The 57,671-nt window shown below is 54.6% G+C and carries 49 protein-coding genes, 3 tRNA genes and 1 pseudogene (1 of these 53 running past the window's edge); 35 read left to right on the top strand and 18 right to left on the bottom strand.

The window, feature by feature from the left end:
• Together PFER_RS04485 and PFER_RS04480 are read left to right on the top strand one after the other, a co-directional pair.
• Positions 1-993 carry the 3' portion of a TIGR04013 family B12-binding domain/radical SAM domain-containing protein gene (locus PFER_RS04485; protein ID WP_048149210.1) on the top strand. Its footprint begins 279 nt before the window's first position, so the window shows 993 of its 1,272 coding nt (coding positions 280-1,272); the start codon falls outside the window, past its left edge; the stop codon is at positions 991-993.
• Positions 994-1,062: 69 nt separating this feature from the next.
• On the top strand, positions 1,063-3,285 hold the full coding sequence (locus tag PFER_RS04480; RefSeq protein ID WP_048149209.1) for a DHH family phosphoesterase: 2,223 nt from the start codon (positions 1,063-1,065) through the stop codon (positions 3,283-3,285).
• A 4-nt stretch (positions 3,286-3,289) separates the two neighbouring features.
• Here the strand turns inward: PFER_RS04480 and PFER_RS04475 are convergent, their stop codons facing one another.
• Positions 3,290-6,421: a PKD domain-containing protein gene (locus PFER_RS04475; RefSeq protein WP_048149208.1), complete on the bottom strand. Its 3,132-nt coding sequence runs from the start codon at positions 6,419-6,421 to the stop codon at positions 3,290-3,292.
• Positions 6,422-6,459: 38 nt separating this feature from the next.
• Positions 6,460-12,534, bottom strand: a complete 6,075-nt coding sequence (locus PFER_RS04470; RefSeq protein WP_048149207.1) for a NosD domain-containing protein — start codon at positions 12,532-12,534, stop codon at positions 6,460-6,462.
• A gap of 296 nt (positions 12,535-12,830) precedes the next feature.
• On the opposite strand from PFER_RS04470, the gene PFER_RS04465 reads away from it, so the two are divergent.
• A complete protein-coding gene (locus tag PFER_RS04465; protein ID WP_048149206.1) occupies positions 12,831-13,043 on the top strand; it encodes a hypothetical protein in 213 nt (70 codons plus the stop codon).
• On the opposite strand, the gene PFER_RS04460 is transcribed toward PFER_RS04465, so the two are convergent.
• From PFER_RS04460 to PFER_RS04445, 4 genes are all read right to left on the bottom strand, one after another.
• Positions 13,040-14,038: an asparaginase gene (locus tag PFER_RS04460; RefSeq protein ID WP_048149205.1), complete on the bottom strand. Its 999-nt coding sequence runs from the start codon at positions 14,036-14,038 to the stop codon at positions 13,040-13,042. The genes PFER_RS04465 and PFER_RS04460 overlap by 4 nt on opposite strands.
• Before the next feature lie 86 nt (positions 14,039-14,124).
• Positions 14,125-15,324, bottom strand: a complete 1,200-nt coding sequence (locus PFER_RS04455; protein WP_048149204.1) for an MFS transporter — start codon at positions 15,322-15,324, stop codon at positions 14,125-14,127.
• A gap of 3 nt (positions 15,325-15,327) precedes the next feature.
• Positions 15,328-15,627: a PadR family transcriptional regulator gene (locus PFER_RS04450; RefSeq protein WP_048149203.1), complete on the bottom strand. Its 300-nt coding sequence runs from the start codon at positions 15,625-15,627 to the stop codon at positions 15,328-15,330.
• 49 nt (positions 15,628-15,676) lie between these two features.
• Positions 15,677-16,063, bottom strand: coding sequence for a PaaI family thioesterase (locus PFER_RS04445; protein ID WP_048149418.1), 387 nt, complete (start codon positions 16,061-16,063; stop codon positions 15,677-15,679).
• A 72-nt stretch (positions 16,064-16,135) separates the two neighbouring features.
• On the opposite strand from PFER_RS04445, the gene PFER_RS04440 reads away from it, so the two are divergent.
• The 4 genes from PFER_RS04440 (at position 16,136) to PFER_RS04425 (ending at position 20,157) form a co-directional block, all read left to right on the top strand.
• Complete coding sequence (locus PFER_RS04440; protein ID WP_048149202.1) at positions 16,136-16,522, top strand: DUF2240 family protein; 387 nt, start codon at positions 16,136-16,138, stop codon at positions 16,520-16,522.
• A gap of 64 nt (positions 16,523-16,586) precedes the next feature.
• Positions 16,587-16,964 carry a toprim domain-containing protein gene (locus PFER_RS04435; protein WP_048149416.1) on the top strand — a complete coding sequence of 126 codons (378 nt, stop codon included), beginning with the start codon at positions 16,587-16,589 and terminating at the stop codon, positions 16,962-16,964.
• A gap of 20 nt (positions 16,965-16,984) precedes the next feature.
• Positions 16,985-18,376: a DNA primase DnaG gene (gene dnaG / locus PFER_RS04430; protein ID WP_048149200.1), complete on the top strand. Its 1,392-nt coding sequence runs from the start codon at positions 16,985-16,987 to the stop codon at positions 18,374-18,376.
• A 65-nt stretch (positions 18,377-18,441) separates the two neighbouring features.
• Complete coding sequence (locus tag PFER_RS04425; RefSeq protein ID WP_048149198.1) at positions 18,442-20,157, top strand: glutamate--tRNA ligase; 1,716 nt, start codon at positions 18,442-18,444, stop codon at positions 20,155-20,157.
• Here PFER_RS04425 and PFER_RS04420 read toward each other — a convergent pair whose 3' ends face one another.
• Positions 20,158-20,454, bottom strand: a complete 297-nt coding sequence (locus PFER_RS04420) for a hypothetical protein (protein WP_048149196.1) — start codon at positions 20,452-20,454, stop codon at positions 20,158-20,160.
• 219 nt (positions 20,455-20,673) lie between these two features.
• On the opposite strand from PFER_RS04420, the gene PFER_RS04415 reads away from it, so the two are divergent.
• From PFER_RS04415 to nuoI, 13 genes are read left to right on the top strand one after another with little or no spacing between them, the layout of a single operon-like run.
• Positions 20,674-21,180, top strand: a complete 507-nt coding sequence (locus PFER_RS04415; protein ID WP_048149194.1) for a Na+/H+ antiporter subunit E — start codon at positions 20,674-20,676, stop codon at positions 21,178-21,180.
• Complete coding sequence (locus PFER_RS04410; protein ID WP_048149193.1) at positions 21,177-21,431, top strand: monovalent cation/H+ antiporter complex subunit F; 255 nt, start codon at positions 21,177-21,179, stop codon at positions 21,429-21,431. Before PFER_RS04415 ends, PFER_RS04410 begins: the two co-directional genes overlap by 4 nt.
• Positions 21,428-21,796 (top strand): monovalent cation/H(+) antiporter subunit G, encoded by a 369-nt coding sequence (gene mnhG / locus PFER_RS04405; protein WP_048149191.1) that lies wholly within the window; start codon positions 21,428-21,430, stop codon positions 21,794-21,796. Before PFER_RS04410 ends, mnhG begins: the two co-directional genes overlap by 4 nt.
• A complete protein-coding gene (locus PFER_RS04400; protein ID WP_048149189.1) occupies positions 21,793-22,074 on the top strand; it encodes a DUF4040 domain-containing protein in 282 nt (93 codons plus the stop codon). Before mnhG ends, PFER_RS04400 begins: the two co-directional genes overlap by 4 nt.
• Positions 22,075-22,076: 2 nt before the next feature.
• On the top strand, positions 22,077-22,784 hold the full coding sequence (locus PFER_RS04395) for a Na(+)/H(+) antiporter subunit B (RefSeq protein WP_048149414.1): 708 nt from the start codon (positions 22,077-22,079) through the stop codon (positions 22,782-22,784).
• Entirely contained in the window at positions 22,781-23,125 is a 345-nt protein-coding gene (locus PFER_RS04390) for an NADH-quinone oxidoreductase subunit K (protein ID WP_048149187.1), read from the top strand. The genes PFER_RS04395 and PFER_RS04390 overlap by 4 nt, the downstream gene beginning before the upstream one ends.
• Entirely contained in the window at positions 23,122-24,606 is a 1,485-nt protein-coding gene (locus PFER_RS04385; RefSeq protein ID WP_048149184.1) for a proton-conducting transporter transmembrane domain-containing protein, read from the top strand. The genes PFER_RS04390 and PFER_RS04385 overlap by 4 nt, the downstream gene beginning before the upstream one ends.
• Positions 24,603-26,459: a proton-conducting transporter transmembrane domain-containing protein gene (locus tag PFER_RS04380; protein WP_394296994.1), complete on the top strand. Its 1,857-nt coding sequence runs from the start codon at positions 24,603-24,605 to the stop codon at positions 26,457-26,459. The genes PFER_RS04385 and PFER_RS04380 overlap by 4 nt, the downstream gene beginning before the upstream one ends.
• Positions 26,460-26,462: 3 nt before the next feature.
• Complete coding sequence (locus tag PFER_RS04375) at positions 26,463-27,392, top strand: respiratory chain complex I subunit 1 family protein (protein ID WP_048149182.1); 930 nt, start codon at positions 26,463-26,465, stop codon at positions 27,390-27,392.
• A 10-nt stretch (positions 27,393-27,402) separates the two neighbouring features.
• Positions 27,403-27,984 (top strand): NuoB/complex I 20 kDa subunit family protein, encoded by a 582-nt coding sequence (locus tag PFER_RS04370; RefSeq protein ID WP_048149180.1) that lies wholly within the window; start codon positions 27,403-27,405, stop codon positions 27,982-27,984.
• 2 nt (positions 27,985-27,986) lie between these two features.
• The gene (locus tag PFER_RS04365) at positions 27,987-28,526 is read left to right on the top strand and encodes an NADH-quinone oxidoreductase subunit C (RefSeq protein ID WP_048149178.1); all 540 of its coding nucleotides are present in this window, start codon (positions 27,987-27,989) and stop codon (positions 28,524-28,526) included.
• A 10-nt stretch (positions 28,527-28,536) separates the two neighbouring features.
• Positions 28,537-29,712, top strand: coding sequence for an NADH-quinone oxidoreductase subunit D (locus PFER_RS04360; RefSeq protein WP_048149176.1), 1,176 nt, complete (start codon positions 28,537-28,539; stop codon positions 29,710-29,712).
• A 5-nt stretch (positions 29,713-29,717) separates the two neighbouring features.
• A complete protein-coding gene (gene nuoI / locus PFER_RS04355; RefSeq protein ID WP_048149175.1) occupies positions 29,718-30,413 on the top strand; it encodes an NADH-quinone oxidoreductase subunit NuoI in 696 nt (231 codons plus the stop codon).
• Positions 30,414-30,521: 108 nt separating this feature from the next.
• Here the strand turns inward: nuoI and PFER_RS04350 are convergent, their stop codons facing one another.
• The 4 genes from PFER_RS04350 to PFER_RS04330 all read right to left on the bottom strand — a co-directional run bounded on the left by PFER_RS04350 (position 30,522) and on the right by PFER_RS04330 (position 36,108).
• Complete coding sequence (locus PFER_RS04350) at positions 30,522-31,793, bottom strand: sodium-dependent transporter (protein ID WP_048149172.1); 1,272 nt, start codon at positions 31,791-31,793, stop codon at positions 30,522-30,524.
• A 96-nt stretch (positions 31,794-31,889) separates the two neighbouring features.
• On the bottom strand, positions 31,890-34,385 hold the full coding sequence (malP, locus tag PFER_RS04345) for a maltodextrin phosphorylase (protein ID WP_048149170.1): 2,496 nt from the start codon (positions 34,383-34,385) through the stop codon (positions 31,890-31,892).
• Positions 34,386-34,608: 223 nt separating this feature from the next.
• Positions 34,609-35,046 carry a hypothetical protein gene (locus tag PFER_RS04340; RefSeq protein ID WP_157255083.1) on the bottom strand — a complete coding sequence of 146 codons (438 nt, stop codon included), beginning with the start codon at positions 35,044-35,046 and terminating at the stop codon, positions 34,609-34,611.
• A gap of 369 nt (positions 35,047-35,415) precedes the next feature.
• Entirely contained in the window at positions 35,416-36,108 is a 693-nt protein-coding gene (locus tag PFER_RS04330) for a hypothetical protein (protein ID WP_048149165.1), read from the bottom strand.
• A 304-nt stretch (positions 36,109-36,412) separates the two neighbouring features.
• Between PFER_RS04330 and PFER_RS04325 the strand changes: the two are divergent.
• Both PFER_RS04325 and PFER_RS04320 read left to right on the top strand, forming a co-directional pair.
• A pseudogene (locus tag PFER_RS04325) lies at positions 36,413-37,170 on the top strand (molybdopterin-binding protein).
• Positions 37,171-37,174: 4 nt separating this feature from the next.
• Complete coding sequence (locus PFER_RS04320; RefSeq protein WP_048149163.1) at positions 37,175-38,002, top strand: translation initiation factor eIF-2B alpha/beta/delta subunit family protein; 828 nt, start codon at positions 37,175-37,177, stop codon at positions 38,000-38,002.
• A 35-nt stretch (positions 38,003-38,037) separates the two neighbouring features.
• On the opposite strand, the gene PFER_RS04315 is transcribed toward PFER_RS04320, so the two are convergent.
• Positions 38,038-38,114 (bottom strand) — tRNA-Thr (locus PFER_RS04315).
• A gap of 104 nt (positions 38,115-38,218) precedes the next feature.
• On the opposite strand from PFER_RS04315, the gene PFER_RS04310 reads away from it, so the two are divergent.
• Positions 38,219-38,295, top strand: a tRNA-Thr gene (locus PFER_RS04310).
• Positions 38,296-38,503: 208 nt separating this feature from the next.
• On the opposite strand, the gene PFER_RS04305 is transcribed toward PFER_RS04310, so the two are convergent.
• Positions 38,504-41,749: a PEGA domain-containing protein gene (locus PFER_RS04305; protein ID WP_048149161.1), complete on the bottom strand. Its 3,246-nt coding sequence runs from the start codon at positions 41,747-41,749 to the stop codon at positions 38,504-38,506.
• 347 nt (positions 41,750-42,096) lie between these two features.
• On the opposite strand from PFER_RS04305, the gene PFER_RS04300 reads away from it, so the two are divergent.
• Positions 42,097-42,174, top strand: a tRNA-Pro gene (locus tag PFER_RS04300).
• A gap of 66 nt (positions 42,175-42,240) precedes the next feature.
• On the opposite strand, the gene tmk is transcribed toward PFER_RS04300, so the two are convergent.
• Complete coding sequence (gene tmk, locus PFER_RS04295) at positions 42,241-42,891, bottom strand: dTMP kinase (protein ID WP_048149159.1); 651 nt, start codon at positions 42,889-42,891, stop codon at positions 42,241-42,243.
• 90 nt (positions 42,892-42,981) lie between these two features.
• Complete coding sequence (locus tag PFER_RS04290) at positions 42,982-43,689, bottom strand: phosphohexomutase domain-containing protein (RefSeq protein ID WP_048149157.1); 708 nt, start codon at positions 43,687-43,689, stop codon at positions 42,982-42,984.
• A 128-nt stretch (positions 43,690-43,817) separates the two neighbouring features.
• On the opposite strand from PFER_RS04290, the gene tdh reads away from it, so the two are divergent.
• From tdh to PFER_RS04275, 3 genes are all read left to right on the top strand, one after another.
• The gene (gene tdh, locus PFER_RS04285) at positions 43,818-44,867 is read left to right on the top strand and encodes an L-threonine 3-dehydrogenase (protein ID WP_048149155.1); all 1,050 of its coding nucleotides are present in this window, start codon (positions 43,818-43,820) and stop codon (positions 44,865-44,867) included.
• Between the two features lie 166 nt (positions 44,868-45,033).
• A complete protein-coding gene (locus PFER_RS04280) occupies positions 45,034-46,899 on the top strand; it encodes a phosphoenolpyruvate carboxykinase (GTP) (protein ID WP_048149153.1) in 1,866 nt (621 codons plus the stop codon).
• A 135-nt stretch (positions 46,900-47,034) separates the two neighbouring features.
• Positions 47,035-48,222 carry a glycine C-acetyltransferase gene (locus tag PFER_RS04275; protein ID WP_048149151.1) on the top strand — a complete coding sequence of 396 codons (1,188 nt, stop codon included), beginning with the start codon at positions 47,035-47,037 and terminating at the stop codon, positions 48,220-48,222.
• Between the two features lie 25 nt (positions 48,223-48,247).
• On the opposite strand, the gene PFER_RS04270 is transcribed toward PFER_RS04275, so the two are convergent.
• Positions 48,248-49,036 carry a hypothetical protein gene (locus PFER_RS04270; protein ID WP_048149149.1) on the bottom strand — a complete coding sequence of 263 codons (789 nt, stop codon included), beginning with the start codon at positions 49,034-49,036 and terminating at the stop codon, positions 48,248-48,250.
• A gap of 198 nt (positions 49,037-49,234) precedes the next feature.
• Between PFER_RS04270 and PFER_RS04265 the strand changes: the two genes are divergently transcribed.
• From PFER_RS04265 to PFER_RS04230, 8 genes are all read left to right on the top strand, one after another.
• Positions 49,235-49,762, top strand: a complete 528-nt coding sequence (locus tag PFER_RS04265) for a hypothetical protein (protein ID WP_157255079.1) — start codon at positions 49,235-49,237, stop codon at positions 49,760-49,762.
• Positions 49,714-50,049 (top strand): DUF835 domain-containing protein, encoded by a 336-nt coding sequence (locus PFER_RS04260; RefSeq protein ID WP_084593909.1) that lies wholly within the window; start codon positions 49,714-49,716, stop codon positions 50,047-50,049. The genes PFER_RS04265 and PFER_RS04260 overlap by 49 nt, the downstream gene beginning before the upstream one ends.
• Positions 50,050-50,135: 86 nt before the next feature.
• A complete protein-coding gene (locus PFER_RS04255; protein WP_052696180.1) occupies positions 50,136-50,561 on the top strand; it encodes a DUF835 domain-containing protein in 426 nt (141 codons plus the stop codon).
• A gap of 25 nt (positions 50,562-50,586) precedes the next feature.
• Positions 50,587-51,237 (top strand): HAD family hydrolase, encoded by a 651-nt coding sequence (locus PFER_RS04250; protein ID WP_048149143.1) that lies wholly within the window; start codon positions 50,587-50,589, stop codon positions 51,235-51,237.
• Between the two features lie 74 nt (positions 51,238-51,311).
• On the top strand, positions 51,312-52,310 hold the full coding sequence (locus tag PFER_RS04245) for a membrane protein (RefSeq protein WP_048149142.1): 999 nt from the start codon (positions 51,312-51,314) through the stop codon (positions 52,308-52,310).
• A 4-nt stretch (positions 52,311-52,314) separates the two neighbouring features.
• Positions 52,315-53,208, top strand: coding sequence for a zinc ribbon domain-containing protein (locus PFER_RS04240; RefSeq protein WP_048149140.1), 894 nt, complete (start codon positions 52,315-52,317; stop codon positions 53,206-53,208).
• 9 nt (positions 53,209-53,217) lie between these two features.
• Entirely contained in the window at positions 53,218-53,712 is a 495-nt protein-coding gene (locus PFER_RS04235) for a hypothetical protein (RefSeq protein WP_048149138.1), read from the top strand.
• Between the two features lies 1 nt (position 53,713).
• Positions 53,714-54,727 (top strand): SPFH domain-containing protein, encoded by a 1,014-nt coding sequence (locus tag PFER_RS04230; RefSeq protein WP_048149136.1) that lies wholly within the window; start codon positions 53,714-53,716, stop codon positions 54,725-54,727.
• Positions 54,728-55,084: 357 nt separating this feature from the next.
• On the opposite strand, the gene PFER_RS04225 is transcribed toward PFER_RS04230, so the two are convergent.
• Both PFER_RS04225 and PFER_RS04220 read right to left on the bottom strand, forming a co-directional pair.
• Positions 55,085-56,101 carry a M42 family metallopeptidase gene (locus tag PFER_RS04225; protein ID WP_048149133.1) on the bottom strand — a complete coding sequence of 339 codons (1,017 nt, stop codon included), beginning with the start codon at positions 56,099-56,101 and terminating at the stop codon, positions 55,085-55,087.
• Positions 56,102-56,147: 46 nt separating this feature from the next.
• On the bottom strand, positions 56,148-57,026 hold the full coding sequence (locus PFER_RS04220; RefSeq protein WP_048149130.1) for an AEC family transporter: 879 nt from the start codon (positions 57,024-57,026) through the stop codon (positions 56,148-56,150).
• Between the last annotated feature and the right edge of the window lie 645 nt (positions 57,027-57,671).

The raw sequence follows: 57,671 nt of genomic DNA, 5'->3' as shown, positions 1-57,671 counted from the left end.
ATGGGGTTTGATATAGCGGTTGTGGGCGAGGGGGAGGAGGTTATTTACACCCTCCTCACGACGCTCAAGAAGACAGGCTACAAACTCACAAAGGAGCTGGCCGGCATCAGGGGGCTCGCCTTCTACCTCGGTGGAGAGTTCGTCTTCACAGGCTTCGCGAAGGTCGAGGACTTCTGGCGCTTTCCACCCTACCCCGAGAGCGTTCGTCTTATCTCGCCGATAGAGATAACAAGAGGCTGTCCCTTCGGCTGCTACTACTGCCAGACCCCATATATCAAGGGCTTCCGCATGAGGCACAGGCCCATAGGCCAGATAGCGAAGTACTCGCGCAGAATGAGGGACATGCGCTACATCACCCCCAACGCCTTCGCCTACGGCAGTCCCGGCGCGATACTGAAACTCAACAAGCTTGAGGCCTTACTCAAAGCCCTCCAACCTCTCAGAAAAGAAGGCAGAAGGCTATTCTACGGCACATTCCCGAGCGAGGTTCGCCCGGAGTTCGTTCTCCCGGAGACGCTTGAGCTCCTAATAGACTACGCCGACAACAGGCGCTTGGCAATAGGCGCCCAGAGCGGCGACGATGCCATTCTCAAAGCGATGCACCGGCTTCACAGGGTGGAGCACGTGCAGAGGGCGGTAGAGTACATGCTTGAGTACGGCTTCGAGCCGGTGGTTGACTTCATAGTGGGCCTTCCCAACGAGACTCCCGAGAGCCAGGGGAGGAGCATAGAGTTAATGAAATGGATAATGAATAAGGGTGGAAAGGTTAGGGCTCACTACTTCATGCCGCTCCCCGGGACTCCATGGGCGCGCTGTAAACCGAGTCCACTGAGTGATGAGATGAAGAAGTTCCTGGGCAGGATGTCGGCGAAGGGTAAGATTGAGGGCTCGTGGGGAACGCAAATTGAACTATCGAGAAGGCTCCAGAGGCTTATAGAGGAGTTCTACGAAGTTCCGATGAGCCACACCGGTGGGGTCAGGGAGGTCTGCTGAGCCCAACCTTTTTAAACCAACCTCTCAACTAAATCCTGTGATTGCGTTCATCTTCTGGAGGTGTGAGTGATGGTTGTTAAGGACTGCCCCGAGTGCCACGGCACGGGGAAGGTTAAAGCCGGTGAGGAGAAGTGTAAGGTGTGTGATGGATGGGGCTACGTTCCCGCTGATTTCAAACTCGACAAACAGCTCAAGGGCTACAGGAACCTCGATTACTTCGGCGTTGATGAGGAGGTGGACGAGATTCCCTGCCCGGAGTGCCACGGTAAGGGAGTCGTCCCGGTCTACGATACCTGCCCGACGTGCGGGGGGAGTGGAAGGGTTCTCGCGTGCGACATATGCGGTAAGGTGAAGGGTCCCTGGGAGCCGGGTATGGAGACGACGTGGGTGTGCCCGGACTGCGAGAGGAAGTACAAGGTCGTTTACGTCCTCGACAACACGTGCGATTATGAAGATGTCGAGGTCGGCAACGTCTACAAGGGCACCATTGACAGGGTGGAGCGTTTTGGAGTCTTTGTGAACCTCAACAAGCACGTGAGGGGCCTGGTTAAGAGGAAGGACCTCCTCGGGGGAAGGGAGTACAAGCCCGGTGAACCAATGCTCGTGCAGGTTCTCGATGTCAGACCCGACAAGAACGAGGTTGACCTCATAGAGTCCGCCCTCAGGAACTACAGGGAGGTCCAGGTAAAGAAGGAGCTCCCGCTCACGGACATAGGGGACATAAGCAAGGACATGGCGGGAAAAACCGTCCGCTTCAGGGGCAAGGTGACGCAGATACAGGTCACCGGAGGGCCGACCGTCTTCACGATAAGCGATGGAACCGGAATAACGTGGGCGGCCGCCTTCGAGGCCCCGGGCGTTAGAGCCTACCCCAGGATAGAGGTTGGTGACATAGTCGAGGTCATAGGGAAGGTCTCCTTCCACGCGGGCGAGATACAGATAGAGACGAGCGACATGGCGAGGCTCTGGGGGCCTGAGGCAGCCGAGGTCAAGAAGAAGATAGAGGAAGCGCTAAACGAGAAGGCCAGGCCCCAGGATGTTGGCTTCCTCGTGAAGAGCGAGGTTCTTGAGAAGCTCAAGCCCAGGTTCATGGAGGCCGCTTTCCTGATAAGGAAGGCCATCTACGAAGGGAGGCCCATCCTCCTGAGGCACCACGCAGATACGGACGGCTACGTCTCGGGCCTCGCCCTTGAGAGCGCCATAGTGCCCCTCCTCAAGGAGGTGTCGCCCGATCCGGACGCGGAGTGGCACCTCTTCAAGCGCAGGCCTAGCAGGGCCCCCTTCTACGAGCTGGAGGATGTGCTCAAGGACATAATATTCTTCGTCGAGGACTCGCGCAAGTTCGGCGAGGAGCTCCCGCTGATAGTTATAGTTGACAACGGCGGAACGAGCGAGGACATCCCCGCTTACAAGCGCCTCAGGGCCTACGGCGTGCCCATAGTTGTCGTTGACCACCACGACCCTCGCGAGTGGGTGAGCGAGGGGAAGGCTAAGGTTGATGAATACGTGAACGTCCACGTGAACCCCCACCACATAAAGAGGGGCTACTACGAGTTAACCGCCGGAATGCTCGCCACGGAGCTCGCGCGCTTCATCTATCCCCCCGTGGAGGATAGGATAAAGCACCTCCCGGCCATAGCAGGGACCGGAGACAGGAGCAAGGCCCCGGAGTTCGAACAGTACCTGAAGTTCGCAAGGGAGAAGGGCCTCACCGGGGAGGATTTGAAAAAGATAAGCGAGGTCATTGACCACGAGGCCTACTTCTGGAAGTTCATGGACGGGAAGGGTATTATAGAGGAGCTCCTCCTCCTGAGTGGAAATTTGAGGAGGCACCGCATGCTCGTTGATGCGATCTACCCCGAGGTAAAGGAGAAGCAGGAGAAAGCGCTGAGGGCTTCGCTCCCGCACGTCAAGAGCGTCGTCCTGCCCAACGGGGTAAGGTTCAACACCATAGACATAGAGCTCTTCGCGCCGAAGTTCTCCTATCCAAGCCCGGGCAAACTCTCCGGATTAATCCACGACCACTTCAAGGAGCAGTATGGGGAAGATTCGCCAATACTGACGCTCGCCTACGGGCCGGACTTCGCCGTGGTTAGGGCCGCTGACGGCATGGAGGCTTACGGTTTCGACCTCAACGAGATAATTCCAAAGCTCCAGGAGAAGCTCCCATCGGCTGGAATCGAGGGCGGCGGCCACAGCTTCGCCGGGTCAATAAAGTTCTTCGAGGGCATGAGGAAGGAAGTCCTCGAGGAGTTCGCGAAACAGGTGGTGAAGCTTAAGAAAAGGGAGTGAGGGGTCAGCGGCCCCTCCCAATCCTCCTTGCGAGGAGAATCACTGCTGCCAGGAACATCACCGCCCCAGGCCCGCAGATTCCTCCACCTGAGGGGCTTGTGGTCTTTGATGGTGTTGATTCCGATGCTGTCGAAGTGGGAGTTCCCCCTGTTTCCGTCTCGGAACGGGTCTCCAAAGTCGGGGTAGGGGATTCGGTCGGTGCTGTTGTGGTCGTCTGGCTGGACTCTCCTGGAGCCACCGTGATGACCTTCACAATTTTGTCCGCGGCCCCTTCATTGTCCTCAACCACCAGGAGAACCTCATAAGTTCCAGGGGAGCTGTAGACGTGCCTTGGGTTCCTCTCCGAGGAGCCCTTTCCGTCCCCGAAGTCCCACGACCATGAGGTTATGGAGCCGTCCTGGTCCATAGAGAGATCCTGGAAGATTACCTCCTCCCCGGCCTTTGGCTCCTCGGGGGAGTACGTGAAGTCCGCGAGCGGGGGATAGTTGGGCATCTCGACCGTGATTTCCTTGGAATACGTGGAGGAGTAGCCCCCCTCGTCCAGAACGGTAAGACTGACCGTGTAGGTTCCGGGGAGGTCGTATTCGTGGCTGGGATTCCTTAGTGATGATGTTTCTCCGTCACCAAAATCCCAGTTCCAGCTCACAATATCCCCGTCGTCCGTCGAGGCGTCTTTGAAGCGTACCTCCTGGCCGGTTAGGGGCTTTTCTGGGGAGAACTCAAACCTCGCCTTCGGCGGCTTGTTGGGGGCCACCCTGACGCTGGCGGAGCAGCTCACCGTGGAGTTCCAGACGTTCCTCAGCGTTAGGTTGAGGGTGTACTCCCCTCCCGCCCTGTACTCGTGGGTGAAGTTGCCGTAGGAGTTCCCGATGCCCGTCCTGACCTCGCCGTCCCCGAAGTCCATGGCCCATTTCGTCACCCCGAAGGGGGCGTACACGTCGGTTACGATGGTTGTTCTCAGCGGGGCCTTTCCCTCTGCAGGCTTGGGCTTTAGGCTGCAGCTGGTCTCGTAGAGGCCCCTTAACCAGGGCGGGATGTTCAGGTTGGGGTTGTTCACGTTGATCACGGTATCGTAGCTGAAGCCGAGGGGGCTCCTCGACCTGCTCCTGTAGTAGTCCCCCGTGGAGTTGATGGCGAAGAACACTCCCCCAATCCAGTAATACTCCGTCCTGGTTTTGTTGTAGACACTGATGTTTGCGGGAACGAGGACGTGAGAGGTTGCGTATTTTCCGGGTATGAACGCTATTGTGTACTGCTTTGAGGGATCGTCTATGCCTCCGGAGTAGTGGAGTGTAACCTTCCCCTGAGCATCAAGCTTGAAAAACGGGGAGAAAATCGTCTGACGCATGATGTCCAGGGGGATGTTCCGGGGAGTGGCTTTGACCCTCGACCACTTAAAATCCTTCTCGACCTCAAAAGGCTCCTCCCCAATGGTTATGCCCTCGATCATCTGATCGGACAGGTAGAGGGGTATGCTCCGCCCGTCGCTTAGGTTGACGTGGGGGTTAACGAAGTTGAAGTAGGGTGTGGCGTTGTACGTGGGGTACGTCCTTATGTCCCCAACCTCGTGGAAGGGGGAATCGTAGTCCTCCACCCTCGGAACGGGATCCTCTAGGGGGATGTAGTACACGAGGTGCTGGAGCTCGCCGTTGTGATAGGAAGCCTCCGCGGGGTTCAGTATTGGGAACTCGTATATCTCGTAGAGCGCCTCCACGTAGAGGGCCTTGTCCGAATCTTCCGCCGAAATGCTTAGATTGAGTTCCTTTTCCCTGCCCACCGTGTACCTCCTGAAGGGGGGCATGATGTAGAGAACTTTTGTGTGAGGGGAGGTGGTTACTAGGAGTTCTTCTAATGCGCCTTGGGTGAATTCCGCATCAGTTGGAACCCTGATTTTCACGCTTCCGTTGAACTCTAGGTACAGAGTTCCGGAGGTGTTTAGAACGTCAGCATCCTTTGGGGGCGCCTCCAGCACAAAGAGGGGCGGGGACTTCAGGGGGAGAACTCTCTTTACCGGGCGGCCAACGACGACCGAAGTGTAGTCTATGTCCCCAGAGGCGGCGAGTACTCCGGAGGTTTCTGGAAATCCAGCCCAGCTGACGGGCCTAAGCCCGTGGGGGTAGAGGCTCGTAACCTGGTACACGCTCGCGTTTTTCTTTATGAGGAGGGCGTTGAGTGGCAAATCATCGTTGAGCACCCATGTCATGGGGCGGCTGTACTGCATCATCACGAGTACCCTGTCCCCCTTGGAGAAAGAGGCGTCAACCCCTCCCCTGGGCCTCATTCCCATGGAAAAGCTGTCCTCCTCTGGAGAGTAGTATATGCTCCCCCCGAATACCTTTCCCTGGGTCTGAGAGCCCAGGAGAAAAGTGAGCTCCACAATCTTTCTGGGCTCGCGGGAGAGAGAATAGATCACCCTGTACTCTGGCCTCTTCATGACGGAGAGGCTGTCTCCTGAGATGACATCAATCGGGACCGCAGGATCATCCTGGGTGTTGTAGAGCCTCTGGGAGTAAAGCCTCCCGCCGTCGGGGGAATAGACCGTGATGCTGTCGTAGACTTGGCTTAGGTGGAGGATATCCGCCCTCCAGTCGCCGTTAATGTCAGCAACCGCTATGTCATCGCCCGCTAGGAATCCGGGAAGTGGAAAGCTCCCCTCGGAGAGAAGCTCAAGCCTCTTTCTGCCCCCAACCACCCTGGGTTCCAGGGAGTATATGTGCACAGACTCATCGTTCCTCGCATGAACTATCTCATCGTACCCGTCGTTGTCCACGTCCCCGCACTCTATATCCTCCCCTGCTTTGAAGGTTATATCATAGGTGGCTATTACTCTCTCCGCGGAGCTTATGATGTAAATCTTCCCTGTTTTCGAGCTGGCGTAGACTATCTCCGCGGCGGGGCTTCCAATGAGGTCTCCCGCGCATACTGAATCCGAAATCGAGGCCAGTGGCCACTCCATCCTGAAGCCGTTGCTCGCTATAATATCCTTCCCCCTAACGTCCACTATTATTATTTCCTCGTCCAGAGCGACTAGGCCTCCCTCTTCAAAGTTCCGGTCTATCCAGCGGTAGGCCGCGCTGGGCACGGCGGTAAAGAGCAGAAAAACAAAAATGAGCGATATCATCTGAACCCTTTCCATTCCGAACCCCTCCTTTAAAAGTGAGGGAAAAGAAAGCCTCACCTCCTCTTCAGGAGGATGGCGAAGAGAATTATGGCCCCAAGAACCAATGCAGCAATTCCCACTATTCCTCTAGGAATCGTGGGGCCCGGCGTCTCTGTGGTCGTTGCGGGGCTCTCCTCTGGAGAAGTCGTTGATGAACTCGTTGGTGATGGTGAAGAGGATGGCGCGGTGGTCGTCTCGGCCGGCTTTTCTTCTTCGGGCTTTGCAAAGGGGATCGAGAAGTAGGCCGGCTTGCTCATCCTCCCATCGTAGAGGACGTAGCCGGTCAGGTTGGCCCACTCCTTTCCGGCAGTGAAGGTTCCCTCTATGGTGATCCGCTGGCCTGGCATCACCGTCACGTTCCTGACCAGCTCATTCCCCTCGGGGGAGGTTATGTGCGCGCTCCCGATAGCTGGAAGGTCGCCCACGTTGGTTATCTCCATCACCGCGGTGAACTCCTCCCCCGGTGAGGGTTCCCCTTCAGGATAAAGGCTCACCACCAGCTCGGCAAAGCCGACGCTGAAGTAGGCGGTCTTCCTGTCGAGGACGTGTCCTTCGGTGTCCCTCGCCTCCATCTCGACGTAGTACTCCCCTTCCTCAAGGCCCTCCGTGCCGAACTCCGTCGAGAACCTTCCAACGCCGCCGAAGCCTTCGAGGAGCCTCGCCGGAGCTTCGAAGGCCACGGAGTTGTTCGAAACCCTTCTGATCCTCGCGGTGAGCACGACGTCGTCCCTTCCCGTGTTCGTGAGGATGAGGCCTGCCTTAAGAGTGTCTCCGCGCTTTATCCTCTCCCCGCTGAGCACCAGGGACTCAAGCCTTACCCCAGTCTCGACGTAGGATATCTCGAAGCGGTGGGAGCGATAGATTGTAGCCTCTCCAGTCAGCTCGTTGTACCTCACGGGGAAGACCTTTATGACGAGCGTTGTGCTGCCGTCGGGGTTCTCGATGATGCGCCACCTGTAGTCCGGGAGGGTGAGGTTAACCGTGGTGGTGTTGTAGGTCACGTTTCCACCGAGCTTCCCGATCCTCGCGATGACCGGGTTGAGGGGCACCCTTTCAGCGACCTCCTTCCCCACGAGCCTGACGTCAGCTACTCTGCTTCCGGCAGGAACTATGAGGGTGTAGGTGTAGTAGGGGAGCAGGGGGTTGCCGGGCACTTCCACGTAGGAGCCGCCCTCGATGCCCATGACGTCCCCCTCGTCCGTCCTCTCTATGCTGTAGTCGGGAGTCTGGAGGTCGAGGCTCTTCGGGGCTCCCGAGTTCGCCCTCTCCTCGGGTGTGGAGACGCCGAGGCCGAGCTTGGGGTCGCCGTAGAGGTGCATCTCCAGAACCCACACCATGTCCATCTCGTCTTCGAGCTCCCAGCCTCCCATCTCCCTCTTCAGCTCCCTGAGGGCCATACCTATGCTCTCCCTGGAGTCCCACTTCCTGTAAAGCCTCTTGGCCCTTGCAGTCCACGGTGCGCTCCACACCTCCTCCGTGGCGCCGAGGTAAACCGCCGCTCCCGCCTGGAGGAAGGCCTCGGCCACGCTCTTCCCCTTCGTGTAGTCCCCGGTCAGGCAGGACTCCGCGTAAACGAAGGGGCAGGTTCCGCCGAATGGCCGGGTTCTCCCTGATAAGTCGCTTGCATAGAGGTCGTCTATCACGTTCCAGTTTCCGTGGCCCTCAAGGTGTATTATATCCCTCCCTGGGGCCAGGTTGAAGAAGGCGTTAACAACGTCTCCCCTGTGCGAAATCTTGCTGCCGTTAACCTCTTCGTCCGGGTAGTCCGTGCTCTTGAGAATTCTCACTTCCGCCCCCTGATCCCTGAGCGCCCTGTAAACTGCAAGGCTGTGCTCGTAGAAGTCTATATAGTCGGAGCCACCGCCCCTCGACTCGGGCCATCCCGACAGTATAAGCGCGTGGGAGCGGTCGAAGGAGCACTCCCCCCTTGCCACGGCTATGGCGTTCTCAATTCCCTTGAGTATCTCGCCAGCCCTGTAACCCGGGAACCTCGCCACTATCAGCTCGGGATCAAGGACGTCTCCCTCGGTGTTGGCGTAGGGAACGTCGGTTGTCCTGATGACTTTTGTATTCCCCCAGTCGAGCCATAATGGGTCATAGCTCGTCTTGAGTGCCGGCACTATCTCCGTCTCGCCCACTATGACGAGGTATCCGTGGTCGAGCCAGCCGTCCTTGAGGTAGTTGCCCCACTCCTCTATGAGCGTGGGGGACAGCGGCTCAAAGTTCTGGAGCTCGTCCCATGTGTAGAAGTACAGCCATTCACCGTCTGAGCTGGGGAAAACCACTTCCCCGCCCCTTCCGGGAAGGACATCCCCGATCTTTGCCTTCTTTACTGGGGCACCCCCAAAGTAGAACGGGACTTCCTCCTCAAGGCCGTCCATTGTGTAGACTTCAATCTTATTGTTTTCCGCGTCAAAGACGACGAACTCGTCCATTCCATCGCCGTCTATGTCACCTGTGGCGTAGCCGTTTTTGTCGGAATATGGAACATTGATGGTCCCCTGGAGCTCCAGTGAATCGGATACAATGTAGTACTCCCTCAGCTCCCCCGTTGAGAGCAGGACGAGCACGCTGTCTCCCCTATCACCCCCCATGTCTGCGAAGAAGACCCTCTTACCCCTCCCCGTTCCAAGGTCATGCTCCCCGGAGACGAGCTGAATGGGTTCCTGGAGGTTGGATGTTATCAGGTATACCTGGGAGCCGTCCAGCACCGCACAGGTGGGGTACACCTCGAATATTGTTGACCCATAAACGTACCCGCAGGCAACGTCCACGTGCCCATGGAGTCTGCCACCGGGGGAGTAGGTCTCCTCCACGTATTTTTCCTTCTGGTTTCCGTTTTCGTCCGTCACCCGCTCCTTGCCGTACACCCTCACAAAGCCGTACTCCCCCGCAAGGATTATCTCGTCCTTGCCGTCCCTGTCGAGGTCGTGAAGGGCCAAGCCTCCGGCTCCTTTCTCCAGCTCCGCGCTCTCTTCACCGCCCAGAAGGTTGTGAACTACGAGCTTTCCGCTGTCTGGATGATACACAACGATGTCCCTCTTTCCGTCCCCGTTGGGGTCGCCGGTTGCTATGAGAGCGTTCTTAACGTTTATTCTCGCCTTTCCTCCACCCCCGATGTAGCCTATCACGCCGTTCCGGAGGATGGCAAGCTCCGCCATCGCCGAGAGGAGCCTCTGGACGTCGTCCTCGTTCTCGTTTATGTGGAAGAGGTTCTCGGGGTTCGTTACTATGAGGTAGTCGCTCTGTCCCATTGCGTTTACAGCAGCCTCGTCCATGCTCTCGAGGCTCTCATCGGCCCTCACGGTCTGTGATGGATAGAAGGTCTCCAGATGTTCATCAACTTCGACCACCACAGGTACACCGATTCCCCTGTAGACCTGATGAGGATAGAGAAGGGGAACCGCGAGGTAGCTCGCCCTTGCCACCTCCCCCGGCTCCAGGGTGGTGCCGTTGAAGTTGAATGTGACCCGCTCGTGCTCTTCCTCCACGTAGTAGCGCCCGGTCATCGTGTAGCCGGTTCCGTTCCTAACAACCGCCTGGAAGCCCTTTAGGGTCTCCGTTATTTCGTCCAATCTTATGGGAACCTCCCCGGTGTTCCTAACGCTTAGCGTGACGTTGAAGTAGTTCCCCACCCTCCTGATCTCCTGGTGGAAGGAGTACTCCTTCCTGGGGGAAGCTACCTCGACCGTTACAGCCCTTGAGAAGTAGCTCTGCCCGTTGGTTGAGTTTGCCACGGCCGCTATGAGATACAGCCCCGGCTCGAGGTTTCTCACGTCCCACTCGTAGGTGAAGGTGAGGTCGTTGTCTGTGTGGGGGTAGAAGACCCTCTTAACCTCATAGCCGTTCGGTCCCCATACGTAGAGGGTGAGGCTGTCAACCGGATGGGGGATGAGCTCTCCCGGGCTGTTGAGGCACATGAGCTGACCCAGCTCCGAGGAGGGACAGTCCCTTATAGAGAGCTCGTACTCGGCGGCGTAAACGCTCACCTCAATGCTCCCCGTGCTGTTCGCCTGGAGGGTGCTCATCGTGTAGTGGTCCGGTGGGGATACGACTTCCACCTCCACGCTCTGGACTTCGTAGGAGGGCCTCCATATCTCGGTTACGTTGTCACACAGCCCGCTGGTGTCGCATACCCTCACAATGACCTCGTGCTCCGTGTAGTAGGCGTCCCTTCCAATCCCAGCCATCCCGAGGATTCCGGGGGTGAGGTACATCATGGAGAGGTTCCCTGGGGAGTAGTCAACCCCCATCAGCCTTCCGTCCACGTAGAACTCCACCCTGTCAATCCCAGTGTTGTCGCGGATGTAAGCCCTAAGCGGCTTTCCGGGTGTTATGGGGAGCGTTAGGCGCTCAACACCCGGCTTTTCTCCATCCGGAACCGGTAGCGTCTTGAAGAAGGCCCTTTCGGAGACGGCCGAGTTTCCACTACCGTCCGAGACCTCCGCCATGAACCAGTAAAGCGTTCCCGGTTCCAGTCCCTCAAGCCTTATGACGTGCTTCTCCTTGAGCTCATCATCGGTGACCTCGCTTGGAAGCGTGTCCGGGCTGTACTTCACCTTCACCCTGCTCTCCTCGCTCGTGCCGACGAAGATGACCGCGTAGTCCCTTCCGACCTCCACCGCCTTCAGGCCAACTATCCTCGGCGGTTCTTCATCGCACTTCCACTCCTCCACACGAGCGTTGTTCTCCTCGTCGCTCTCGTGAACTTTTCCGCCTGAATCGGCCCACACGCCTACTCTCAGAACTCCGCCCCTGCACTCCGGCAGGTCGAAGCTCCCGTCGAAAGGTTCTCCCGCCTTGAGGCCTTCAACGCTGAGAGTTTTCACGGGCTCTCCGTTTAGGAGAAGGGCCACTTCGAAGGGGCCCGAGTCCTTCCCTTCAACGTTCCTCACTTGGAACCAGAGCTTTCCACCCTCTTTCCAGATGTCCGTTACAATCAAGTCCGGAAGTCCCCCTCCGGGTGTCGCCTTAACGAGGGGAAGCCAGTCCCCGGCTCTCACACCCCCTCCGGATGTGTGGGGAACCTGTGTATCGCCTATCCCGTCGCCGTCCTTGTCACTCCCCTCGTAGTCGCTCCAGTAGTTGCCGCCTATGTAGGGGCCGCCCACTATGTTTGGGCCCTCCCTCTTCGTGGTGTTCCAGTAGTTCTCCCCCGTATCCCGGGCGTTTTGGCCGTTCGAGAGGTAGTTGTTGTAGAGCAGGTTCCAGCTCGTGTCGGCAATGTAGACCCCGAGCTCGTTCCCTGTGATGAAGTTGTCCCTGACGATGTTCCCTTTACTCCCGCCGACTATTTCCAGCCCGTGGGCGTTCTCGGTCAGGTTGTTGGCCTCAACCGTGTTGTTGTGGCTCTCGTGGAGGACTATCCCGCTTCCCTGGCCTCTGGATACGGTGTTCCCGCTTACGGTGTTGGCGGCCGAGCCGTCCCTCAAGAGGATGCCGTTGTAGATGGGGTTTGTTATGGTGTTGTTGAGGATTGAGTTTCCGGTTGAGGAGAGCAGCACAACCCCTCTATCAGGGCCCTTCATGGAGTTCATTGAAACCTCGGTGGCCGAAACGGAGTTGAGGGTTATTGGAATGGCGACGCTCTCAAAGTAGCTCATCGTTACCCTGTGGTTGGCTCCCCCCTGGTCGAGGTAGACCCCGCCGTAGCTGGAGAATACCCTGACGTTAATGATCCGGCAGTTGTAGGTCTTTTTCCCGACAACCAGCGCGTAAGTCCCGCTTTTCTTGGCTCCCGTGAGGGTAACGGCTTTTATGATCGCGTCGTCGTGTGTAATTCTGAAGACCGGAAGCCCTGGCTCGGAGGTCTCTATGATAACGTCCTCAGGGTTTCCCGATGCAGAGCGTATGACCACTCCCTTAGTTACTACCACGCTCTCCCTGTAATTTCCCGGATCGAGCTCGATAACGTGGCCGTCCCTCGTGTCCGGGTCGTCTATGGCATCCTGTATGCTCTGAAAAATCTCGCCCGTGTTAACGTTCCTTACTACTGGAAAAGCACCGGCCTCCGTGTTTTGGGGCACCCCTATAGTGGACGCTAGGACTATGCCAAGAATAATAAACGGGAGGATTCTTTTAGTTTCCATCACAAACCCCCCAACTGCTGTTTTGGCAAATTTCAACGACAATGGGAGATTAAAAGTCTCTGAGGAGCCCTACAAAAAGTTAAAAAGGCTTCCAGAGATGCATATTATACTTTACATAATTGCAATTTTCCTATAAATATCTTTCTAATTAACGCTATTTACATGACGAATATTCGCAGTATGATTCATAACACTTTATTAATTCCTGTTATAAATTTCCAAACTTCTAACCAAATGCGCGTATTGCGGCGGACACCTTTTTATACTCTCGTGCACAAATCGAAACGGTGGAGTCCATGTACATGGCCGAGTTCAAACTCCGCTTTGGGGACGTGAAGTGGTACGTTAGAAGGATAATCGAGGCCTCCAGTATGGAAGAGGCGGAGGAGAAAGCAAAGCGCTACGCCGAACTCATGAACAGGGGAGAGGTGGAGTGGAAGCTGAGCTACTTAATAGAAGCTGAGAGGCCCCTCCTCATAGGTGAAGAGGAGCTGAAGAAGCTGTCCTAGCCTTCGGAGATTTCTCCCGCGATGTTCTTGAGCATTATCTCCCTTATCTCCTCGACGTTTTGTGTTTTTCCGAGGGCCCACATTAGCTTCGTCACCGTAGCCTCCTTTGTCATGTCTTTAGCTGGAATAACCCCCGCCTGGAGTGCCTTCCGCCCTACCTCGTACTTGTTGAGGTCAACGCCGTCGTAGAGGGCTTGCGTGGTCATGACCACGGGGATTCTTTTGGCCAGCTCACCGACCTTCTCGAGGATGTTCCTCCTCCTGTATGGCAGGCCCCCCGCTCCGTAGCCCTCAAGTATGAGCCCTTTGCATCCCGAAGATACGAGCCCATCGAGGAAGGCCGGCTCCATTCCGGGCAGGAGGCGTATGAATGCAACCCTTGGCTCGTAGTGAACCTCGAGTCCGGGCTCTCCCTTTGGCACGAGCGAGGAGGGAGGAAGGTTGTAATAAATCTCATCCCCTTTCACGTAGGCTACATCTGGATAGTTGACGCTCTGAAAGGCGTTTATGCCGAGGGCGCGCACCTTTGATGCCCTCACACCCAGCATAATTTTATCGTTGAAGGCCACAAAAACCCCCGGAACACCCGTAAGTGCGAAGCTTATGGCCGTTCTGACGTTTCTCGGCGCGTCGCTTCGCTCCTCGGTTATGGGCCTCATCGAGCCCGTGAGGACGACCGGGATGTCCATGCCAGGGAGCATGAACGTGAGCATTGAGGCGGTGTAGGCGAGCGTATCCGTCCCGTGGGTTATGACCACGCCATCGTACTCCTCTCTAGCTCTGAAAACCTCCCTCGCTATCGTCTCCCAGTCCTCCGGTTGAATGAGCGTGCTGTCAACGTTTAAAACGTCCTTGCTCTCGATTTTAAACCCGTTGCTCCTTTTGATTCCGGCCAGCTCGAGAACCTCATCAACGCTGAGCGAGGCCTTATACCCCTCCTCCCCCTTTGAGCTTGCTATCGTCCCGCCGGTACCGAGTATGAGGAGTCTCTTCATCGTCTCACCGTCACAAAATTCTCCCCTTGCTTTTTAGTCTTTTTGACAAAATCCTGCTGAAAATCGGCATAAAAATGGAAAGAATGTCAATCTGATTCGGGAACGAAAAACATCATGACAAAAGCTAGGGCATTCATCAGGGTGGAGTACAGGAAGGCCAGCTCAAGGGAGCGCGTCTGCCACAGCCAGCCGGCTATCACGGAGGCCGGGAAGACAAAGACACCGAAGACGGTGTGGTAGGCCCCTATCACCGTTCCCTTCTCGTGCTCTCCGGCTAAGTCGGCCATGTATGCCCTCGGAATCGTGTCCTCTATCGCTATGTAAATGCCGTAGAGGACGAAGGCACCCATTAATGTGGGCAGATCCTTCGCGTAGGCGAAGGCCAGAGAAGCCAGCGCCGCAACGGCGAAACCTATGGTAATCAGCCTCTTCTTCCCAAAGCTGTCCGAGACAACTCCGAGGGGGTATGCCGAGAGGGCGTAGATGAGGTTGAAGAGAGCGTAGAAGGCTATCCCCTGGACGACGGTAAAGCCAAGCTCCTGGGCCTTCCAGAGGGTGAAGGCGTAGCTGTACCTCCCGAGGGCCCCGATGGCGACAACCGCGAGGAAGAGCTGCAGGCTTCTGCCCCTCAGCGCGGATATGCCCTTTATCTTCTTTTTGACCTCACTCCCCCTGTCCCTGACGAAGAGGACTATGACGAGGAGCGAAATCAGTCCCGGAACCGCTGAAAGCAGGAAGACGTAGCGGTACATGGTCTCCTTTGGGAGATCTTTCAGAAGTTCAAGGACGGCTATGGCCGCTAGGGGTCCAGCTACCGCCCCAAGCGTGTCCATCATCCTGTGAAAGCCGAAGGACTTCCCGGATTTCCCCTTCTCGCTGGATTCGGCTATGAGCGCGTCCCTTGGTGCCGTCCTTATGCCCTTGCCGACCCTGTCGAGGGCCCTGAGACTCAAAAAATCCCACCAGGAGCGGGTGAAGGCTAAGGTTCCTTTGGCGAGGGTCGAGAGCGCGTAGCCAGCGAACACGAACGCCTTTCTTTTCCTGAAGTGATCGCTAACGTATCCAAAGGCCACCTTGAAGAGGGAGCTCATGCTCTCAATCGCGCCCATCACGGAGCCGCTGACGAGCTGGCCCTCCTTCAGCACGTTCGTCAGATAGCTGGGCACTATGGGGTTTATCATCTCGCTGCTCATGTCGTTCAGGAAGCTGACTATTCCAAGTAGAAAGACGTTCCAGCTGATTCCGAAGATTTTCCTCCCGGTTTCACCTTTCTCTCCGTTCTCCATCCTTCACTCCCCCAGAATCTCAGTGCACAGCTCCCTAATCCTCTCCTTGGCCTCTTCGAGGAGCCTCTCCCCTTTCGGTGTAGCCCTGTAGAGGCGCACGCGCCTGCCGTTCCTCACCTCGGTTCTGCTCCTCAGGAGTCCCATATCCTCCATCCTGTGGAGGAGGGGGTATATAGTTCCCGGGCTCGTTTTATAGCCGTGCCTCCCCAGCTCCTCCATCATGAACTTTCCCGTGACTTCCCCTTTGCTGGCGTGGTGGAGTACGTGAATCCCCATGAAGCCCAGGATCACGCGTTTCATCATATCGAACACCGATATCGAAATTCGATATTGTGGGATAAAAAATTTTGGGTCACTCGAGCACGTGCTTCTCCAGGACGTAGCAGTGGAAAGTCCCCTCGAACACCTTCTCTCCGGCTTCGTTGAGCACCTCGGCATTCACAAGCTTCTTCCTTCCGAGGTCTTCCCCGATTTTCGCCCTTGCCCTCAGCTTCTCCCCGACCTTAACCGGCTTGAGGAACTTCACCTCGGCCTTTCCGAGGACGACGGTGGGCTCGTTCACAGCGAGCATCGCCGCGTAGTCGGCCAGTCCGAAGGTGAAGCCGCCGTGAACAAGTCCGTACTCGTCAACGGCCATCTCTTCGGTCGTTAAAAGTTCCACCTCGGCCTCGGGTGGCCCGACTTTCACGGGTTTTCCAACGAGCTCCGGAGAGGTGAGCCTGTGCGTGCGCTGCATGATATCACCATATTCAACTCCCCCTCTTTCCATAAAGGTTTTATTCTTCCGTTCCGAGAGGAATAGGGTGGAAGTGTGGAAGTCCTTAAGGATGCCGTAACCCTGAAGGGCTCTAACGAGTTCCAGAAGAGGGAACTCGTGGCAATCCTCTCCTTCAGGCTCAAGGCCATGACACCCGCCGAGGCCAAGGAGCTTATCGCAAAGGCCGTTGAGAAGGGCGTAATTGAGGAGAGGGACGACCTGCTGGTGGTTCACGCGGAGAGGGCGGAGGGGCCCGTTGACGTATTCGATGAGATGGTTGAGCACATAGCCCGCTCCCTTGGGTGGAGTGCCGAGGACGTGCTGGAGGAGCTTGAGGAGTTTTCCAAGAGGTACGGCGCTCTGGACCGAAAACTTGTTCTCTACCTCCTTGGAGTTGAAAAGGGCGTGGACATGTCCGGGTTTAAGGAGAGGCTTGACTGATGGGCTTTACCTCTCTGGGGGATAAGGTTTATAAGCTCACCTCCACCCCCATCTATTGATGGGCATGTTGCCCGAAAACTATAAAAGATTTGAGTGCCTTATAGGCAAATTGCGAGACTTTGGTGGAGTTATCATCGTCGAAGGACGGCGAGACGAGGTGGCATTACGGAATTTGGGGGTCGAAACGGGAATAATAAGGCTCTCCCGCTTACCGCTGGCCGAAGTAGCTTTAATCGCTTCACAGTATCACGAAGTCATGATATTAACGGATCTGGATAGGAAGGGTGAAGAGCTGGCCAGGAAGCTGGCCCGCTATCTTGAGGGCTATAAGTGCCGTGTGGACACCGAAACCAGGGAAGAGCTCAAGAGAATCGCCAGAAAGGACATCAAGGGCATTGAGGAGCTGGCGGGCCTTTACGAAAAAGTCGTTTCCCGTTTCTGACCCCCTTCGGAGGGATTTCAATGAAGCGAAAGAAAGTGGTAGTGCAGCACCTTATTGAAAAGACGGCGAAACACGCAAGAAGGAAGGAAGGTGGTAACATGGCTGGAAAGGACGAATTCGGAACCACAAAATACGTTGTTTATGCTGAGTTTGAGGCCAACGGTGTTGTTGAAAGGCCCGATGTTGTTGGAGCTATTTTTGGCCAGACTGAGGGGCTCCTTGGGGACGATTTGGATTTAAGGGAGCTCCAGAAAACCGGAAGGATAGGGAGGATTAAAGTAGACGTTCACACAAAAGCTGGAAAAACCTACGGAACTATAACCGTTCCCTCAAGCCTGGATAGGGTTGAAACGGCGATTCTGGCGGCTGCGCTAGAAACTATAGATCGCGTTGGCCCCGCAGAGGCGAGGATAAGGGTCATACGCATAGAGGACGTCAGGGCAACCAAGAGGAAGTACATCGTCGAGAGGGCCAAGGAGATACTCGAGGGAATGATGCAGCAGGAGATACCCGAGAGCCAGGAGCTCACCGATGAGGTCAAGAAAGCGGTAAGGGCGAAGGAGCTCATAGAATTCGGTCCTGAGAAGCTCCCGGCCGGCCCACACGTGCCGTTCTCCGACTCAATCATAGTCGTTGAGGGAAGGGCGGACGTTCTCAACCTCCTCAAGCACGGCATAAAGAACGCCATAGCCGTCGAGGGCACCTCCATCCCAGAGACCATCATAAAGCTCAGCAAGGAGAGAATCGTTACCGCCTTCACCGACGGAGACCGCGGCGGCGAGCTCATCCTCAAGGAACTCCTCCAGGTCGCGGATGTGGACTACGTGGCGAGGGCCCCGCAGGGCAAGGAGGTTGAGGAGCTCACGAAGAAGGAGATAGTGAAGTCGCTCAGGAGCAAGGTTCCAGCGGAGCAGGTCATAAACGAGATATTCTACAAGGGCAAGGACTTCTACGAGGTAATGCGCGAAAAGAACAGGGAGAGGGAGGAGAAGGAGGCAAGGCCTCTCATCCAGCCCCAGCCGGCTCAGCCCGTGAAGATGGCCCCCAGGGAGGAGCCCAAGCCCCAGCCGAAGCCCGAGCCCAAGAGGGAGGAAAGGATAGTTAAGCCCATTCAGAGGGCTCCCTCGGGAGAACTCAACAGGTTCAGCGACTTCATAGAGAAGGTCAAGTCCAACGGTTCCGCCATACTGCTCGGTGAGAACGGCGATGTTGTCGCGGAAGTGCCCGTTAGGGATCTCCTCTCGACCCTCGGGGAAAAGGAGGGCATAAACGCCGTTATCTTCAACGGCATCATAACCCAGCGCCTCATTGACATAGTCAGCGAGAAGGGCGTCAAGTACCTTGTTGGAGCCAGGAAGGCCAACGTCGTCAGGAGGCCCATAGACCTCAAAATCCTCACCTTCGCCGAGTGAGGTTCCCTTTTCTTTCCCTTCTGGGCAACCTTTATAACTTCCCCCTTCTTTCCACCCTTTAGGTGATGGAAATGGAGGAGATTATCCTTAAGTACGCGCTCATCAACGCATACACCCACAATGGAAAGGCCAACCCCAAGGCGGTCATAGGGAAGGTTCTCGGAGAGAACCCCGAGCTCAGGCCCAGGGCGAGGGAGATAATCCCCCTCGTGAACGAGGTCGTTGAGAAGGTGAACGCCCTCTCGCTTGAAGAACAGGAGGCAAAGCTGAGGGAAATTTATCCGGAGTTCTTTGAGGCCAAAAAGGAGAAGAAGGAGGAGAAGAAGGGCCTCCCGCCCCTTCCGAGGGCGGAGAAGGGTAAGGTCGTTACGCGCTTCGCCCCCAATCCGGACGGTGTCTTCCACCTCGGGAACGCTAGGGCCGCTATTCTCAGCCATGAGTACGCGAGGCTCTACGGCGGAAAGTTCATCCTCCGCTTCGACGACACAGACCCAAAGGTCAAGCGGCCCGAGCCGAAGTTCTACGAGTGGATAAAGGAGGACCTCGAGTGGCTTGGAATGAGGCCGGACGAGATTCACATAGCCAGCGACAGGCTCGAGCTCTACTACTCCTACGCCGAGAAGCTCCTTGAAATGGGTAGGGCCTACGTGTGCACCTGTAAACCCGAGAAATTCCGCGAGCTTAGGGATAAGGGTGTTGCCTGCCCCCACCGCGAGGAGCCCCCTGAAGTGCAGCTCGAGCGCTGGAGGAAGATGCTCAACGGAGAGTACAAAGAGGGCGAGGCCGTCGTCAGGATAAAGACCGACCTCAAGCATCCAAATCCGGCAGTTAGGGACTGGCCTGCCCTCAGGATCATTGACGAGCCCAACCACCCGAGGACCGGAAACAAATACCGCGTGTGGCCCCTCTACAACTTCGCCTCTGCCATAGATGACCACGAGCTTGGCGTTACCCACATCTTCCGCGGGCAGGAGCACGCCGAGAACGAGACGAGGCAGCGCTACCTCTACGAGTACCTCGGCTGGGAGTACCCCGTGGCGGTCCACCACGGAAGGCTCAGCATAGAGGGCGTTGTCCTGAGCAAGTCGAAGACCAGGAAGGGAATCGAGGAGGGCAAATACCTCGGGTGGGACGACCCGCGCCTTGGAACAATAAGGGCCCTAAAGAGGCGCGGCATAAGGCCTGAAGCGATAAGGGAGCTTATAGTCGAAGTTGGCCTCAAGACGAGCGACACCACAATAAGCTGGGACAACCTAGCGGCCATAAACAGGAGAATAATCGAGCCTATAGCCAACCGCTACTTCTTCGTCGCCGATCCAATTCCGATGTACATTGAAGGCGCCAGGGAGTTCGTTGCCGAGATACCCCTCCACCCCGACCACCCGGAGAGAGGTAAGAGGAGGCTCAAGTTCGAGCCGGGCAAACCCCTCTACGTCTCAAAGGACGACATGGAACTCTTCAAGCCCGGGAACTTCGTCCGCCTTAAGGACCTCTTCAACGTCGAAATCCTCGAGGCGAGCGAGGAGGGAATTAAGGCGCGCTTCCACAGCGTTGAGTACGAGGTTGCCAGGGAGAACCGTTGGAGGATGGTTCACTGGGTGACGGAAGGAAAGCCCTGCGAAGTCCTCGTTCCGGAAGGGGACGAGCTGATCATCAGAGAAGGCCTCCTCGAGAGCGATGCCGACGTTAAGGTTGACGAGGTGGTCCAGTTCGAGCGCTTCGGCTTCGTCAGGATAGACGAGGTTGGGGAGAAGGTGGTGGCGATATTCGCCCACCGGTGATTAGCCCTCAACGACCTCCAGAATTCCGGCGCAGTCGAAAACTTCCCTTGAAATCTTTTTTCCCATTTCCATGTCGTCGAGGAGCTTTATTATGATCTTCCCGCTCGGATAGACGCTGAGCTCATAACCCTCCATCTCCACTATCAGCATCATCTTGGGGATGAGCTTTTTGACCTCCACGCCTTTCTTCCCCAGGCACTCGGCGGTCTTCCCCAGATCAACCTTCACCTCCCTGTCCCAGGAGTAGGGCTGAATCACGAGGCCCCTCATGGTAGTGCAGGGTTTTGCTATGATCATCTTGCCTTCACCATATCCCCCTCACACCGCTGACTTTTAAGTGTGATGCCACAAAAATGAGCAACCAGATGGCACCGATGGCCATTTAAGGGCCTTAACGTTCAGAACTTTGAGTTTAAAACTAGGAGTTCTGTTGATAAAGTTTATATAGGTAAATTCTGAACCAAGGGTTAGCTAGTGTGTAAAAACTTTCAAATTTAAGTGCCTGGAGGGTTGTGAATGGGAGAAGCAAGCAGGATAAGCCGTTATCTCTACACAGTGATTGTGTTATTTGTTATTTGGATTTTTCTGACGAGCAGCTTGGATATACAGGAACTTGAGATAGGCCTCGTCCTTTCACTCATAGTGGGCGCACTGACCTACAGCATCTTCACGGAGAGCGGACTGGCCAACCTCCACCCCAAGAGGGTCGCCTATGCGATAGCGTACGTGCCCTACTTCCTGTGGGCGATGCTCATGGCTAACCTCGACGTTGCCTACCGCGTTCTCCACCCCAAGAGACCCATAAACCCCGGAATCGTTGAGTGCAAAACCGTTCTCGACAACGACCTCGGGAAGCTCGCCCTCGCGAACTCGATAACCCTGACGCCGGGAACCATAACCCTCGACGTCAAGGGAGACAGGTACTTCATCCACTGGATAGACGTTAAGGACGCGAGCGTTGAAGGTGCCTCCGAGAACATAACTAAGCCCTTTGAAAAGTTCCTAAAGGTGATATTCCCATGATAGGCGTAAACATTTACCTCGCCCTCATAGCCATAGCGACGCTCCTCAGCATGTACCGCGTTTTCAGGGGACCGACCACTGTGGATAGGCTCGTCGCGGTTGACATTATGACCACCATCACCGCGGGACTCATGGTGCTCTTCGCGCTCTACTACAGAAGAGCCATATTCCTCGACGTGGCCCTCGTCTACGCGGTTCTCGCGTTCCTTGGAGTGATAGCCTTCGCGCGCTACCTGGAGGGAGGGATATGATAGCGAGCTACATCGGAGAGTTCCTTGTCATCTTCGGGACGATCTTCTACCTGCTCTCAACTCTCGGCCTGATCAGGATGCCCGACGTTTACAACAGGATGCAGACTGCCACAAAGAGCGCCACTCTCGGTTCCCTTGGAGTCATAGTGGGAACCGGAGTGTGGGCCATTGACCACGTGGGAAGCTACGCCTGGCTTCCAAAGACCATCGTCATCGCGGTCTTTCTCCTGCTGACCAATCCCATCAGTGCCCACGCCCTCATAAGGGCAGCCTACAAGAGCGGCATCCCCCTCTGGGAGGGTAGCGTCGTTGACAGATACAAGGAGGCCCTGGGGGCTGAAAATAAGGAGGGGGGAGAGGAATGAACTGCATAACCTGTATAGAGTACATCATTGTGGCCATGATGGTTCTCTCCGCGATATTCGCCGTTGAGTGGAGGGACCTCCTTGCGGCAGTGGTCGGAATGGCCGCTGTAAGTCTCTTCGCGTCAGTGCTGTTCTTCTTCCTTCAGGCGCCTGACGTGGCAATGACGGAGGCGGCCATAGGCGCGGCCATGAGTGCTGCAGTGTTCATATTCGCCATAAAGCGCACGGAGAGGTTTGAAAGCGAGGAAGAAGGTGTAGGGTGGTGGATGAGATGGTGAGCGTGCTTAAGAGGGCGTTTGCTATAATCACCCTCCTGTTCATCGGCCTCTGGATGGCCAGCGCCCTTTCGGGTGTTGACTTCGGAGCGGACAGGATGCTCGTCGGCAAGTACTACCTCAACAACGTCATGATGGAGACGGGAGCGGTCAACACAGTCACCGCGGTAGTGGTGAACTACCGTGGGTTCGACACCCTCGGTGAGGTCACCGTTCTCTTCATAGCCTCGACCGGCGTTGGAGCACTCCTCTGGAGGAGGAAGAAGGAGAGGACCGCGAGAACGGAGGGTTCCGTTGTTCTAAAGACGGGAGCAAGGATTCTCCTACCGTTCATAATGCTATTCGGTGCCTACATATTCATCCACGGACACCTCACCCCGGGAGGGGGTTTCCCCGGTGGAGCGACTATAGCGACGGCCTTCCTCATGCTCTACCTGGCCTTCACGAGCTATGAGATAGAGCACAGGGTCTTCGAGCCCCTCGAGGGCCTCGCGGGTATGGGCTACGTGACGGTCGGCCTCATAGGCCTCGCCATAGGCGGGTACTTCCTCTTTGACTGGATATGGCAGACGTGGGGATGGGGACACGGCAACATCGGCAGGCTCTTCAGCGCCGGGTTCATCCCCGTAATCTACACGCTCATAGGTCTCAAGGTCGGCACGGAGCTCACGGGAATCGTGGACAACATGGTCAAAGAGGAGGTGAGCGAATGATCAGCGCTTACTACTTCGGCGCGATAGCACTGATCCTCATAGGCTTCTACGCGGTACTCGTCAAGAGGAACGTGCTCAAGATGCTCGTGGGGCTCAGCATAATGGAGACCGGCGTTAACCTCCTCCTCATAAGCGTCGGCTACGTTAGCGGAAGGAGCGCTCCGATACTTAGCGAGGGCATCGGTCCATCCAACGCCGTTGACCCGATTCCCCAGGCGCTCGTCCTCACGGCAATCGTTATCGGTGTTGCGACAACTGCCCTAGCCCTTACGATTGTGATAAACCTCTATGAGAAGTACAAAACCCTCGACGCTGAAAAGATAAGGAGGTTGAGAGGATGAGCCAGTACGCGTCACTTTTAATCGCGCTCCCGCTTATCAGTGCGTTCTTCATCCCCGTACTCAAGAGGTTCAGCAGGAGCACCATAATGCCCTTCCTCGTCCTCGTGACCGCCCTTCAAGCGGGGATAGCAGGGTGGGTGTTCAGGGAGGTCTACACTACCGGAAAGCCGATAATAGTCATGGCCGGCGGTTTCAGGCCCCCCGTTGGAATCAACCTCTACATAGGCCACTTCGCGGCGCTCTTCGTGCTCATAGTTGCACTGGCAAGCTTCTTCATGTCCATATTCAGCATGAAAGCCATCAACGTTGAGCCGAAGGACAAGTACGCCATGCTCTTCCTCCTGCTGATGCTCGGAGCAACGGGCATGATAGCGACGGGAGACATATTCAACCTTTTCGTCTTCATGGAGATAACCGCAATAAGTGCCTACGCTCTCACGGCCTACAACAAGACCGGAGAGGCGAGCGAGGCGGGACTTAAGTACATGCTCCTTGGAGGAATAGGCTCGAGCTTCTTCCTCGTTGGAGTTGCCCTCCTCTACGGTTCCCTTGGGACGCTCAACCTCGCGCACATAGCCCTCCTCGCAGGCAAGATGAACGCTACCGTGGCCCAGGCGGCGCTGGCCCTCATAATATTCGGCTTGGCTGTTGAGGCCGAGCTCTTCCCGCTCAACGCATGGGCACCCGATGCCTACCAGGCGGCACCGCACCCGATAACGGCCATGTTCTCGGCCTTCGTGGTCAAGGCGGGCCTCTACGCCATAGCGAGAATCCTCTACGTCCTTGGTGCGGCATCGGGATGGGCGAACGTGGCGAGGCTCCTCATCATAATGGGCACCCTGACGGTAATAATCGGCGAGCTTTCAGCACTGCGCCAGAGGGACGTTAAGAGGATGGTAGCATACTCAAGTATCGCCCAGGTCGGCTTCATAGCTGTAGCGTTCTCCCTCGGCACCGCCGGCGGTGTCAGTGCGGCGGTATTCCACATGGTCAACCACGCGATAATCAAGGCCCTCCTCTTCCTGGCGGTCGGCTACGTGGGGATAACCCTTGGAGGGACTGCCATCGAGGACTTCCAGGGACTTGGGAAGAGGATGCCTCTGACGGCTTTCAGCATAACCGTTGGAGCAGTGGCCGTCATGGGAATACCGCTCTTTAACGCCTTCTGGAGCAAGATGCAGATTATAATGGCCGCCATGGAGGCAAACTACGCGTGGGTTGTCGCCCTTGTCTTATTAGCCAGCATCGTGGAGGCGGCGTATTACATAAGGCTCATCCACACGATGTGGTTCACGGGGGAGGGCGAGAGGCTCAGCGAGAACCTTGTCCTCGGGGTGGTAATGCTCCTCCTCGTGGCGGCCATCATCGTAATAGGTCTCTACCCGGAGCCGCTCTGGAACATTGTCCAGAAGGCAGGAAGCGACGTCTTTAACGTGGCCAACTACATCAAGAACGTTCCACTGATGGGGGTGGGAGCATGATTAACGAACTCGCTCTTATCGTATTCGCTCCCCTTGTGGCGGGAGCCCTCGCTTGGCTCCTTGACGTTAAGGGAATAAAGGAGGCAATAGGCCTCATAGGAGCAGCTGTGCCCCTTGCCTATACCGCCATGCTCTACGAGAGGGCCTCTGAGGGTATCTCATTCGCCGTAAACCTCGGGGTCTTTGACATCACCTTTAGACTCGGCCAGCTCAACTGGTTCTTCGTTGGCATAGCGGTCCTCGTTGGCTTCAGCGCGGTCCTCGCCCTCGTATCAACGGCGAAGGACAGCTACGAGTGGCTGTTCGCGTTAATGAGCCTCAGCGGAGTGCTAGGTGTTTTCCTGGCCGCGGACCTCATGACCTTCTTCATCTTCTGGGAGGTCATGACCTTCGCCAGCTTCATGATGGTACTCCACTACAACCGCTCCGCGTCCCTCAAGTACTTCCTGCTCAGCGTTGCCGGGGCATACGCGATGCTTATAGCAATAACCTTCATCTACGCCAAAGTGGGAAGCTTTGACTTCGGCGCTGTTCAGACGGTTTTTGCTCAGGACGCCTACGCCAAAATGCTCGGCGGCCAGGCCACTTTCAGCTCCACGGAGCTAATGGCGCTCTTTGGACTGTTCCTCGTGGCCTTTGGCGTTAAGGCCGGGATGTTCCCACTTCACGTGTGGGCGCCAGATGCCTACTCCGAGACCAACCAGAGCTACACCTCAATGTTCAGCGGAGTTCTCAGCAAGGCCGGTGTCTACGGCTTCATCCTCATGTACATCCTCATAGGCACGAGACTCGCGGTTGAGTTCGGCGCCTTCAGGAGCGCATCCAAGTTTGGCTACATAATAGCCTTCCTTGGAGGTCTCACCATAATCGTCGGCGGTCTGCTCGCCGCTTTGCAGGAGGACATAAGGAAGCTCTTCGCCTACTCGAGTATAAGCCAGGTGGGCTACATACTCGTGGGCATCGGCGTGGGAACTGCTCTCAGCATGCAGGCTGCTTTGTTCCACGCCCTCAGCCACGCGCTGTTCAAGGGCCTGTTCTTCCTCATAGTGGCTACCATCGTTCACCGCACGGGCAAAACCACTTTCGCCGACATGGGTGGTCTGGCGGAGAAGATGCCCTTCACCTTCGCCATGGCCTTCGTGGCCATATTGAGCCTCGCGGGAATACCCCCGCTGGTCGGTTTTGCCAGCAAATGGGTGCTCTTTGAGGCAGTTATAAGCCAGAACCTGCCCATACTCGGCGGCATGGTGTTCTTCGGAAGTGCCATAGGTTTCGTCTACCTCATAAGGTTCACCTACGCGGTGTGGTTCGGGCAAAGACCAACCGACCTCGACGACACGAAAGATGCTCCGCTCCCACTGGCGATAGCGATGACGATACTGGCGCTCTTCAACGTGGTACTTGGTATAGCGCCGGGTCTTGTCGCCAAGGAACTCAACAAGATGTTTGGCAAGGAGATCATCGGCGGCAACCTCTTCGTCCTCGACCTCGGCTTCGGTAAGTACAACGCGCTGGCAATACTCATATACCTCATCGCGGGCCTCATAGTGGCGGCAGTAATCTACTTCCTTGGCGCTAAGGTGAGGAGGGTTCCCGTCACGGACACCTACCAGTCGGGTAACCCCGTCACCATGGACTACAATCTAACCATAAGGAGGAACTTCTTCCTCCCACTCAAGGAGGCCCTTGCCTTCTGGCTCAGGATAAGCTTCGACAGGCTCTACCGTGACATCGGGGCATGGGTGGAGGATCTCGCCGAAGTCCTCCGCAACTACATCTACAACGGAAACGTCCAGAGCTATGCTTGGTACCTGCTCATAATACTCCTAATCCTTGCAATGTGGGGGGTGTGAAAGATGATTGAGACGGCACTCAAGGCTCTCTTTATACTTCTTTACGCGACCTTTGTGGGCTTTATGTTCATGGGAATAATCAGGATAGTGACGGCAAGGATACACAGGAGGGTTGGTCCGCCAATCTACCAGCCTATCCTCGATACTATCAAGCTCCTCTCCAAGAAGAGCAACATAACCCACGGCCTCATCTACGACTTCGGAATCCTCTACGCGGTCGGCGCTACAGTATTAGCTGTGATGTTCATACCTCTCGGAAACGTCGGTGTGCTCAGGGCCTACGGTGACCTAATCCTCATCACCTTCCTCCTTGAGATACCGATGCTCGGTATAATGTTCGCCGCGATGAGCTCGGGCAACCCCTGGGCCGGTATAGGTGCGCAGAGGGCACTCCTAACGCTCCTCGCCATACAGGTGCCGCTTGGATTTGCCATAGTGGCGTTAGCAGAATACTACGGAACCTTCAGCACCTACCAGATAGTCATGGCCCAGCAGACGATGGGATGGAGCATCGCCCACCTCCCGCTCCTGCTCGCGGCGATAGCTTACGACCTCGTCCTCCAGGCCATGTTCGGAAAGGAGCCCTTCGACATAATGATAGCCCCGGGTGAGATATCCCTTGGTCCAATGGTCGAGTTTGGGGGAAAGCACATGGGCCTCCTCAACATCCAGCACGCTATAGCGCTCTTCGCGGAGACGCTGTTCTTCAGCAACATCTTCCTCGGCGGTGGAGTGGTCACGGCATTCGCAAGCCCAATACTCAACACTATCGCGAGCCTTGGAGTGCTCCTCGTCAAGCAGGTGGCGGTACTGCTGGTGGCAACATTCATGGCCGCAATATTCCCGAGGTTCACCATAGACCAGGCGGCAAAGTTCTACTGGAAGTGGCCCACAATAATAGCCGCGCTTGGAGCTATACTGGCAAGTCTGTGAGGTGATGAAAATGGTGGATTGGAGACTCTTTGACCCCCTCTTTGAATACGCGAGAAAGAGGAGCATGTGGATTGTGGCTTTCTGTACAGGGTGCGGTGGTATAGAGATGCCGCCCCTCGCCACCTCAAGGTTTGACTTCGAACGTTTCGGTATGATGCCCAACCCAGCCCCGAGGATGGCCGACCTCTTCCTCATTACGGGCTACGTAACCCCAAAGACCCTCAAGAGGATAATCATAACCTACGAGATGCAGCCTGACCCGAAGTACGTCCTTGCCCACGGCTCATGCCCGCTCAACGGAGGAGTTTACTGGGACGGCTACAACGCCATCAAACACCTCGACAAGTACATACCCGTTGACGTTGTCATAGCGGGCTGTATGCCGAGGCCTGAGGCCGTTATGGATGGAATTCAGAAGATGATGGAGCTCATAGAGACGGGCAAGGCCGATGGATGGAAGCGCTACAAGGAGAACTACGAGTACTACAAGAAGAACCAGGACGAGCTCTTCGGTGAGGGATGGAGAGAGAAGACTGCGAGAAGATGGATACCCTGGGTGGTTGACAGGAAGAATGAAGTGAGGGAGGAGTGAGCATGGCGGAAGAGGTTAAGGCAACCTGGTCAAAGGGGGAGGAAATTGTGAACGCGCTCCTTGAGAAGGCGCCCTACGCCGATGGAACGGTTAGGAGGGAGAGGCGGCTGGAGTTTAAGGTTCCGGCCGACAGGATACCTGACTTCCTCCGCACGGCCAAAGCGAACGGCTTTGAGCTTCTGCTCCAGATCACCGCCGTTGACTGGCTCAAAGATGGTGAAATGGAGCTCGTTTACCAGCTCTTCAGCATAAGCCACGGCACCCACGCGATGGTCAAGACCAGGCTTCCAAGGGACGACGCTAGGATTCCAAGTGTCAGGGACATATATCCAGCCGCTGAGACCTACGAGAGAGATGCACATGAGTTCTACAAAGTGATCTTTGAAGGCAACGACAAGCTTGAGATGCCCTGGATACTGGAGGACGAGGACAAAGAGGCCGGAGTTTGCCACAGGAAGGACTTCGACATGCTGACCTACGTGAAGAAGAAGTACAAACTCCTCGACAGGTTTGATGAGGATAAGGAGAACTACGTAATCTGAGGTGATGATAATGGTTTCACAGGAAGAACTCATTATGGAAGCGAGAGCGAATGGGATGGACCTCCTGCCCATAGATAAGGACACTTATGAGCTCTTTTTCGGTCCACAGCATATGGCCACCGAGAACTACAGCCTGATCCTTAAAATGGACGGCAACAGGGTTGTCAAAGCGGTAGCCAACCCCGGTTTCCTCCACCGCGGTTTCGAGAAGCTCGCCGAGTACAGGCCGTGGCACACCAACATAGCCCTGCTCCTTCGTATATGTGTGCCAGAGCCAGATGTGCCAGAGGCAATATACTCCATGGCTGTGGACGAGATAATGGGATGGGAGGTTCCGGAGAGGGCCCAGTGGATAAGGACGACCGTCCTCGAGATGGCCAGGGTCAGCGCCTACCTGTTCTGGATAATGGGGCTCAGCTTCAAGCTCGGTGTCTACACTGCTGGCCACTGGGCCGCAGCCTACAGGGAGAGGCTCATGGCCCTCTTCGAGCAGCTCACTGGGGCGAGGGTTTATCACATCTACACAATCCCCGGCGGAGTTAGGAGGGACATACCCGGAGACAAGTGGCTCCGCCAGCTGAAAGACACCGTCGAGTACATAAAGGACAAGCTCAAGGACTTCGACAACATCCTCTTTGAGAACTACATCACCTACAGGAGGCTTGAGGGAATAGGCGTCATGGACAAGAGATTTGCCCTCTCCGAGGGCGTCACCGGCCCCAACCTCCGCGCGACGGGAGTGCCCTACGACGTGAGAAGGGTTGACCCATACCTCCTCTATCCCGAGCTGGACTTCGAGGTTCCTGTCCTCAGGGAGGGGGACGCGCTTGCCAGGGCACTCATAAGGCGCTTTGAGATAGAGCAGGACTTATACGTCCTCGAGCAGCTCCTCGACATGGGGCCGCCGAGCGGGCCCTACAAGGTCAACCACCCTGGCTTCAAGAGCCTTCCGAGGCTTAAGGTCCCTGCGGGCGATGCCTTCGCCCACGTCGAGGCGACCAAGGGTGACTTTGGAGCCTACGTCGTCAGCGACGGAAAGAACAAGCCATACAGGGTGCAGATTAGAGGACCCAGCATCGCCCACGGAATTAGAGTGATAGAGCAGCTGCTCGTTGGAGCGAGGCTCGCCGATGTGCCCGTCATACTTATGAGCCTTGACAACTGCCCGCCGGATATAGACAGGTGATGGAAATGGAGGAGATTACGTTTAGGATTGCCCCGGAGAGTAAGGTCAGGAAGAAACCCTCATTCCTCAAGCCTTGGATGAGTATCAAGTACCTCTTCAAGAAGCCGGTCACGATAAAGATACCCTACGAGAGCTTAGAGCCTGCCAAGGACTACCGCGGATTCCACACCCTCAACTGGAAGACCTGCATAGGCTGTAACATGTGCGGTCAAATATGTCCAGCGAGAGCAATAGAGATGACGTGGATAGAGGTGGACGGCAAGGTGGAGAAGAGGCCCCATCCGAAGGTTGACTACGGACGCTGTACATTCTGCCAGTTCTGCGTTGACGTCTGCCCAACTAACGCACTCGGCTTCGCGGAGAGCTACATGCTCACAACCGAGTGGAAAGATGAGGAGCTTCAGCTCTTCGACTGGGTGCCAATACCCCCCGAGACGTTCAGGGAGATACAGGAGAGCCGTCGTGACTGGAGGTTCCCTGTGGAGAGGATAAAGTTCAACAAAGAGACCAAAGAGGTCACATACTACCTTAAGAACGGGGAGGAGTTCAAGTTCAAAATACTGGGCTACGGCCTCAAGCCGCCGGCGGCGGCAAAGCCAAAGCCCGCGGCAAAGCCGGCCGCCAAGTCGGTCGAGAAGAAAGAAGAGCCCAAAGCGGAAAAGAAAGAAGCTCCCGCAAAGCCTGAGGAGAAGAAGGAGTGACCTTTTCTTTTTAACTCCTTTATGGTTGTTGCCCTCTTCTGAGACTCGGGCGTCCTTTTGAGAACCTTCCGTCGGAGGGCCTTCGGACAAAAATTGAGAAGAAGGGGCTCACTCCCCTGGGGGGCTCCTCACTCCAACACCAATGACGAGCACCGCCAGGGCTATGATTACCGAAGCCCAGTACTGTGTTCCCATCGTCGTGACGTTGTGGAGGGTTTCGATGCCAAGCACTGCGAACATCACGATGCCAATGGCCGCGATGGCCCTCTCGGGGAGCGTCACGTGCTTGAGCCTGTAGACGAGGGGAATCGCTTCGAAGATGGCTGTTATGAACAGCGCTATGTTGACCGCCTGGAGGCTTATGTCGGCCACGAGAGGTACCGCATTGACGAGGCCGAGGATGAGCACTATTCCCGCCACGTAATTGGCGCCCTGCTTTCTTCCCACGCCCATGAGCGCTGGAACCATCTGGAGTGCCGTCTCGAAGATGGGGATTATGCTCGTAATGCCCGCCATGAACAGCCCGAGTCCTATGAGGAGTGTTTGGAGCGGCGTTAGGTATGTGACAAGCTCCCCCATGAACTTGAGGGCCGCTTCCTCACCGCCCGTGGCGAAGTTAAGGAGAAGGCCGGGTGAGGCCTGGGAGGCCCCGTAGATGAGGGTGTACGTGCCCATGATTCCAACCAGCACCTGTATGAGCACTCCCCCTCCAATGATGACCTTCGCGTTGAATCTATCACCGAGGAAGCTGCCCAGCATGAGGTAGAACATGAAACCCAGTCCCACTCCGTAGATTGCCCTTATTGCCGCGTCCCTCAGGAGGGCCAGCGTTATGGGGTGGCTTGCGTGGAGCATCCCGTTTGCCATCTGGAGGTAGGCGTTGTCGGGGCTTATTGTCGTTCTGAAGAGTATCCCGAGGAGCACCACGAGAAGTATGAAGGTAATACCTCCCCATGCCATGATGAGGAATGTCTTCTCCTTGGCGCGGGAGATTATCAGATAGGCCAGCACTATTATGAGTATCTTCGCGATGAGCCTGCCCATCGTTCCCGTTCCTAGGAATGGCGATAGGAGCGTCAGTCCAACGTTGGCCGTGTAGTAGGATAGGAAGAGCACGTTTAGCACAAACGCCGCTATTAGCATTCCCCTGTATGGAGTGAGCTTTGTGTAGAGTTCCACGAAGTGGTAGCGGCTCCTCTGAACGGCCTCCGCCTCTGTGATGGCGAGGTACATGAAGGCCACGGTGAATAGTATGTACGCTCCGAGTCCGTTCGTTCCGTATTTGAGCCAGAACTGGGGTACCAGCCCAAGCGTTCCTATACCCGCGGCGTATCCCGCCACGAGCAGGATTAGATAAGCTGTCCATTTCCTCGTGTCCATGGCCATCACCCGGATTTTATCATCAAATTAAGGGGCTTGAAATATAAAAGAGTTGTGCCCTTTGCAAGAAATTCAAAAAATTTTCAAAAAAATGGATTACGCCTCGAAGAAGCCCTTCCACTTCACAAGGCCCAGGAGGAACTCGTGGGGGAGCTTCTCGTGATGGGGGTGCACCCTGACGGCGTAGTGCCAGCAGGGGTTTCCAAGGTGCTTCAGGGCGCTACCCTCGTACCTGTAGAGCCACCTTCCGCCCCCGAGGTCTTCGGGGTGCTTGAGTTCTATGATGTGGGGCTTCTCAATTATATAGCCTTCCGCCTTGACGCCGTAGTAGAGCTCCACCTTGACGTCCTCCGGGTTCAGTCCATCGAGGTCAACCGTAACCTCCACAGCCCTGGCGTCCTGGGTAAGTATCCTCTCTATCCTCACGTTCGGCCACGAGGCGAGGATGCGCTCCTTCCACGCGGCGATGTTCCTGGTCTCGTGGTAGTTCTCCCTGGTGAGCCAGATGTGGTTGCTCATGGCCTTGGAATAGAACTTGTCCATGTACTCCTTTACCATGCGGTGAGTGCTGAAGCGCGGTGCGATGCTCTTTATGCTCTCCTTCATCATGTATATCCAGCGCTCGCGGTTGCTGTAGTAAGTTGGAATGACCTCCTCCTCGAGAAGGCGGTAGAGGCTCTCCGCGTCTTTGGGGTCGTCCGCTTCCGTCTCCGGCTCCGTGGTTTCTTCCCCGATAACCCAGCCGTTCTTTCCGTTGTAGCCCTCGACCCACCAGCCGTCGTAGATGCTGACGTTCAGAACGCCGTTCAGCCCGGCCTTCATTCCGCTCGTTCCGCTCGCCTCCATGGGCCTGCGCGGGTTGTTGAGCCACACGTCAACGCCGGCAACCATGAGCCTCGCGCTTCCCATATCGTAGTTCTCCATGACGAATATCTTTCCTTTGAACTCGGGCATCCGGGAGACCTCGTAAACCCTCCTGAGGAACTCCTTTCCCCCCTCGTCCATCGGGTGTGCCTTTCCTCCGAAGACTATGTAAACCGGCCTCTTCGGGTTGTTGAGGAGCCTCTTGAGCCTCTCAAGGTCGCTCAGTATGAGGGTGGCGCGCTTGTAGGTTGCAAAACGCCTCGCGAAGCCTATTATGAGGGCGTTCTCGTCTATCTCCGGGAGGGGCTCGTCTATTCCAAGGCGTGTGTTCCTCCGTATCGCCTTCCTTCTGAGGAGTTCTATAAACTCCTTCTTGGCCTTGAGGTGTGCCTCCCAGAGCTCCTCATTGGGTATTCTCTCGACGGCGTACCATATACCCTCTATGTTGGCGTGCTCCCTCCAGATTCTTCCCACGTAGCGGTCTATGAGCTTCTTGATCTCGTTATGAAGCCACGTTTTTGTGTGGACACCGTTGGTTATGGCTTCTATGGGAATCTCGTCCAGCGGAACCTCTTTCCAGATGTCCTGCCACATGCGCTTGCTTACTTCAGCGTGCAGCTTGCTCACGCCGTTGACGTAGCTGGAGGTGCTTATTGAGAGAAGCGTCATGTTGATCTGGTCGCCCTCCCTTCCGAGGTCTAGGAACCTCTCCTTTGGAAGCCCCTCGAAGAACTTCTCGAGTCTCTTCTCAACCTCCGTGATGGGGAAGCGGTCGTGGCCGGCCGGAACCGGTGTATGGGTCGTGAATATCGTCGTCCCTCTAACGAGGCTCCAGGCCTCCATGAAGCTCAGGCCCTCATCCATGTACCACGCTATCCTCTGGAAGTTCGCAAAGGCCGGGTGCCCCTCGTTGAGGTGTATAACACCGGGCTCAACTCCAAGGGCCCTGAGGAGCCTCATCCCACCTATGCCCAGGAGGATTTCCTGCTTTATTCTCTTGTCCATCTCCGCGTTGTAGAGGTAGTCGCATATCTTCCTGTCGTCCTCGTCGTTCTCGGGAACATCGGTATCGAGGAGGTAGAGCTCCACCCTGCCCACCTTAACCTTGAAGGCCCTCGCGTAAACCATCCTGTCCTCTATGGGCACCTCCACCCTCAGCGGCTTTCCGTCCTTTCCGAGTACGGGCTCTATGGGCATCTCCTCCGGGCTGTGCTCGGGGAATACTTCCCTCTGTCTTCCGTTCTCGTCTATCTCCTGCCTGAAGTAGCCGTGCTTGTAGAGGAGGCCCACCGCTATGAAAGGCAATCCCAAATCGCTTGCCGTCTTAACGTGGTCGCCGGCGAGTATTCCAAGGCCACCCGAGTAAATCGGAAGGCTCTTGCTTATGCCGTACTCCATGCACATGTAGACTATCGGCCTGTCCCACTTGGGGTAGTTGGTTGAGAACCAGGTTGATTCGGCCTCCATGTAGTGCCTGAACTGGTCCATAACGAGTTCATAGAGGTTCATGAAGTCGTCATCCTTTGAGAGCTCCTTGAGCCTCTCCTCCGGAGTATCGAGGAGTAGTTTCACGGGGTTTTTGTACTCGCGCCAGTGCTCGGGGTCAATCTTCTCCCAGAGCCTGGTGGCCCTTCTGTTCCAGCTCCACCAGTAGTTGTACGCCAGCTCAAGAAGCCCCTCAATGTTGCCGGGGAGCTTTGATTCAATCATCTTTTTGACGTCTTCCATCACAATCACCTCTGGATGTTTACTCATTGGCGGTGATACATTAAAAGGGTTTTGGGGAGCCGGGAGCATAGGTTCCGGTCGAAGCTTTTAGGCCGATAAAAAATGAGGGCACCTTAAGCTAGTAAGCCTCCATTGCCACAGCTCTACACTGGACACATGTCATTCACACACGTAATTCCCACCAAACAAGTTCCCTCTCATGCACCTCTCTGGGTTTATGGGGTCAAACCGGTGGGAAGACAAAATAAATGAGCAACCCAATGCCAAATACTGAGGCATATTTCTTTATTAGTGTAAGAGTATCTGATGACATCTCTTTTCCCAGGAGATAAAATGACAAAAACCAGCCAGTAGTCATGAAAATGCTCTCTAAGGCACTCCTTAACGAAATTAAATATGCGTTAGTTAGAACAAAATACCCAATGAGCCTAAAGAATGTACAGAAGGTTCCAGCTACGAGTAATGGAACGAACGCAGATTTAATCTCATTGGAGCCGATTTTCTGCCCCAACACTATCCAACTAAAAATGCTTGCCGTTGAAATCTGCAACAGAAATCTAATTCCCACTCCAATTACGGCAACTAGGATTTTCCAAATCGACGCATCCATAATTCGAAGCATTGCGTAAAACCCTATGATCTGATTGGAGTACGCAATCACTCCATATGTTATTGTCACCAGTATGAAATGTAAAACATTACGATTGCGTGGTTTCATATCAAGTCCCCCTCAATTCCTGTGAAGCGTCCGGGCCACTATAAGAGACAGGAGTACGAGAACTAGTGTGCCCCCTACAAAACCCCATGCTCCCTGTTCTTGGTACCCCCATTTTAGTTGTTCGAGGATCCATGAATCTCCCCACAGGAATATTCCGGCCATAGTTCCCAGAACTAACCCCAAAAGGGAATACGCGAGTTTGATCTTGGTATCGATTTTAACGAATAGGATACCTATCAATATTGTGGGTATCCCAGTAAAAGGATTAAACGCAAGTAAAAACCCAAAAAGAAAATATAAAAAACGCAACGTTCACACCTCCGTAAAGTACACGGCATCCACGTTTATACCTGAGGCAAAAACAATGATTGCTGAAAGCGCATCTGCTAAAGAGGATAGACTACCCCTGGACACAAAATCAACGAGTTTATCCGCCCATTTTCCACCTCCCAGTTTACCTGTGAATGCTATAATAAAGTTTTCGAGATTGCTCATCCCCAATGTAACTATTCCATGTCTCCCATATCCCGCATCAAATTTTAGGTCTATTCCCCACCATCCTCCGCTACTGACCCAAGAAGAATAACTTGTTTCTATTGTTTTGAATCGAATTCCAGTGCCCGGCACCCTGTGGGTCTTTATGGACTTCAACTTGAAGTTTTTCCCTCCAAAGGTGTCGCTGTATACTGTCATATCGGGGAGTATGGTATATGTGGAATACCCAAAGAGAGGAACATACTTAAACACAGAAATGCTCAATCTCCCCCTCTTCCCATGTTTCACTTTGTAATGCCACATATACCCGATATTACCATGATATTCTCTATTTTCCGATATTATGCTATTGTCGTAACTCACAAGCCAGGACATAATAACACTTCCCAATCCTATATTGTGTTGAGGTTTTATCGGTTCCTTCTGAAAGGGCATTGCCATGGCGCTCCCTGCGCTCATCCCAACCATAATAACCCCTAAGAGGAATCCTATTAATGGTTTCCACTTCACTGCTACCACTTCTTTAAGTGTTCATAATCGTAGAAACTCATGGCATTTATAAATTTTTCTATTTGATAGTAAAAAATAAACTAGTTACAAAATAATAACATAATTAATAACACTTGTGTTTTATGGTGAAAAGAAAAAGTAAAAAAATGTTGTCTGATAACTCCAAACCATGCCTATTTGTAGGCATATTTTCCACGGTTCATCACTAATCCGAAATACTGCTGATTGAACTCTCCCGATAATGTTGCTCATCCCCACCGCTTAGCTTATTAAAGGGTACTCCCAAAACCCTTTGGGTGGGAACGTGTACGCAGAAATCCTTACCGTGGGGGACGAGCTTCTCACTGGCAACACCGTGGACAGCAACTCCGCTTTCATAGCGAAGAAACTGACGGAGATGGGCTACTGGGTGAGGAGAAAGGTCACGGTCGGTGACGATGTTGATGAGATAGAGGTAGCGGTGAGGGAAAGCCTCGAAAGGAAGCCCGAGGTCCTGATTATCTCCGGTGGACTGGGGCCGACCCATGACGACGTTACGATGACTGCGGTCGCCCGCGCCGTTGGGAGGGAGCTGGTCCTGTGCGAGGGCTGCCTCAAGCGGATTGGGGATTTCTACAGGGCGCTCTATGAGAAGGGTATGATAGATGACCCCGAGCTCAACAAGGGGAGGAGGAAAATGGCCTACCTTCCGGAGGGTGCCGAGCCGCTGGAGAACACGGAAGGTGCCGCCCCCGGAGCCTACATCGAACACGGGGGAGTGAAGATATTCGTGCTCCCAGGAATGCCCCGTGAGATGAAGGCCATGCTTGAGAAAGAAGTCCTGCCCAGACTCGGGAAGAGGACTTTCATCCAGAGAAAGCTTCTGGCCGAGATAACGGATGAATCAAAGCTCGCTCCACTCCTCGTTGAGACCATCCAAAAGTTTTCAGTGAAAATCCACTCATCACCAAGGGGTTCGGCCGATATATAGGGCTCATCATCTTCGGGGAGAGCGAGGAGGAAGTTGAAAGGGCCAGAAGGTTTATGGAGGATAGGGGACTGAGGTTTGAGGTGGGCTGGTGATTACATGCTTCCGGAGGGCGTTCGGGTCATCCTGGAGGAGCTGAAGGCCGAGAGGATAAGGGGCGCTTCGTACATGGCGAGGCGAGGTGCGGAGGCCTACATCGTTCTGGCCGATTCTCTGGAGGGAGAGGAGCTTGAGATGGCCATCAAAGAGCTTGGGAAGGAAATGATGGCCGTCAACCCTACCATGGCCTCGCTCTACAACCTCGTCCGTTTCATCCCCTCAACGGGCAACCCAGAAATCGTGAGGGCGAAGGCGTTGGAGTTCATACGGCTGAGCAGGGAGGCTTTAAGGGAAATCGGAAACATAGGGAGCGAGTTGGTGGATGATGGCGACGTTATAATCACCCACTCCTTCTCCTCCTCAGTTCTTGAGGTTCTGAAAACAGCTAATGCCAAGGGGAAGCGTTTTAAAGTCATCCTCACGGAAAGCGCCCCAGACTATGAGGGGCTCGCCCTCGCGGGGGAGCTTGAGCGTCTTGATATTCCCTTCGAGGTCATAACGGACGCCCAGATCGGTCTTTTCGCGGGGAAGGCCACCTTCGCGCTCGTTGGGGCGGACAACGTGACGCGGGACGGGGCGGTAATAAACAAGGCCGGTACGTATCCCCTGGCCCTCGCGTGCCATGAGAGTGGCGTTCCCTTCTACGTGGCGGCCGAGAGCTTCAAGATACACCCCGAGCTGGAATCGGGGAAGGTGCATCTCGTGGAGCGCAGGCTCAAGAGAAACCACTTCATTGTGAGGAACTACGTCTTCGATGTAACGCCGTGGAAGTTCGTAAGGGGGGTAATAACCGAGCTCGGAATTCTGGTACCGCCGAAGGAGCTTTAGAAAACATGACGCGATGGCGCAGTTTAGGAAGAGAGTGGAGCCGGGACCGGGATTTGAACCCGGGACCTGCGGATTACGAGTCCGCCGCCCTGCCGAGCTAGGCTACCCCGGCGCCCAATGGAGTAAGGCCGGAGAGGGTTTATAACTTTTTCGAAGCGGGCCCCACCCAAGCGAAGCGAAAGCTTTATAAACCGAACGCGACACTTTTTCAATCGTGCCCCGGTGGCTCAGCCTGGTGGAGCGGCCGCTTGGTAAGCGGCAGGTCGCGGGTTCAAACCCCGCCCGGGGCTCCACAAGAAACTTTTGTTAAGGGGGTTTTATCAAGAGAGTTTCCTAAAGGATAACATTTCATCCCCAAAATAAGGGGATATTTTTGTAGGGCTCTTTTCCCCGGACAGAATTCCACACTTAATAATGCCGGTCACTGGAGGAAGTAATTTTTGAAAGAACGTTCACTCACATTTCCGTTAAATAACTCAAAAAGAAAAAACAAGAGCTCTCTCACTTCTTTCCTCTCAGCATTAGGGCCAGTATTGCTGCACTTAAGATGGCCCCCGGACCACAGATGGAGCCAGTGGATTCGGTGTTTGTTGGCTCTGGGTTGGAATCTGTCATGGGCACGCTGCTGGCCTCAGATGAAACTGTTTGAGGGGTGGTAGTGGTTCGTGCAGTGGCAGTTGAAGTGTGAGCAGGGGTTGTGGTAGTCGTAGTGGTTGTATGGATCGGTTTGGAAGTTGTGGTTGTTGTCGTGGGTATTGGTTTTAGTTGTGATGTTGTGGAGAAAGTTTTTCCGGCTGTTATCGTAATGTTCGTGGAGTATTCTTCGTAGCCTTCCTTAACGACCTTCAACTCGTGTTGCCCTGTTGAGAGTTTATAATCCTCTAACGGTGTTGCTCCAACGAATGCCCCGTCAACATAAACATCGGCTCCGGGTGGGTCGGAGTAAACCGTCAAGTGGCCAAAGGCAGGAGTTAAAGTCACCGAGAGCTCCCTGTTCTCACCGGGCTTAAGTGTTACTGTGGTTGTGTAGTCCTCGTAATCCTCCTTGGAGAGCTTTATCTGATAAGTTCCCGGATCCAGGGTTAGGGTTAACGGCGTTACCCCTCCATAAGCTCCATTGACATAAACTTCGGCTTCAGATGGGTCTGAAGTTATCGAAAGAGTTGCTGGGTTCAGTTCCAAATTGAAATCCATCCCCGCGGTTTTGCCCCAATCGGTATTCAGATAGGCGTCCAATTTGACAAACACAATAGATGCAGGGATGCTAGAGGATACGTTGGGGATGTATGATGAGAAATAGTCGTAGTACTCCTCGACGGTTTTTACTGGGATCCTGAACTCGATCGTGTTATTGTGGATAACCTCGTACTCGTTCATGCACCCCCAAGTGTAGTACGGCCCCCCATAATTGAATTCAGTCCCCCAGAAGGAGAACTCGGTGAACAATGGAAAGAACACCGTATCATCAAACGTACCCCAGTCACCGTCAAAGTCCAAACGGAATACGATGGCATACCGTTCGATATCGTAAACGGGTTTTGAAAGCTCGATTTTTCCGTAGATGTAAGCGCCGTCCCTGTAGAGCCTCGCGTCCTTAACGTACTCCCTGGAACCCCACGTTACGCTAAGCCTTTTCGCCACCCCATGACCCTCCCACTCGTCCCCAACACCATCCACCGAGAACTTCCCTGCAACCTCGTCCTTATCGGGAGTTCCGTCCCCATCGGAGTCATGGGAGGCTGTGCTGAGTCCAAGGAACAACTTTGAAACGTCTCTAGCACCGTCGTTGTCCAAATCTAAGGCATATAACTCGTCGAGGGCTCGGATACTCTCGTTAAACTTTTCCTCCGCCTCGTTGAACTTATTGGTGTCGAGGAACGCTATTCCCCTCAGATAACTTGAATTTGCAGTTGCGAGGAGATTGTAGTACTCGGAGTCTTTTGGCACTACTCGGGCCAGCCTATTGATCAGAGTGTCAATGTACACGCTTTTCCGGACGAGCCTGCTGTAGTCCCCGGTAATCCACAGGTTGAGCGACTCTATACTGGGCGGCCGTGGGCCGTATTTGGTGTAGAACTCGAAGAAATCAGAGGATCTGCCCTCCGTGTACTTGTTCAATATCTCAACGAACTTGGACTCCGTTAAAGGATAATTGCTTGCTAGCTCCCTTATGAAGCTGAGATACCTTGGGCCCGTTACTAGGTAGTCCCCTTTTAGATAAGAGTGGGGCAGAATTGGCATCAAGTCTGGGTTTCCATACTTTGCTTCCATTTCGAGGAGCGCATAATACAGGATATCTGGGGCCTCATTGTTTTTTCTCTGAAAGTCAAGCAAGTAGGCGAAATCGTCCCTGTATTTCTCGGCGTAGGCGTCCAGCGGCAGGCTAAAATCAACTATTGCATGGTTGTAATAGAATTCGGAAAAATCCACCCCCGTTGACTCTTTGATGGCCGTAATGAACTCGTCAACGTTTATGTCCTTGTAAGGAGTGCGGACTAGATACCGAAATACCGTATCCAGACTGCTCTGGTTATCGGTTTGCTTCCTGATCTCTTCATCAAAATACCAGAGCAGTAGTGGGGTATACCCATAACTTAACGTAGGCTGGTAGAGGGGATCATTCCCACTACTAAGCCTCTCTTGAATCCCTCTTTTGTACATAAGGTACAACGCATAGTATTTTCCCAAAAATCGCCTATCGTGAGTGTAATTATATGCCAGTTTGAACCCATAATACACGGCAGGCCCCTCACAGAAAACCCATGTCGCACCATTCAGGGACTGTGATATGATAATTACTGGAGGACACCACTCGTGGACAACATGATGGGCAATTTGATCCTGCCTAAACCCATCATCTATCTGCCACCAACCTCTTCCATAGATCCAACCGCTGGCCGCTGGCGTAATTGTTATCTCTTCGGCGGGGACGTAATCAAGAAGTTGAGAGAGCACGTGGAAGTGGTGTGCAGTATCCCGCATTAATCTCTCCGCCTCTTTTCTCCTGTCCATATCACTAAACAAATACGGCATTTGAGCGGGCCTATTGGGGGCGTTTCTCGGGAGGTTGGGGCGTTTGAAGAGCACATAATTTGTTTTAACTCCATAAAATTCTCCGGTGTACTTAATCGAAACTTCTCCCATTTCAATGAAGGATCGCAGGATGTCATAAACCATGTTCACTCTGATCACGTTCGAACTGCTCACGTGGAAGGGAGCAAAAGTCTCCCAGTTATCGGGTATATTGAACTCTACAGTGGCAGGTTTTCTTAAGTATTCATCTATGAGCCGGTAGCTCCTTTTGTCGTACGGGACGGCAAGTATCGCCTCCATGTTAAGTATGGCCATTGTGGTACTGACTCCGCTATGTTTGATATCCCCTGGAACCCCTGCTATTCTCTCCAGAGTATACCCCTCGATTTTGTATTTCAGGTACACGGAATCCCCATTTGGTTGTATTGTCCATCCATACTTCTCCTTCTCCAAAACATTACCGTCGGTCTCCAGCAATGTGACGGTTAATGGCACTCCTTTCCTTTCAAAGTAGTCTGCCGCGCGAAGTGTGAAGGTTAGCTGTGAGTCATCAACACCTGAGAAGTACGCTTCAACTGTAAGGACTTCACTGGTGTTGTCAATTGTGATAACGTAGCGTACGCCCCCTTCCGGCGAAGCCATCCCTAAACGCGGGACATTGCTTCCAAATAGAATTGTAACAAGGAACAGCAGGATAAATATTCTCTGGCTCATAACCTCCCCTCCAGGGAAACCAATTATTTTGTATTGGGACTTGAAAATATTAAGTTTTTTTGAATTGATAACTACTCCCACTTGAAGGGGTTACTAAAAAGCGAGCATGTGGATTTACCCAGGGGGCAACTTCCCTTATCAAGGAGGTCTGACCGGGGGGCCAAGTTTGTTATGTCTGTTAAACGGGTTTATTGGAGCATAAGATTTTTAAGGTGGGCTTGGTGATGACTATATGCTGGTCGGTGTGGCCACACGGGGGGGGACAGATGGGGCATTATTACACGGCGCTGAGCGCCGTGAAAGGCTCAAACACCGTGATGGCTGAAGTGGTATGTTGTTTGTCGCATGGGGCCGTGGGGTAGCTTGGTCTATCCTGCGGGCTTTGGGAGCCCGTGACCCGAGTTCGAATCTCGGCGGCCCCACCAGAAAGAGCGGTTCTGCAAAATAAAAGCAAAAATAGAAGGAGTGCTCAGTTAACCCTCTTATCGTCATCAATCCGCGTGGCTAACGCTCATCATCGCACCTTTGTTCAAAAGTTCGTGTTCAACGAGGGATACAATGTCCCTGTGGATGTCCTCAACGCTCGCGAGGGCGTTTATTATCCTGACCTCCTCGAAGCGCTTTGCGAGCGTGAGGTAGTTCTCGCGCACCTTTCTCTGGAGTTCCGCTATCTTATCGAACTCCGTCTTTATGCTCCTTCCGTTTATACGCTTCATGCTCTCCTTAACGGGAAGGTCGAGGAGGATGGTGAGGTGCGGCCTTATCGCAAAGCGGTTGAGGTCTATGAGCCAGTCGAGGTCGAGGCCCCTCGCCCACTGGTAGGCGAGCGACGAATAGAAATACCTATCGGAGATGACGACCTTGCCTGCCTCGAGTGACGGCTTTATGAGCTTTTTGACGTGTTCGGCCCTGTCGGCGGCGAATAGAAGGGCCTCCGCCTCGTGACTTATTCGAGCCCCGTCTATAATTCCCTCCTTTCCACCCGTCAGTACGAGCTTTCTTATCAGCTTTCCAAATGCTGTGTCCGTGGGTTCCTTTGTCAGAACAACTTCGTAGCCCCTCTTGTTAAACCACTTCGCTAGAAGCTTTGCCTGCGTTGATTTACCCGCCCCGTCTATGCCCTCAAGCACTATGAAGAACATCACTACACCTCCAGAATCAAAGGGATATCAAAAGATAGGCCTTGGACTTTTAAATCCTTTTAGTCAGGAACTTGTAAAAAGGGGGAAGTTTCACCCGAAAATAGACTTTAGATAGTCAAAGAGCTTCCAGGTGCTCGTGAAGACCTTTTTCTCGCTCCCGTAGAACTCTATAATGCCCTCCGGCTTGAAGCGGAGCCCAAAGCGATAGTCTCCCTTCTTGAGCCTCTGGAGAAAGACCTCCTTTGGCTTGGGCGGCACGTAGCTCGTCATCATGTCGTTTATCACGTCCGCCTCAAAGCCGAAGTGCTCGCTAAGCCTCGGGAAGAGGAGTACCGCTGGAGTGTTCATGCAGTCCACGAGAACCTTCCCGTCCACGGTGAACTTGTAATACCTGAACAGGTCATGGAGAAAGTCGTCGAGGGCGTTGGGGTAGTACACGGTGGCGCCTATGTCGTTGGGCTGTGCCTCGACGAAGTTCTTGGTGTCGAGGATGGCCTTGACCTCGTCCAGATCCATTCCGCTTATCTCCACCCTAACACCGTCGTTGTAGTAAACGTACGCCAGAGGGAGCCCCTTCATGTGGGCGAAATCCTTGAGCACGACAAGCGGGATGAGTCTTACGTCCATGGCGGTGGTTCCGGCGCTGAGGATCCCCACGGTCATCGCCCTTTTACCGTAGCGGGATATCGAGCGCCCGTCCCTCCCGACTATCAGCGTGCCGTGAACCACTGTTCCGATGGCCCTGCCTATGAGAGCGAGCTCTTCAGGCTTGAACTTCTCGGATGAATAAAGCTCCATCGTCACCACCACTCCATTCCCTTCCCGTGGAGGTTTCATGTCCCGGGTATATGACCTTTTCCCTCACAAAAAGTTTAAATCGGCTTGCGTTTAGATACTCATGTAATCGTTTTACGGAGATGATAACTATGGCTGAGAAGATGCCCGCAATCGTTAAGACTAAGCCCGCTTACGGTGCCGAGCTTGTTGAGGTTGACGTTCCAAAGCCCGGGCCTGGGGAGGTTCTCATAAGGGTTCTCGCGACCAGCATCTGCGGAACCGACCTCCACATCTACGAGTGGAACGAGTGGGCCCAGAGCAGGATTAAGCCGCCCCAGATAATGGGGCACGAGGTTGCCGGAGAGGTCGTTGAAGTCGGCCCTGGCGTTGACACACTCGAGGTTGGTGACTACATAAGCGCCGAGACCCATATAGTGTGCGGCAAGTGCTACGCGTGCCAGCGCGGCCAGTACCACGTCTGCCAGAACACGAAGATATTCGGTGTGGACATGGACGGCGTCTTCGCCACCTACGCCATAGTGCCAGCCCAGAACGCATGGAAGAACCCCAAGGGCATGAAGCCCGAGTACGCGACCCTCCAGGAGCCCCTTGGAAACGCGGTTGATACCGTTCTCTCGGGCCCGATTGCCGGAAGGAGCACCCTAATAACAGGAGCAGGCCCACTGGGCCTCCTTGGAATAACCGTGGCCAAGGCGAGCGGCGCTTATCCGGTCATCGTCAGCGAGCCGAGCGAGTTCAGGAGGGAACTGGCCAAGAAGGTGGGTGCTGACTACGTGGTGAACCCCATAGAGGAGGACCCCGTGAAGTTCGTTATGGACGTCACCGACGGCAAGGGTGTGGACGTCTTCCTCGAGTTCAGTGGGGCGCCGAAGGCACTTGAGCAGGGCCTCAAGGCGGTAACCCCCGCGGGGAGGGTTTCACTCCTCGGCCTCTTCCCGAGGGAGGTAACCTTTGACATCAACAACCTCGTGATATTCAAGGCCCTCGAGGTTCACGGCATAACTGGAAGGCACATATGGAACACGTGGATAACCGTCTCGAGGCTCATCCAGAGCGGCAAGCTCAACCTCGACCCCATAATCACCCACAAGTACAGGGGCTTCGACGACTTCGAGGAGGCCTTCGAGCTCATGCGCGCTGGGAAGACGGGTAAGGTCGTGTTCTTCCCCAAAGAATGACTTTTCTTTCATCCTCCATTTTGTTTTGGGGCACAATGACAATTCATCCAGCTTTTGTTTGATGTTCTGACGACAAAATGGCCGATAACTCCCTTTTTCCTGTCATTATGGCGAAAAAAGGATAAACCTCTTAAGGGGAAACTGCCACCCCAAGGTGGTGGTGATCATGAACGCTCTCGAAAAGCTTGAGGAACTCCTTGAACCGGAGCAGTTCGAGAAGGTTAAGGCCATAGACAATCCCGAGCTTCACGCTTTTTTAGCCGAATGGATTGAGTGGTTAGAACCAGATAGGGTCTTCGTCTGCACCGATAGGGAAGAGGACGAGGCCTACGTTAGGTGGAAGGCCCTCTACTACGGGGAGGAAAAGATGCTCGAGACCCTCAACCACACCGTTCACTACGACAACTACTACGACCAGGCAAGGGATAAAGCGAACACCGCCATCCTCACCCCCGGCGGGAAGAAGCTCCCCTACATCAACACAAAGGACCGCGATGAGGGCCTTAGGGAGATACGCGAGCTGATGAGGGGCGTTATGAAGGGCAAAGAACTGTTTGTCTGCTTCTTCGTTCTCGGGCCGAAAAACTCGATATTCACGATTCCCGCAGTTCAGCTCACCGATTCGGCTTATGTGGCTCATTCAGAGTTCATCCTCTACAGAAAGGGCTACGAGGAGTTCAAGCGCTTGGGCAGGAGCGCGAGGTTCTTCCGCTTTGTACACTCAGCTGGAGAGCTCGACGAGAGGAAGACAAGCAAGAACCTCGAGGATAGGAGGATATACATAGACCTCGAGGATGAAACCGTTTACTCCGTCAACACCCAGTACGGCGGCAACACGATTGGCTTGAAGAAGCTTGCATTCCGCCTTACGATCAAGAGGGCGGTTGAAGAGGGCTGGCTAAGCGAGCACATGTTTCTGATGAGGGTTAACGGCCCGCACGGCAGGAAGACCTACTTCACCGGAGCCTACCCGAGCATGTGCGGAAAGACCTCAACTGCCATGATAAGCTGGGAGAACATAGTGGGCGACGACCTAACGTTCACCCTTCCCGTGAACGGGGTAGCGAGGGGGGCGAACGTCGAGAAGGGAGTCTTTGGAATCATTCAGGGTGTGAATCCGGAGGACGACCCCATAATCTGGGGGATTCTTCACTCCCCCGTCGAGATAATCTTTTCGAACGTCCTCGTCAAGGACGGAAAGCCCTACTGGAACGACATGGGTGTTCCAATCCCCGACGAGGGCGAGAACCACAGCGGAAAGTGGTGGCGCGGAAAAAAAGACAAAGAGGGCAACGAGATACCGCCGAGCCACAAGAACGCGCGCTTTACCGTTTCGCTCGAACACTTCCCCAACGCCGACCTCGAGGCCCTTGAGAACCCGTGCGGCGTTGAGATTGGCGGCATGATATTCGGAGGCAGAGATGCCGACACCTGGCCGCCGGTGAGAGAAGCGTTCGACTGGAAGCACGGTGTTATAACGATGGGCGCCTCGCTTGAGAGCGAGACCACCGCGGCAACCCTCGGCAAGGAGGGGGTTAGGGCCTTCAACCCGATGGCCATCCTCGACTTCATGAGCGTTCACCTCGGCGACTACATAAGGAACTACCTCGACTTCGAGAAGCGCGTTAGAAAGACGCCGAAGATATTTGCCGTTAACTACTTCCTCCGCGAGAACGGCGAGTGGCTCAACCACAAACTCGACAAAGCTGTCTGGCTCAAGTGGATGGAGCTTCGCGTGCACGGAGACGTTGATGCAATAGAAACCCCAATTGGCTACATTCCGAAGTACAAGGATCTCGCTAGGCTCTTCAAAGAGGTTCTCAACAAGGAGTATACTAAGGATGACTACGAGATGCAGTTCAAGATAAGGGTTCCGGAGCTGTTAGCGAAGATAGACAGAATCGAGGAAATCTACAGGAAGCTTGAGGACGTTCCCGAGGAGCTGTTCAATGTCCTTGAGGAGGAAAGACAGAGGCTCCTTGGGGCCAGGGAGAAGTACGGGGATTATATCTCCCCGTTCCAACTCGAGTGACAGGTTTTCTCTTTGTCCATCATTTATTCATTCGGCGTTCTGATTGTCATTTTTTCAAAATTTCCGGGATTCCTATGAATGAGTATGGCTTAATCCTTTTATACTCATAAAACGTTAGTTTACCCGGTGGTTCTCATGGCGAAACTGGACTGGATTAGGGAAGAGCTCCAGGAGCTTAAGGACAAGGGGCTCTACGTGACCATAAGGAAGCTCGAAAGCGCCCAGGGCCCGTGGGTCGTCGTTGACGGCAAGAAGGTCCTCAACATGTGCTCGAACAACTACCTCGGCTTGGCCGCCCATCCCGAGATAAGGTACGCGGCCATAAGGGCCATTCTCGACTACGGTGTTGGAGCGGGGGCCGTCAGGACTATCGCCGGAACGATGGAGCTCCACGTGGAGCTCGAGGAGAAGTTGGCCAAGTTCAAGAAGCGCGAAGCGGCCATTCTTCTCCAGAGCGGCTACAACGCCAACCTTGGAGCTATAAGCGCGCTCCTCAAGAAGGGTGAGGATGGAGTCTTCATAAGTGAGGAGCTCAACCACGCGAGCATCATAGACGGAATGCGCCTCAGTGGGGCGCCAAAGGTTATCTACAAGCACCTCGACATGGAGGACCTCGAGAAGAGGCTTAAGGAGAACAAGGACAAGAAGAAGAAAATCATCGTGAGTGATGGCGTCTTCTCGATGGACGGTGACCTCGCGAAGCTCCCGGAGATGGCCGAGTTAGCGGAACAGTACGACGCGATAATCTACATTGACGACGCCCACGGTGAGGGTGTCCTCGGTGACAGCGGTAGAGGTATCGTTGACCACTTCAACCTCCACGACAGGGTTGACTTCGAGATGGGAACCCTAAGCAAGGCCTTCGGTGTCATAGGCGGCTACGTTGCCGGTCCAGAGGAGGCCATTGACTACCTCCGCCAGAGGGCCAGGCCGTTCCTCTTCTCAAGCGCGCCCAACCCGCCTGATGTTGCAGCGGCTATAGCGGCCGTTGAGATCCTCCAGAGGAGCGACGAGCTCGTCAGGAAGCTCTGGGACAACACCCACTTCCTCCAGAACGGCTTGAGAGAGCTCGGCTACGACCTCGGAGGAACCAAGCACCCGATCACGCCGGTCATGCTCTACGACGAGAAGCGCGCCCAGGAGTTCTCAAGGCGCTTATACGAGGAGTACAACATCTTCGCCCAGGCGATCGTCTATCCAACCGTCCCGCTCGGAACTGCCCGCATAAGGCTCGAACCTTCCGCCGGCCACAGCAAGGAGGACCTCCAGTACGTGCTCGACGCCTTCGAGGACCTCGGAAAGAAGACGGGCTTTTTGAAGTGAAGCCTATTCTTCTCTTTTTTGGCTTTTATGTTCCATCGTTGAGTCCGATGTACCATGCTACGAACATATAACCTACGAACGCGAGCGAAAGGTATAGGGATACCGTGACGAGAAGCACTCTCTTTTCCAAACTTATCTCCCTATTCATTGATCTTAGTTTGAAATTAAAGAGACTATCCAAGAAGCCTATAATGAGATACGGGATGATTGAAAATATTAGCAGACTTCCAATTTCCGAGGACAGCATTAGACCTGGGAGAATTCTCAACAGGAAAAAGCGGGCGAATCTTCCGGAAATAAACCCAACGACCGTTAGCAGGAGCTCAACCCCGAGATTTTTCTTCAGGGGGATTCCCAGGACTTTTTTAAGAAGTAGTCTTACGATAGGCCAATAAAATTCTGGGATTGTTATTGTGAGAACCAGAAGGAAAAATGAAACGGGGAGCATAATAAACCATGATATCTCCCCCGCTCCCACCATGACCGCGCCCAGCAGGGGGAAGCTGAGTTTTGCTAGGATCTGGGCGCGCGGTAAGTTGTATCCTCGTAGGTGTTCTATTCCAACCCATACGATTCCGGCGAGGGGAAAGTACACTGTCAGAACAGTTCCCATCAGCGCATCACTGTAAAACTTTGAGTACAGCCCATTTACTCCTATCACGGCGAATATGAAACCTGTAATTATAACCAACGAGCCGAGGAATGCCCTTAAAGCGCTCTCTTTGGCAAATTTTGTCCTAAGCCACGCCGACAGAAGGGCCGAGGGACCCGCCCAAATAAAGGCAAAAATTAATACTCCTTCCAGTAGGTCCATATTAATCCCTTTAATTGGCAGTAATTTTTTTATTTATAAAGATTTTGCAACGAGAAAGAAGACCGGGTTCCTGAAGTGAACCCTTTCTCTTTCACCATTTTGGTAGGTAAATGTTGTTTTTTTAGTGTAACTAAAAGCAACTATAAAGACTCGTTAGTAAAAATTTTTAAATAGATACGCCCTGAAAAATATAACGCCATGTGGCCAATTGCGGGCATGGCCTCAATATCCCTTATGCTGATGCTCCTCGTTCTGCTGGTGGTTAGTCTCAGGTATCGGCGGGGGTTTGTATCGAAGTATCCCTCCCTCGGGCGCTCATATGACGTTATGACCGTGGGCTGGGCCGTAGCGGCATTCTCCAAGCTTCTGTTCCTCCCGCTCGATCTCAATGACTGGGGACTCATAGGACTTTCTCTCCGGGATGTGATGCTTTTCAGCGGGGCGGGAAACGTTCTAATGGGATTTGCAGTGTTTCTTTTTATCGTGGGGTGGACGGGGATGATAACCTCCGTCATGAAGCGCCACACCCTCGCACCCGTTGTGGAGTTCGAGGGAAATGAAACCGAGTTCCCCAGTCCGGGGCTGTACCTCATTTTTGACAGGGAAAGGGCCTATTCAGAGTTTTTGTTCCTCATTAAGGGCCATCCGGGCCTTATAATAAGCAGAACCCCCCAAAGCTGCTCCAGGAGAGACTGGGCCTCAATAAGACCCCCATACTGTGGATAACGAAGGTTGATGACGATACAGGCGTCAACCCCACGAGGCTGCCCTATCTGATGTCCCTGCTCCTCGATTTCATGCATCAAAGCGAGGTTTCGCCCGTTATACTCTTCGATGGATTCGAGTACATGGTGCTGGAGAACGGCTTCGATGCCATGTTCAAATTCCTGGTCACGCTGAAGGACTACGCCTACATTCACAGGAGCACGGTTATCCTCTTCGTTGAGATTGAGGCACTCTCCAGAAAGGAGAGGGCGCTTCTCCTCTCGGAGTTCCCACTGCTTGAGGATTGAGTTTCTGTCCCTGCATGTGCACCTACATAACCACTTACACAAAAACACCTTAAATTCTGTTTTCGAGGTAAATACGGGCGAGGGCGATGATCGGGGAGCTCATAAGCCATGTTGTAGACACCTCCGAACGGCACACCCCCGACAGGGTATTTCTGGTTAGTTCGCTCAATGAGGTTAAGGCTCAGGATGCTCTCTTCTTCTCCCGGAGTTTCCGTGGGAAAGAGGGATGGCGAGTACTCCCCGTGAGCCAGGTTAACGGCATACCGCCTACTGAGCTGCACAAACTTCTCCACGAGGCAGTTCAATACCTTCGGGAGCGCTTTGAGGGCACGGTAGTGCTCGACTGCCTGGAGTACCTTGTCCTCTACAACGGCTTCGAAAGCGTCGTGCGTTTCCTCCATGACCTCAAGGACTACGTTATTCTCTACGGGGGGAGGCTCTACATCGTGACTTCCCCGGGGGTCTGGAGCAGGAGAGAGTACGCACTCCTCCATGGACTGGCGAAGGTTTAAATATTCTCCCCTCCAACGTGGCCCCATGAGGGGACTCATTTTTGACGTTGACGAGACCCTCGTTTACTACGAGGGCTACGACCACAGGGAATGGTACGAGAAGTGGGTTCTGCCCGAGCTGAGGAAGAGGGGGATTGACCTCGACTACGAGACCTACAGGAAAACCGTGCGGGGAGACCTGCCGAGGAGCTACGTCAAGAGGTTTGGAATAGACCACGTGGAGTTCTGGAGGCTTGTTGACGGGGTGAACCTCCGATACAGGAAGGAGATGGCTCGCCTTGGCAGGATAAAGCCTTTTCCAGATGTGGGTGCACTTGAGGAGCTAAAAAGGATGGGGCTGAAGCTCGCCGCGGTCAGCAACGCCTCCCAGGACTGCGTGGAGTTTGTACTTCACCTCTTTAACTTAGGGGGTTATTTTGACGCTGTCTATGGCAAGGACTACTCGAACCTCGACGGGGTTAAGCCGAACCCGTACCTAATTGAGAAGGCCCTCAAAACGCTCTCCCTGAAGCCCTGGGAGGCCCTCATGGTCGGCGACAGCCACCACGACGTAATAGCGGGAAAGCGCGCGGGGATGAAGGTGGTCAACGTCACCCGCTTCGGCAGGGTGGAGGGGGCCGATTACTACGTGGAAAACCTCTGGGAGCTCGTGGAGCTCGTTAAGGGTATGCTCTGACCTCATTACTACAACCCATTAAAATCTCCGGCACCCTTAAATACCTTGAGGGTCCTACCTATACCGTGATGGCCATGGAAGAGGTCGGTTTTAAGTGCGAGAGGTGTGGTGCACCCCTCGAGGTTTCTCCAGAGACAATAATCGCGATATGCCCCTACTGTGGTTTTCCCAACCACATAAGCGGCAGTATGGAGACCGAGAAGGTCTACATCGTGCCCACCCTGGACAAGAACGCCGTGGCCAAGGCCTTCTGGGATCGCGTTGAGAGGGACTTCGATCTGAGAAGAATGAAGGAGAAGCTCGACATCGTGGACATCGAGGGCCACTACGCCCCCTACTGGGTCGGAACGGTTCACGTTGAGGGTATCGTTGAGTACACGGTGAGGGAGGAGGAGTGTCACACCGATTCGAAGGGCAACACCCACTGCCATACGGTGGAGAGGCACTACAGGGACCGGGTGAACGAGAACCTCGACCTCATAGGCTCCGCGAGGAGGCAGGTTAAGAGCCTCGGGGTGGAGGATTTGATCAGGCACTACTCAAAGACGAAGCCCCGGGGAAAGAAGCTCCTCGAGCTGGACGAAGATGAATGGGGCAGGATTAAGCTCGAAATACTGAACACCGAGATGGATGAGGCACAGGCGAAGAGCATAATGCACGAGGACGCGATAGACGTTATAAGGGACCGCTACTCGTCAAAGGCGGACAGGATAGACCGCTTCGATGTGAGGGCGGATGAGCCTCAAAACGCTCACCTCGTGCTCCTTCCAATGTGGACGGTGTACTACAAGTTCGAGAACTCGATATTCCACGTTGTCTTTGCAGGCTGGGACGGGAAGGACGTCATGGCAACGGAGCCGATGGCTGCATGGAGGCGCGCGCAGTACCTCGCGGGTACTCTTTTAGGAATCCTCGTGGGAGGGGCTGGCGTTGCGTACACGGCCGGAAGTGGCTGGGTTCTCCCCGCGTTCTCTATACTCATCGGGACAGGGATAAGCGCCTACTTTGGACGGCTCGTTCTTGAGGGTCAGCGCATCGAGCGGAGCGGCACTTTCTTTGGCATGAGGGGGTGAGAGAATGGAGGTTCAGTGTCCCACATGTTCGGCAAAGTTCAAGGTTCCGGATACGGTGAGCATCGCCACGTGCCCCTACTGCGGGACGACTTTCCACGTTCACACCGGCGAGGAGACGGGTGAGCACTTCTTCTTCCCGCCGATGAAAAAGGACGCTGGAGGGGTTCTTCTCAAGTTCCTCTCGAGGCAGTACGGGGCCCCTGCCGATATAACCGGCGCCAGGGTCACCAAGAAGGAGCTTCACTGGGTCCCCGTGTACTTCTTCTACCTCCACGGAAGGAGCACTCGCTGGGAGACCATAGAGGAGGTTCGCTTTTTGGGCGTCCCCGCGGGTTCCCCGTTGAAGGGGCTCCTCGGAGGTTATCCGTTCCCGGTGAGGGGCAAACGCTTCTTCGATGAGGCCGTGGTGAAAAAGGGGAAGTACTACGAACCGGAGGTTTCGAAGGAGGAGGCCGAGGCGATTGCAAGGAGTTTTATGGAAAGCGCCCTCAGGAGTGAGGCCGCGGAGGAGGACAAGTCCCTCGGCGGCGTGGAGATAGAGACAAAGTACCAGGGTCTGGTTCACTACCCCGTCTGGGAGGTTCAATACGAGTACAGCGGAGAGTCCTTCACAGGCTACGTGGACGGAACCGACGGCAGGGTGATACTCGGGGAGTACCCCCTTATGGGCGAAGCAAGAAAGAAGGCCACCCTTCTCGGCGCGGCGGTGCTGGGGACCGGGGTCGTTCTGGGGGTGGTGTTCGCTGGAATTTACGGGAGCGCCCTTGGACTGCTGGGCAGCATAATCCCCGCGGGGGCCGGGGCCTTCGGGATATTCTCCAAGGGCTCCGTGAAGAGGAGAAAGGTTAGCGAGGTCATGAAGACCGGAAAAGGTAACCTCTACTTCAGGAAGATGTGAGGTGATAACATGGGAAAGGAAACTTCGATAGTTGAAAAACTTGAGCTCGCCATTCCGGGCTTCCACGGCTACAAGCAGAAGGAGCTTTTGAGGGAAGACGACAGGCTCGTCCGCGGAAAGGTGGCGGACGTGCTCGCCCAGGCCAGGCGCGAGGTGGAGAGGGCACTTCAGAGGTGCGCAATGGTGAACTGTCAACAGCTGATGGCGATAGACACTATGAGGAAGAAGCTCATGGCCCTTGAAAGCAGGGTGAGGCACGCCGAGGCCGGTTACGCGGGCTACTTCGACAGAATAAAGTTCAGGGAAGAGGAGATAAAGAAGCTCATTGAGTACGATGCGAAGATGCTGGAGCTTGCGGAGGGAATATTGAACGGCGTCGGGGCCATAAACGGTCAGATAGCCAACCCGCAGGCGCTGGGAATGGCGGTTCTGGACCTCGACGACAAGCTGAACTCCTTCGAGGAGGTTCTGAACAAGAGGATGAGTTTCGCGGCGGGTGAGTGATATGGTGCAGGTAATCGAATGGGTCAACCCTGGAGAGGATGAGATAATCTGGCGCTACCCCAACGAGGTCATAAAGTGGGGTGCTCAGCTGATAGTCCACGAGTACGAAGTGGCAATCTTCATGCGCGATGGGAAGGTCTACGACGTTCTCGGGCCGGGGAGGCATACGCTAACGACGCAGAATTTGCCCCTCCTCTACAAGCTCGTGGGGGGGAGCAACAGCCCCTTCAAGGCAACCGTCATCTTCGTGAGCATGAAGCAGTTCCAGGGGCGCTACGGTGGGGAGACGCAGACGAGGGAGCTCGCCCCGGTAAAGTACTACGGCGTCTACTGGTTCAAGGTTGCCGATCCGGTTCTCTTCCTGACTGAGGTGGTCGGCGGCCAGAGCCTTTACGATACAGGTGACGTCACCAAGTTCATCAGAGCATACTTCAACGAGGGCATGATGAAGCACCTCAGCGCTTACTCGATAGTTGACCTCTTCCAGAACCTCGACATGGTCAGCACGCAGGTGAAGGTCAAGCTCATGGAGGACTTCAGAAGGTTAGGCCTTGAACTCGTCGATGTGAAGATAGAGGGCGTGAACACCACAGATGAGTGGCGCCAGAGGCTCTTCTGGATAATGCAGACCGGCAACGCTCAAACCGTTATGCAGATGGACACGGCGAAGCAGGTGGCAGCGGAACTCGGAAAGAGCGGGAGCGCTTCCGTTGGGACCGGAATGGTTCTGATCCCACAGCTGATGCAGCCGCAGGCCCCAGCCCAGCCGGCGCAACCGGCCCAGCCCTACGCCGGCGGTGGAGTTCCCCCGGCCGGCTACCAGAACCAGCCTCCACAACAGGCCACTCCGGCCCAGGCCCAGCAGCAGGAGATATGTCCCTACTGCGGCAAGCCGATTCCACCCGGAGCGAGGTTCTGCCCCTACTGCGGCCACGAGATAAAGCGCTGCCCCAACGGTCACATAGTCCCTGAAGGGGCCAAGTTCTGCCCGGTCTGCGGGGCAAAGATCGAGTGAGCTTTTCCTTTTTATTTACTCCCTCAGCTCTCCCTTGAGCCGGAGGTATTCCTCCTTTGTCAGCGGGAAATCTCTAGCGGACTTTAAAAGAGAGTTTACAAGCCTTACCTGCTGCCTGAACACTCCATCCGGATTATCCTTTAACCGCTCGACGTAGAGTTTTATGAACTCGAGCCTCCCCCCATGTCGCGTTTAGAACGGAAGCTCGACCTTGAGCTCTTGGCAATACTCATGGAGAAGACTCCTGTCCAGAGAGTTCTTAAATAGCTCATATAGGAAGTTCCCCATGGCCCTTCCCAGAGGAATCTTGGATCTCCATTTATTTATCCCTTTTGCATGGGTAGAAAAGGGGAGGGATCAAACCCCGAACCTCTCCTCGATGTAGGCCCTTATGAGATCCTTCGTGGCGAGCATGCCCTTAACGTGCGTCCTCTCCATGCCATGGCTCGCGTGGACGCCCTGGCCGATGAGGGCAACCCTGAAGTCCCAGCCGGCCCTCAGAGCGGCGGAGCCGTCGGAGCCGTAGTAGGGGAAGACGTCCACTAAGTGGGGGATGTTCCTCTTCTCCGCCAGCTCAATCAGCTTCGTCGTCATCTCGTAGTCGTAGGGACCGCTTGAATCTTTGGCGGCTATTGAGACGGCCGTCTCCTTTCCTGCAGTTCCCTCACCGACGACGCCCATATCAACGACGAGGAGTTCCTTCGTGCTCCTGGGATAGCCCGCCGAACCGCCGTGGCCGACCTCCTCGTAGGGCGAGAAGAAGAAAGCCACCGGGAGCTTTTCGAGCTCGCTTCCAAGGTCGAGCATGAGGTCAATTAGCACGGCAACGCTCGCCTTGTCGTCAAGGAAGTGGGCCTTTACAAAGCCGTTCACGTATTCGAACTTCGGGTCGAAGGCTATGAAATCACCCGGCCTTATGCCGAGCTTTTCCGTATCTTCCTTCTTCTCGACCTCGGCATCGAGCCTTATGTACATGTTCTCCTCCTTGCGCTCTTTCTTTCCCGCTTCCCTGTTCACGTGGACGCTCGGGTTCTTGAGGAGGAGCGTGCCCCTATAGCGCTTCCCCGAGCGGGTGATTATCGTGCAGTACTCGCCCTCAAAGGCAGGAAGGAGGAGACCGCCAACCCTCGTGAAGCTCAGGTGCCCATCTGGAAGGATCCCCTTCACCATTGCTCCCAGCGTATCAACGTGTGCCGCTATAACGAGCTCCGGCTCCGGGTGATTTCCGGCTATTAGCGCGCTCTTGTTGGTGTAGTAGGTCTTAATCCCGGCCTCGTTGAGCTTTTTCTCAATGTGGCCCAGGACTTCCCTTGTGTAGCCCGTGGGGGAGGGTATCTCGAGGATTTCCTTCAGAATCTCCACGACGCGTTCCATGTTACCACCGTTCAAAAATCACTCGAAGGGTTAAAAAGCCCATCGCTCAAACGCCCAGGGCCTTGATGGCCACGAAGAAGACGAGCGTTATCAGGGTGAGCACCACAGTGACCCCTATCCCCTCCCCCGCCTTCAGGCCGTAGTGGGCCAGAAGGACGTTCGCCATTATCGCAGGAGGCATCGTGGACTCAACCAGGACTGCGTAGTAAACGTCCCCCGCCCCCTTCAGCGTCAGGAAGACGAAGAGGAAGGGGACGACGCTCCTGAAGAGGGCCACCTCCGCCAGATGCCTCACTCTGAACTCCCTGAGGTTTATCCTCGTGCCGAAGTACACGAGGAGGAGGGGTATGCTCCACCAGCCCACGGCTTTGGCGGGTTCGAGGAGCCACGGGGGCAGCTTAACGCCCATCCCAACGAGCCCCAGTGCCAGCAGGTTTGCCGCCGTGGGCGGGAACTTCAGCGCCTTTTTGAGGCTCTCCCTTACGGATGCCTTCCCACTCGAGTAGTGGGCCGCTATGAAGGTCGCCAGCGGAAGGACGATGAGGCTGTTGGTGGTGGAGTAGAGTATCGCCGGCGTTATATCGTCGAGGAAGAGGCTCGCTATGGGGAATCCCATCGCGGCGGTGTTCGGATAGACGGAGAGGACCATCAGCGCGCCGCCCCATTTTTCATCTCCCACGAAGAGCCGGGTGTAGAGGTATGAGAGGCCGAGGCTTAGGATGATTATGAGGAGGACGTAGATGAAGACGAGCTTTATGGTGAGGAGGTACTCCAGGTCCTTGCTCGCGACGTTGCCGAAGACGAAGAGCGTAAGGAGAAACCGTGTGGAGAACGTGCTGAGCACCTGGAATACCCTCTCCTCCCTGACGGCGTATTTGAGGGCGTATCCTATGGCTATTAGGGCCAGCATCTGGTATATGTCCATGCTCTAACCTACAGCTCAGCGTTTAAAAGTCTGTCGAGCGGTATGGTCCGGATTGGGATCAATCTGGCGTGACCCCATCACGCTCAAAACGCTCCTTCCCTCCATCCGCTTCCCCTGAGGGCTTATTTTTAGAATTGACAACCGGAGAATTGGAGGGAAGTCTTTAGTAACCCGTTGTTATCATTTAACAAAAAGTCATAAATTTTTGGAAATTTTGTAACGAAATTCTTTCGGAGTTTCAAAAAAGGCATATCGGGGCTTCTTTAATATCCCATCCTCGTGTAAATTTAATATTTTGGCGTAAAAACGCGTGAAAGCCGGATAATTCGCGTTTAAAATTCTCTGAATGCCCGGGAAGTCTCGTGTACGTGACTGTACATTTCATTAACGGAGGAATGAAAACCCACCTCTACCTGAAAAATCTGCCCACAAGCCTTGGATTGGAGGCTTTTGATGGCTTTTTGAAGCACCCTCTGTGGAAAAGCTTATAAAATTCAAGTGCTCTTATCAGTTTAAAGGGCAAAAGAAGGAAAAATTCGCCCTGTTGCAATAAGACTCTAGGAGAATTGAAAGTTCGTGTAGTAGGTACTCCAACGCCCATGACATCTTATGTTGCAATAAGACTCTAGGAGAATTGAAAGTGCG

The sequence above is a fragment of the Palaeococcus ferrophilus DSM 13482 genome, assembly GCF_000966265.1.
Taxonomy (GTDB): Archaea; Methanobacteriota_B; Thermococci; order Thermococcales; family Thermococcaceae; genus Palaeococcus; species Palaeococcus ferrophilus.
This window is presented reverse-complemented; position numbering and strand designations above follow the sequence as displayed.

Coding starts and splice junctions, on each gene's coding strand:
- mnhG (WP_048149191.1), top strand. CDS start 21,428: ATGATAGCGAGCTACATCGGAGAGTTCCTTGTCATCTTCGGGACGATC.
- PFER_RS04455 (WP_048149204.1), bottom strand. CDS start 15,324: ATGGAGAACGGAGAGAAAGGTGAAACCGGGAGGAAAATCTTCGGAATC.
- PFER_RS04275 (WP_048149151.1), top strand. CDS start 47,035: ATGGCGAAACTGGACTGGATTAGGGAAGAGCTCCAGGAGCTTAAGGAC.
- PFER_RS04245 (WP_048149142.1), top strand. CDS start 51,312: ATGGAAGAGGTCGGTTTTAAGTGCGAGAGGTGTGGTGCACCCCTCGAG.
- PFER_RS04235 (WP_048149138.1), top strand. CDS start 53,218: ATGGGAAAGGAAACTTCGATAGTTGAAAAACTTGAGCTCGCCATTCCG.
- PFER_RS04365 (WP_048149178.1), top strand. CDS start 27,987: ATGGCGGAAGAGGTTAAGGCAACCTGGTCAAAGGGGGAGGAAATTGTG.
- PFER_RS04220 (WP_048149130.1), bottom strand. CDS start 57,026: ATGGACATATACCAGATGCTGGCCCTAATAGCCATAGGATACGCCCTC.
- malP (WP_048149170.1), bottom strand. CDS start 34,385: ATGGAAGACGTCAAAAAGATGATTGAATCAAAGCTCCCCGGCAACATT.
- PFER_RS04375 (WP_048149182.1), top strand. CDS start 26,463: ATGATTGAGACGGCACTCAAGGCTCTCTTTATACTTCTTTACGCGACC.
- PFER_RS04290 (WP_048149157.1), bottom strand. CDS start 43,689: ATGGAGCTTTATTCATCCGAGAAGTTCAAGCCTGAAGAGCTCGCTCTC.
- tmk (WP_048149159.1), bottom strand. CDS start 42,891: ATGTTCTTCATAGTGCTTGAGGGCATAGACGGGGCGGGTAAATCAACG.
- PFER_RS04465 (WP_048149206.1), top strand. CDS start 12,831: ATGTACATGGCCGAGTTCAAACTCCGCTTTGGGGACGTGAAGTGGTAC.
- dnaG (WP_048149200.1), top strand. CDS start 16,985: ATGAAGCGAAAGAAAGTGGTAGTGCAGCACCTTATTGAAAAGACGGCG.
- PFER_RS04370 (WP_048149180.1), top strand. CDS start 27,403: ATGGTGGATTGGAGACTCTTTGACCCCCTCTTTGAATACGCGAGAAAG.
- PFER_RS04350 (WP_048149172.1), bottom strand. CDS start 31,793: ATGGACACGAGGAAATGGACAGCTTATCTAATCCTGCTCGTGGCGGGA.
- PFER_RS04250 (WP_048149143.1), top strand. CDS start 50,587: ATGAGGGGACTCATTTTTGACGTTGACGAGACCCTCGTTTACTACGAG.
- PFER_RS04415 (WP_048149194.1), top strand. CDS start 20,674: ATGGGAGAAGCAAGCAGGATAAGCCGTTATCTCTACACAGTGATTGTG.
- PFER_RS04410 (WP_048149193.1), top strand. CDS start 21,177: ATGATAGGCGTAAACATTTACCTCGCCCTCATAGCCATAGCGACGCTC.
- PFER_RS04360 (WP_048149176.1), top strand. CDS start 28,537: ATGGTTTCACAGGAAGAACTCATTATGGAAGCGAGAGCGAATGGGATG.
- PFER_RS04240 (WP_048149140.1), top strand. CDS start 52,315: ATGGAGGTTCAGTGTCCCACATGTTCGGCAAAGTTCAAGGTTCCGGAT.
- PFER_RS04385 (WP_048149184.1), top strand. CDS start 23,122: ATGAGCCAGTACGCGTCACTTTTAATCGCGCTCCCGCTTATCAGTGCG.
- nuoI (WP_048149175.1), top strand. CDS start 29,718: ATGGAGGAGATTACGTTTAGGATTGCCCCGGAGAGTAAGGTCAGGAAG.
- PFER_RS04380 (WP_394296994.1), top strand. CDS start 24,603: ATGATTAACGAACTCGCTCTTATCGTATTCGCTCCCCTTGTGGCGGGA.
- PFER_RS04305 (WP_048149161.1), bottom strand. CDS start 41,749: ATGAGCCAGAGAATATTTATCCTGCTGTTCCTTGTTACAATTCTATTT.
- PFER_RS04255 (WP_052696180.1), top strand. CDS start 50,136: ATGATCGGGGAGCTCATAAGCCATGTTGTAGACACCTCCGAACGGCAC.
- PFER_RS04420 (WP_048149196.1), bottom strand. CDS start 20,454: ATGATCATAGCAAAACCCTGCACTACCATGAGGGGCCTCGTGATTCAG.
- PFER_RS04435 (WP_048149416.1), top strand. CDS start 16,587: ATGTTGCCCGAAAACTATAAAAGATTTGAGTGCCTTATAGGCAAATTG.
- PFER_RS04480 (WP_048149209.1), top strand. CDS start 1,063: ATGGTTGTTAAGGACTGCCCCGAGTGCCACGGCACGGGGAAGGTTAAA.
- tdh (WP_048149155.1), top strand. CDS start 43,818: ATGGCTGAGAAGATGCCCGCAATCGTTAAGACTAAGCCCGCTTACGGT.
- PFER_RS04265 (WP_157255079.1), top strand. CDS start 49,235: ATGTGGCCAATTGCGGGCATGGCCTCAATATCCCTTATGCTGATGCTC.
- PFER_RS04450 (WP_048149203.1), bottom strand. CDS start 15,627: ATGATGAAACGCGTGATCCTGGGCTTCATGGGGATTCACGTACTCCAC.
- PFER_RS04475 (WP_048149208.1), bottom strand. CDS start 6,421: ATGGAAAGGGTTCAGATGATATCGCTCATTTTTGTTTTTCTGCTCTTT.
- PFER_RS04320 (WP_048149163.1), top strand. CDS start 37,175: ATGCTTCCGGAGGGCGTTCGGGTCATCCTGGAGGAGCTGAAGGCCGAG.
- PFER_RS04280 (WP_048149153.1), top strand. CDS start 45,034: ATGAACGCTCTCGAAAAGCTTGAGGAACTCCTTGAACCGGAGCAGTTC.
- PFER_RS04230 (WP_048149136.1), top strand. CDS start 53,714: ATGGTGCAGGTAATCGAATGGGTCAACCCTGGAGAGGATGAGATAATC.
- PFER_RS04460 (WP_048149205.1), bottom strand. CDS start 14,038: ATGAAGAGACTCCTCATACTCGGTACCGGCGGGACGATAGCAAGCTCA.
- PFER_RS04390 (WP_048149187.1), top strand. CDS start 22,781: ATGATCAGCGCTTACTACTTCGGCGCGATAGCACTGATCCTCATAGGC.
- PFER_RS04425 (WP_048149198.1), top strand. CDS start 18,442: ATGGAAATGGAGGAGATTATCCTTAAGTACGCGCTCATCAACGCATAC.
- PFER_RS04400 (WP_048149189.1), top strand. CDS start 21,793: ATGAACTGCATAACCTGTATAGAGTACATCATTGTGGCCATGATGGTT.
- PFER_RS04470 (WP_048149207.1), bottom strand. CDS start 12,534: ATGGAAACTAAAAGAATCCTCCCGTTTATTATTCTTGGCATAGTCCTA.
- PFER_RS04225 (WP_048149133.1), bottom strand. CDS start 56,101: ATGGAACGCGTCGTGGAGATTCTGAAGGAAATCCTCGAGATACCCTCC.
- PFER_RS04270 (WP_048149149.1), bottom strand. CDS start 49,036: ATGGACCTACTGGAAGGAGTATTAATTTTTGCCTTTATTTGGGCGGGT.